Raw genomic sequence first — 57,671 nt, forward strand, 5'->3', positions numbered from 1 at the left:
ACCCCGCTGCTGTGGTGGGCGGCGGCCTTCGCGCTGCTGTACGTGCTGTGGCGCTGGTTCTTCCGCAGGGACTGGCGGGCCGGCGCGATCGTGGCGGGGGTGGCGGCGGGCTGGCTGCCGTGGTTCCTCTACCAGGAACGGACGATCTTCTACTTCTACGCGGTCGTCTTCGTGCCGTTCCTGTGCCTGGCGCTGGCGATGCTGGTCGGCGCGATCCTCGGCCCGCCCGGCTCCGGCGAGAGACGCCGGACGGCGGGCGCGATCACGGCCGGTGTGCTGGTGCTGCTGATCATCTGGAACTTCATCTACTTCTGGCCCATCTACACGGGCACGACGATGCCGATCGAGGAGTGGCGGCACCGGATGTGGCTCGATTCGTGGATCTGACCCAGCCCGTCCGGCGTTTGAGGACGCGCGGCCGCAGGCCGTGCACCGGGCGCAGCCCGGGGACGCACGCCCCCACGGACGCCCGCCATGAACCGCACCGGAGTCCGCTTACGCTTGTGCGGTGAGTACCCCAGAGCCCTCCACCACCCCCGACTCCCTCCTCGGCCCCGCCGACATCCGGGAGCTGGCCGCCGCACTCGGCGTACGCCCGACCAAGCAGCGCGGCCAGAACTTCGTCATCGACGCCAACACCGTGCGCCGCATCGTGCGCACGGCACAGGTGCGCCCGGACGACGTCGTGGTGGAGGTCGGCCCCGGCCTCGGTTCACTGACGCTCGCCCTGCTCGACACCGCGGACCGGGTCGTCGCCGTCGAGATCGACGACGTGCTGGCCGCGGCGCTGCCCGCCACCGTGCACGCCAGGCTGCCGCACAAGGCCGACCGCTTCGACCTCGTCCACTCCGACGCCATGCTGGTCGAGGAGTTGCCGGCGGCCCCGACCGCGCTGGTCGCCAACCTGCCGTACAACGTGGCGGTCCCCGTGCTCCTGCACATGCTGGAGCACTTCCCGACCATCGAGCGCACCCTCGTCATGGTCCAGGCAGAGGTCGCCGACCGGCTCGCCGCGAAGCCGGGCAACAAGGTGTACGGAGTGCCTTCGGTGAAGGCGAACTGGTACGCGGAGGTCAAGCGCGCCGGGTCCATCGGCCGGAACGTCTTCTGGCCCGCCCCGAACGTCGACTCCGGGCTCGTCTCCCTCGTCCGCAGGACGCACCCCGTCGAGACGAGCGCCACCCGGCAGGAGGTGTTCGCCGTCGTCGACGCGGCCTTCGCCCAGCGCCGCAAGACGCTGCGCGCCGCGCTCTCCGGCTGGGCGGGCTCCGCCCCGGCCGCCGAGGAGGCCCTGGTGAAGGCGGGCATCTCGCCGCAGGCACGTGGCGAGGCCCTGACGGTGGAGGAGTTCGCACGGATCGCGGAGGCCAAGGCGTGAACCAGGCACCCGTCACCGTCCGCGTCCCCGCCAAGGTGAACGTCCAGCTCGCCGTGGGCGGGGTACGCCCCGACGGCTTCCACCCCCTCGCCAACGTCTTCCTCGCCGTCGGTCTCCACGACGAGGTGACGGCCACCCCCGCCGACTCGCTGCGGATCACGTGCACCGGGCCCGGCGCGGACCGGGTCCCGCTGGACGCGACGAACCTGGCGGCCCGCGCCGCGAGCGCCCTCGCGCGACTGCACGGCCTGAGCCCCGACGTCCATCTGCACATCGCCAAGGACATCCCCGTCGCCGGCGGCATGGCGGGCGGCAGCGCGGACGCGGCCGGAGCGCTGCTCGCCTGCGACGTGCTGTGGGCAACCGCCACGCCGCGCGAGCAACTTCTCGACATCTGCGCCGAGCTGGGCAGTGACGTGCCGTTCAGCCTGGTCGGCGGGGCGGCCCTCGGGGTCGGCAGGGGCGAGCAGCTCACCCCGCTGCCCGTCGGGGGGCCCGGGTTCCACTGGGTCTTCGCCGTCGCGGACGGCGGGCTCTCGACGCCGGCCGTGTACGGGGAGTTCGACCGGCTCACGGCAGGCCTGGCGGTCCCGGAGCCCGAGGCCTCCGACGCGCTCCTCGGCGCGCTCCGTACCGGCGACGCGACCGCCCTCGCGGCAGCGCTCACCAACGACCTCCAGGCCGCCGCCCTCTCGCTGCGGCCCTCGCTCGCGGACACCCTGGCGGTGGGCACGAAGGCGGGCGCCCTGGCCGCGCTGGTCTCCGGCTCGGGGCCGACGACGGCGTACCTGGTGCAGGACGCGGAAGCGGCGCAGCGGGTCGCTGACGCGCTGCTCGCCTCGGGTACGTGCGTGGCGGCCCGGCCCGCGGTGTCACCGGCGGCGGGCGCGACGGTCGTCTGAGGCCTCGGACCCCGGACGAGCTGCGCGCCCGCACTCCGCACGAGCTGCGGGCCCGAGGCTCAGGCCGTCAGCTTCGACAGGAACCCGAAGAGGTTGCCGCGGGTGCGCTCGATCTGCTGGTCGAGCGTCAGCGACTCCTCGAACCTGCCGCCGGGCTCCGGCGTCTTCTTCCCGCGCACGTACAGCGAGCACGCCATGTCCGTGCACATGTAGATGCCCACGGAGTTCCCCTGGCGCCCGGCCAGGCCCGCCTTCGGGGCGGTCATCAGCGAGACGCCGTTGCCGGGGTGCGTCGTCAGGCAGACCGCGCACATGCTGCGGTGCAGGAAACCGCGCTGCCGGGACGGGAAGCGGAAGGTCACGCCGAACAGCCGGCCGTCCGCCGGGTCCTCGGTGACCAGATAGCTGCGGTCCGGCGCCGACAGGTCCCGCCAGCCCATGAAGTCCAGGTCGGACCAGGGGCGCTCGGCCAGGTCCCGGGGCATGGGCAGACGCTTGGCCTCGCCCTTGGAACAGTTGATGAACGACGACCTGATGTCGTCCTCGGAGGCTTGCTTCATGACATCGACCGTAAGTCTGCCTAGTACCTTTAGGCAAAAGATTAATTGTCATAGGCGTTCCTCGGGTGGAGACGCCCCTCGCGTCCCCGTGCCCCGACGCCCGCCGTCGTGGTCGGCGGCCCCCGCCGACTACGCTGGGACGTCTGTCCTTCCCCCGCCCCCCTGGTCGCACTGGAGCACCCACTCATGGCCGTCAACCTGGTCAATGTCGAGGCAGTCAGCAAGGTGTACGGCACCCGTGCCCTGCTCGACGGCGTCTCCCTCGGCGTCTCGGAGGGCGACCGGATCGGTGTGGTCGGCCGCAACGGCGACGGCAAGACCACCCTCATCCGGATGCTCGCCCAGCTGGAGGAGGCCGACGGCGGACGCGTCACGCACGTCGGCGGGCTGCGCCTGGGCGTCCTCACCCAGCACGACTCGCTCGACCCGGCGGCCACCGTGCGGCACGAGGTCATCGGCGACATGGCCGACCACGAGTGGGCGGGCAGCGCCAAGATCCGCGACGTGCTCACCGGCCTGTTCGGCGGGCTCGACCTGCCCGGCTTCGGACAGGGCCTGGACACCGTCATCGGCCCGCTGTCCGGCGGTGAGCGCCGCCGTATCGCGCTCGCCAAGCTGCTGATCGCCGACCAGGACCTGATCGTCCTCGACGAGCCCACCAACCACCTCGACGTGGAAGGCATCAGCTGGCTCGCGGGCCACCTGCGGGCGCGCCGCTCGGCGCTCGTCTGCGTGACCCACGACCGCTGGTTCCTCGACCAGGTCTGCACCCGCATGTGGGACGTGCAGCGCGGCGCGGTCCACGAGTACGAGGGCGGCTACTCCGACTACGTCTTCGCGCGGGCCGAGCGGGAGCGCATCGCCGCCACCGAGGAGACCAAGCGGCAGAACCTGATGCGCAAGGAGCTGGCCTGGCTGCGGCGCGGCGCCCCGGCGCGTACCTCCAAGCCGCGGTACCGCATCGAGGCCGCCAACGAACTGATCGCCGACGTGCCGCCGCCGCGCGACACCAGCGAGCTGATGAAGTTCGCCAACGCGCGGCTCGGCAAGACCGTCTTCGACCTGGAGGACGTGACCGTCCAGGCGGGGCCCAAGACGCTGCTGAAGCACCTCACCTGGCAGCTGGGCCCCGGTGACCGGGTGGGCCTGGTCGGCGTGAACGGCGCGGGCAAGACCTCCCTGCTGAAGGCCCTCGCCGAGGCCGCCCGTACGCAGGGCGAGGAGCAGCCCGCCGCCGGGAAGATCGTCGTCGGCAAGACCGTACGGCTGGCCTACCTCTCGCAGGAGGTCGGCGAGCTCGACCCGAACCTGCGGGTGCTCGAAGCGGTGCAGAAGGTCCGCGACCGCGTCGACCTGGGCAAGGGCCGGGAGATGACGGCGGGCCAGCTGTGCGAGCAGTTCGGCTTCACCAAGGAGAAGCAGTGGACCCCGGTCGGGGACCTCTCGGGCGGTGAGCGGCGCAGGCTCCAGATCCTGCGGCTGCTGATGGACGAGCCCAACGTGCTGTTCCTCGACGAGCCCACCAACGACCTCGACATCGAGACGCTGACCCAGCTGGAGGACCTCCTCGACGGCTGGCCGGGGACGATGGTCGTGATCTCGCACGACCGGTTCTTCATCGAGCGGACGACGGACAAGGTGTTCGCGCTGCTCGGCGACCACACGCTGCGCAACCTGCCGCGCGGCCTCGACGAGTACCTGGAGCGGCGCGCGCAGGTCCTCGCCGCCGCCCCGGCGGCCCCGGCCGCACCCGCGAGGTCCGCCGCCGCCAAGCCGGAGAAGTCGTCCGGCGAGTCCCGGGCGGCGAAGAAGGAACTCCAGAAGATCGAGCGGCAGCTCACCAAGCTCTCCGAGCGGGAGACCCAGCTGCACGCGCAGATCACCGAGAACGCCACCGACTTCGCCAAGGTCGCCGACCTCGACGCCGAACTGCGCCGGATCATCGGCGAGCGCGACGAGTTGGAGATGCGCTGGCTGGAGTTGGCCGAGGACGCGTGATCCGTTGCCGCGTCCGACGCCCCGTCAGTCGCGGAGTCGAAGCTCCGTCAGTCCTCTGTCAGTCGTAGAGAACGCGTAGAGGGCTCATAACGAGCGCATCACAGGCCGGTCCTCCCTTGGGAACAGGGGCGGACCGGCCCCTTGTTCGAGGTGACTCCAGTGATAGAAAGAAGCCCCGCTCGACTGACGTAGATCTACGGGACCCAAGCCCGATTCGCTCCTTTCCGGGGGGATTTGACCGCCCGGAATCGCGGGGGAGACCGACCGGGCAGCGGACCACCCGTGTGAAGAGGTAAGTGCTGATGTCTCAGCCGCCCAACCAGCCGCCGCAGGGGGGCTTCGGCGCCCCGCAGGACCCGAACTCCCCACAGGGCGGGGCTCCGCAGGGTCCGCCGCCGGGAGCGCCGCAGCCGCCGCAGGGCCCGCCGCAGATGCCGGCAGGACCGCCGCAGGGCCCGCCGCCCGGCCAGCCGCCGCAGGGCCCGCCGCCCGGACAGCCGGGTTACGGGTTCCCGCAGGGCCCGCCGTCGGGAGCGGACAACCCGTACGCGCAGCCGGCCGCACCCCAGCAGGGCTACGGCTACCCGGGGCAGCCGGGTCAGCAGCCAGGACAGCCCGGACCGTACGCACAGCAGCCGCAGCAGGGTTACGGCTACCCGGGCCAGCCGGGGCAGCCCGGTTACCCGGGCGGGCCCACCCAGCCCATGTACCCCGGCGCCCCGGCCCCCGGCGGCAACGGCGGTGGCCCGCAGGGCAAGCAGAAGCTGCTGCTGATCGTCGGCGCGGCCGTCGCCGCGCTGATCGTGATCGGCGGCGGCATCTACCTGGTCTCGGGCGACAAGAAGGAACCGGTGGCCCAGCCGACCACGAGCACGCAGCCGACCGCCCCCGTCGAAGGTGACGGCAAGGGTGACGGCGGAGCGTCGGACGCCCCGGGCCGCGACGCCGGCACGGACTTCAACTCCGCCCGCCAGCCGGGCGACGCCAAGGTCCTGTGGCACCACGAGAACGCGGTCGACCTGCCCAAGGCGGGCGGCAAGGTGATGCCTTCGGTCTTCGTCGGCGACACCGTGATCCAGGCGTACTACAAGGCCATGACGGCCTACGGCGCGGCCGACGGCAAGCAGCGCTGGGAGCTCAAGTTCCAGACCGAGATCTGCGCCGCGCCCCGTCAGGCCGGAGCGGGCGGCGTCACCGTCGTCGCGCTCAAGAACAACAACACCGAGAAGGCCGAGTGCAACCAGCTCCAGCAGGTCAACCTTCAGACGGGTAAGACGGGTTGGCGCAAGGAGGTTGCGAAGAGCGGCCTCTTCGACCTCGGCGGCGTCGACGAGATGACCATCACGGGCAACACCGTCACCACCAGCGCCCGGTTCGGCAACACCAAGGCCTACAAGGTCAGTGACGGGGCCAAGGCGTTCGGCGGCGAGCGCGTCGGCAACTGCAGCCTGTCCGCCTTCGCCTCCAACGGCGTCAAGCTGCTCGGCGTCGACAGCTGCACCGGCAGCGGCTCCAACAGCAAGACCACCTACCAGCTCCGTGAACTCGACCCCGCCACCGGCAAGGGCAGGTGGACCTGGAGGGCCGAGGCGGGCTGGGAGATCAAGAACGTCTTCTCCGTCAACCCGCTGGTCGTCTACCTGGAGAACCGCGACAAGAAGGCGGGCAACGTCTCGTTCTTCAAGGCGAACGGGCAGCGCAGCGCCGAGATGACCGGTGAGTTGCCGGCGGCCAAGTGCGGCATGTTCAACAACAGCCTCCAGGGCTGCCAGGGCGTCGCGGCCGACGCCAACACGCTGTACGTGCCCAGTGAGGCGAAGTCGGGCCCGGACATGTCGGGCCGCACCAACGAGGTCCGCGCGTACGACGCGGTCACCGGCAAGCTCAAGTGGTCCTCGAAGGAGGAGGGCCGCGAACTGCTCCCGGTCAAGGCCGAGGGCGGCTTCGTCTTCGCGTACACCGAGCCGTCGTACGACAAGCCCGGCGGCCTCGTGAAGATCCCCGCCGGCGGCGGCAACCCGGCGCCCGTCCTCAAGCACCCGTCGTCGGTGAACGACGTCGAGAACGGCATCTTCTCCAAGCTCCTCTCCTACGAGGACGGCCGGCTCTTCCTCGCCCCCGACCGCGTCTCGGGCAAGGACGACGAGAAGCCGCAGACCCTGCTGGCGTTCGGCAACTGAGCAGTACGGGGCGGGAGTCCGGCCGGTCCGGCCGCTCCCGCCCCGTGCACCTGCGCCCCGCCCGCGCCACACGGCGCCCCCACCACGCCTGCCGTACCGCTTCTCCTGTCACCTCCCGACGTCCCCAGAGGTAGAACCACCATGACGCAGCCGCCCAACGAGCCCCCGAAGAACGGGGAAGGGGCCCCGCCCCCCTCGCCGTTCAGCAAGACCCCCGAGCCGGGAGCGCACGCCGACCCGCAGTCCCCTCCGCCGAGCGGCGCAGGCGGCTTCGGCGCCCCCCAGCAGCCGCCGGCCGGCGGCTTCGGCGCCCCGACCCCGCCCCCGCCCGGCGGCCAGCCGGGCCAGCCGGGACAGCCGGGTCCGTACGGTCAGCCGCAGGGGCAGCCGGGCTACGGCTACCCACAGGCACCGGGGCAGCCGCCGCAGGCTCCCGGACAGCCTCCGCAGACGCCCCCGCCCGGCCAGGCACCCCCGGCCGGTTACGGCTACCCGGGGCAGCCGGGCCAGCAGCCCGGCCAGCAGCCCCCTTCGGGCTACGGCTTCCCGGGTCAGCCCGGTCAGCCCGGGTACGGTCAGCCGCAGACCGGCGGCCCCAACACCCCGTACGGCATGTACCCGCCCCAGCCGCCCGCCCCGCAGCAGCCCGGCGGCAGCGGCGGTGGCGGTCTGACCACCCAGCTGAAGATCATCATCGCGGCGGTCCTCGCCGTGGTCCTGATCGTCGGCGCCGGAGTGGTCTACAAGGCGACCAGCGGCGACGAGCCCACGGACGTCGCGGGCAGTTCCTCCGGCGGCGGCGGCGACGCCAAGGGTGACGAGAAGGCCGGCCCCCCGGCCCCGGACGGCGCGGGCAAGGAGAAGGTGCCCGGCAACGTCACCGCCAAGGTCAAGTTCCAGGTCCCGGTCCCGGTGGTCAAGGAACTCACCGACGTCAAGGGCTCCTGGGCGACCGACAAGGTGTACGCCAAGGCCGGCGTCAAGAAGATCACCGGCTACGACCCGGAGAAGGGCACCGAGCTCTGGACGCTCCCGCTGGCCGGTGAGGTCTGCGGCGAGTCGCGCCACCTCAGCAAGGACGGCAACAAGGCCGCGTTCCTCTTCGAGGGTCCCCTTGAGGCGGGCCGCAAGGTCGCCCAGTGCAGCCAGGTCGGCCTGTTCGACCTCACCAGCGGCAAGCTGCTGTGGCAGCACCACTTCAAGGACGCCGACCGGGTCGCCAGCCTCGACCAGGTGACCATCTCCGGCGACACCGTCGCGGCGGCCGGCACCGGGGGAGCGGGCGCGGTCGACATCACCGGCAAGGAGCTGTGGAGCCCCAAGCCCACCGCCGACAACTGCGAGGACAAGGGCTACGGCGGTGGCCCCGCCCTGGTCGCGATCCGCATGTGCGGCAGCTACGACGACCCGCAACTGCTGGTCCAGCCGCTGAACCCGGCCAACGGGGCGCCGCTCTCCACCTACAAGCTGCCGAAGGGCGCGGACACCGCCTCGGTCCTGTCCACCAAGCCGCTGCTCGTCGGCGCCGAGGTCAACGACTCCGCCGGCGGCACCGCCGGCATCTCGCACCTGTTCTCCATCGACGGCGCGACGGGCAAGCTGCTCGCCCAGATGCCGGTCGACGGCGAGAAGTACGACCTGCACTGCCCGCGCACCGAGACCGAGGCCTGCACCAAGGTCGCCGTCGGCAACGGCAAGGTCTATCTGCCGACCGTCCAGCACCAGGGCAAGGCCGAGACCGGCCGCACCAACGAGATCGTCTCCTGGGATTTGAAGACCGGCAAGCCCACCTCCGACAAGATCGACGCGGGTGAGCGGTACTCGATGGTCCCGCTGCGGATGGACGGCGGAAACCTGCTCGTCTACAAGTTCCCCCCGTACGACAAGGGCGGCCAGGTCGCCAGCATCGACGGCGGCTCGCTCAAGCAGACGCTGCTGCTCGACAACCCGGCCGACCGGGCGGTCCGCGACGCCGAGTCCAGCCTCACCATCAACTTCGAGAACGCGCGGTACGCAGGCGGGCGGCTGTTCCTCTCGAACGACCTGCTGAGCGAGAGCAACACCAGCCAGAAGTACCTGGCGATGGTCTTCGGCCCCTGACGGGAGCCCGCCACCGCCCAGGGGCGCCCCCGACCACCGGTCGGGGGCGCCCCCTTTTCAGCTCGCGCCCCCGCCCGCACCCTGAACCGAGGCATTTGGCAACTTCGAGTGGCTTCTCACGGGTAAGGGGCGCGCTACGTCGAACAAGCGTGTAGCTTGCCGGGTCAGAAGGCCGGGGGGCCTGCTCCTGGGGGAATGTGGGGGGTACTTCGATGGGCGTGCGGCTCATGGTGGTCGACGACCACCGCCTGCTCGCCGAGGCACTCGCCTCGGCGCTCAAACTCCGCGGGCACCGGGTGCTCGCCGCCGCCGCGCCCACCGCGGGTGCGGCCGAGCTGGTGGTCAGCCGGGCGCCCGAGGTCTGTCTGTTCGGCACCGCGACCCCCGCAGCGGCGGGCACCTTCGACCCGATCGTACGGATCAAACGCGAGCGTCCCCAGGTGGCGGTCGTCGTCCTGGGCCCCGTCCCCAGCCCCCGCGGCATCGCCGCCGCCTTCGCCGCGGGAGCGGCCGGATACGTCAGGCACGACGAGCGCATAGAGGGCGTGGAGCGGGCCATGGTGAAGGCCCGCGCGGGAGAGGCGGCGGTGGCGCCGCTGCTCCTCCAGGGTGCGTTCGCCGAACTCCTCAACCCCGCCGCCCAGCCCGACGACGAGGGCCAGCGGCTGCTGCACATGCTCACCCCGCGCGAGGTCGAGGTCCTGGTCAGGGTCGCGGACGGCGAGGACACCCGGCTCATCGCGGCCGGCATGGGCATCGCCCCCAGCACCGCGCGCACCCATGTCCAGCGGGTCCTGATGAAGCTGGGCGTCGGCTCCCGCCTGGAGGCGGCCGCCCTCGCGGCCCGCACGGGACTCCTCGACCGGGCGACGGTCACCCAGCAGCAGGAGCAGTAGCGACGCCCCGCCCCACCCCGGCCTCTCGTACCGCGGCGCGGCCTTTCCCGCCCCCGGTCTCTCGCCGCGCAGCCCGGTATCCCCCCACACCGGCGCGGCCTTCCCCCACCCCGGCCTCCTTCACCTTGCCCCGCCCAACTCGCCCCCGTGGCATTGACGGCACTGTGGGTCTGTGGTTTGTTGTGTTCGATTCTGTCGGTGTGTGTGCGTACGTGAGGTGACAGTGAAGAAGACATCGACCCGTCTCGCCGACGGTCGTGAGCTCCTCTACTACGACGAGGCCGACGACCGTGTCCGCGACGCCGTGGACCGGCGGCCGCTCACCCCGGTCGCCACCGCCTCCGAGATCCGCCGGGACGTGCTGCTCGGCGACTCGGTGGCGATCGCCTCGCACCGCCAGGAGCGCACCTACCTGCCGCCCGCCGACGCCTGCCCGCTCTGCCCGTCCCGCGAGGGCCACGAGAGCGAGATCCCGGCCGCCGACTACGACGTGGCCGTCTTCGAGAACCGGTTCCCCTCCCTCGCCGGGGACTCGGGCCGCTGCGAGGTGGTCTGCTTCACCTCCGACCACGACTCCTCGTTCGCCGACCTCACCGAGGAGCAGGCCGCCCTGGTCCTCGCAGCATGGACCGACCGCACTGCGGAAATGGGCCAACTCGCCGCCGTGGAGCAGGTTTTCTGCTTCGAGAACCGCGGCGCCGAGATCGGCGTCACCCTCGGGCACCCGCACGGCCAGATCTACGGCTACCCCTACGTCACCCCCCGCACCGACCTGATGCTCCGCTCCCTGAAGGCGCACGCGGACCGCACCCAGGGCGCCTCGAACCTCTTCGACGAGGTCGTCGCGCGGGAACGGGCCGAGGGCACCCGGATCGTCCTTGAGGGTGAACACTGGACGGCATTCGTCCCCTACGCCGCCCACTGGCCCTACGAGGTGCATCTCCACCCCACCCGCCGGGTGCCCGACCTGCTCGCCCTCGACGACGCGGCACGCGCCGAATTTCCTTCCGTCTACCTGGAGTTGCTGCGCCGGTTCGACCGGATCTTCGGTCCCGACCAGCCCCCCACCCCGTACATCTCGGCCTGGCACCAGGCGCCTTTCCGGCACCCGCTGCGCGAGGAGTTCGCGCTCCACCTGGAGCTGTTCAGCATCCGCCGTACGTCCGGCAAGCTGAAGGTCCTCGCGGGCTCCGAGTCCGGCATGGGCGCGTTCGTCAACGACGTGTCGCCGGAGGCCGCGGCCACCCGACTGCGAGAGGTAGCGAGCGACAAGTGAAGTACATGGTTACGGGCGGCGCGGGATACGTCGGCAGCGTCGTCACGGCGCACCTCCTGCAGGCCGGACACGAGGTGAGCGTCCTCGACGACCTCTCCACCGGATTCCGGGAGGGCGTCCCTGCGGGCGCCGCCTTCATCGAGGGCCGCATCCAGGACGCGGCCGCCCATCTGGACCCCAGCTTCGACGGCGTACTGCACTTCGCCGCGTCCTCGCAGGTCGGCGAGTCCGTCGTCGACCCCGAGAAGTACTGGCGCAACAACGTCGGCGGCACCATGGACCTGCTCGCCGCGATGCGTGACGCGGGCGTGCGCCGGCTCGTCTTCTCCTCCACGGCCGCGACGTACGGCGAACCCACCGCCACCCCCGTCACCGAGGACCTTCCCACCGCGCCCACCAGCCCGTACGGCGCCTCCAAGCTCGCCGTCGACCACATGATCACCGGCGAGGCCACCGCGCACGGTCTGGCCGCGGTCTCCCTGCGGTACTTCAACGTGGCTGGTGCGTACGGCAGTTGGGGCGAGCGGCACGACCCCGAGTCCCACCTCATCCCGCTCGTCCTCCAGGTCGCCCAGGGCCGCCGCGAGTCGATCTCCGTGTACGGCGACGACTACCCGACCCCCGACGGCACCTGCGTCCGGGACTACCTGCACGTCGCCGACCTCGCCGAGGCCCACCTCCTGGCGCTCGCCGCCGCCGAGCCCGGCACCCACCGCATCTGCAACCTGGGCAACGGCAACGGCTTCTCCGTCCGCGAGGTGATCGAAGCCGTCCGCAAGGTCACCGGCCACCCGGTCCCCGAGGTCGTCTCCGCCCGCCGCGGCGGCGACCCCGCCGTCCTGGTCGCCTCGGCCGACCGGGCCCGCGCCGAGCTGGGCTGGACCCCCACGCGCACGGACCTGGCCGACATCATCGGCGACGCGTGGCGCTTCGCCCAGGACGCGGGGGAGTAGCGGGATGGAAACCCAGCAGGTGACAGCCGAGTTCCGGGCGCTGTACGGCACGGAGCCCGAAGGGGTGTGGGCCGCTCCCGGCCGGGTCAACCTCATCGGCGAGTACACCGACTTCAACGACGGCTTCGTGATGCCGCTCGCCCTGCCGCACACCGCACAGGTCGCGGTGGCCCGCCGCACCGACGGCGTGCTGCGGCTGCACTCCGGCGACAGCGAGGACGGCGTCACCCAGATCCGCGTCGATGACCTCGTGCCCCTCGCCGTCACCGACAGCTGGTGGATCTACCTCGCCGGCGTCGTCTGGGCGCTGCGCGAGGCCGGGCACGAGGCGGTGGCGGGCGGCGCCGACGTGCATCTGCGCTCCACGGTCCCGACCGGAGCAGGCCTCTCCTCCTCCGCCGCCCTGGAGGTCTCCCTCGGCCTCGCCCTCACCGAGCTCCACGGACTCCCGCTCACCCGGCCGCAGTTGGCCCTCATCTGCCAGCGGGCCGAGAACGCCTTCGTCGGCGTGCCCTGCGGCATCATGGACCAGACGGCGTCCGCCTGCTGCGAGGCCGGGCACGCGCTCCACCTCGACACCCGCGACCTCACCCGCCGCCAGGTCCCCTTCGACCTGGCCGCCCAGGGGCTCGCCCTGCTGGTCGTCGACACCCGGGTCAAGCACGCACTCGGCGACGGGGCGTACGCGGAACGCCGCGCGGGCTGCGAGGAGGGCGCACGCCTCCTCGGGGTCACGCATCTGCGCGACGTGCCGTACGAGGAACTGGACGACGCGCTCGCCAAGCTGGCGGACGAGCGGATCCGCCGCTACGTGCGGCACATCCTCACCGACAACCACCGCGTGGTCCAGGTGATCGGCCACCTGGACGCCGGCGACACCCGCGCGATCGGCCCCGTACTCACCCAGGGGCACGCCTCCCTCCGGGACGACCTGCGGATCTCCTGCCCGGAGCTGGACCTGGCCGTCGAGACGGCGAACGCGGCAGGTGCCTACGGCGCCCGGATGACCGGCGGCGGCTTCGGCGGCTCCGCGGTCGTCCTCGCCGAGGAGTCGGCGGTGGCTGACCTGACGCGGGCGATCGAGGCGGCGTTCGAGGCGGCGGGCCACCGCAGCCCGCGCGTCTTCCCGGTCACCCCCGCGGCCGGAGCGCGCCAACTGGTCTGAAACGGAAGGGATCGACGACAGGAACTGTCCCGTGCCTCTCTCCTTCCGTCACAACACGACACAGGAAGCACACGTCGGCCCCCGAGGCCAAACAGTTCTGCAAATACCCTTCCGAACACCGCCCCCGCCCGTACTCTGAGGCTTGAGCACCGGTGGGGGCCGGTGCTGATCAGGGGGCGAGACAGTCGGACACGGCGCCCGGGGCCGGAACACCGCACGGTTGGCATCGATCGGCACACGGCGGCGGCCGTGCGCACCGACGGTTCCGCCCGGCCCCGGGAGCCGTGTCCGCGCAGGTCCGCCCTCCGACCCATGGGGGTGTCTGAGGCAGTGGTTCGTATCCGGGTCCTGGTGGTCGACGACCACCGAATCTTCGCCGAGTCGCTCGCCGCCGCCCTCGCGGCGGAACCGGACGTCGACGTGGCGGCCGCGGGCAGCGGCCCCGCCGCGCTGCGCTGTCTGGAACGAGGAGCGGCGGAAGGCCGCAAGTTCGACGTGATGCTCATCGACGCCGACCTCGGCACCGCGCTCGCACCGGGCGGCGCAGCCCCGCACGCGGTGGCGGTCGCCGTACCCGACAACGGCGCCGAACAGGACGGCCTGGTCGACGGGATCTCCCTGGTCGCAGGGGTACGCACCGGACAGCCCGCCGTCCGCACGGTGGTGCTCGCCGAGAAGGACGACCCGCGCAGGGCCGCCCTCGCGCTCCAGGCCGGAGCCTCAGGCTGGGTCGCCAAGGACTGCTCACTGCAACGTCTCCTGGCGGTCATCCGAGGGGTCCTGCGCGACGAGACCCATCTGCCGCCCGCGCTGCTCACCGGCGTCCTGAGGGAGCTGACCGCGGCCCGCAAGCACCGCACCGAGAGCGAGCGCCTGGTGGAGTCACTGACCCCGCGCGAACGCGAGGTGCTGCGCTGCATGGTCGCCGGCCTCGGCCGCAAGGCCGTCGCCGAACGCCTCTTCCTCTCCCCGCACACGGTCCGCACCCACATGCAGAACGTGCTGGGCAAGCTCGGCGTCCACTCCACCCTCGCCGCCGTCGCCCTCGCCCGCAGGGCGGGAGTGGGACCCGCCGACCTAACCGCCGGGGACGTTGTCGAACGGGGCGGTCAGCTGGCGTAGCAGCCCGGCCAGTTCGCCGCGCTGCGCCCGCGACAGTTCGCCGAGGATCGCCCGCTCCTGCTCCAGCAGGCCCGCGAGCGCCTGGTCCGCCCGGTCGCGTCCCTCGTCGGTGAGCCGCACCAGCACCCCGCGCCGGTCACTGGGGTCCGGCAGCCGCTCCACGAGGCCCTTCTTGGCGAGCCTGTCGATGCGGTTGGTCATCGTGCCGGACGTCACGAGGGTCTGCGTCAGCAACTGCCCAGGCGACAGCTGGTACGGGTCGCCGGCCCGCCGCAGCGAGGTAAGCACGTCGAACTCCCACGGCTCCAGGGAGTGCTCGGAGAACGCGAGGCGGCGCGCGCGGTCGAGATGGCGCGCGAGCCTGGACACCCGACTGAGCACCTCAAGGGGCTCCACGTCGAGGTCGGGGCGCTCTCGGCGCCATGCTGCGACCAGTCGGTCGACCTCGTCCTCCATGGCGATCAGTGTAGGGGGTCTGTCGACATGAAGTCTCTTCAGGTCAAGTCTCTTGACGTCGAGATACATTTTCGGGGAGTCTCGATCCATGACGAACCCTCCCACCCCCACCCCCGGCCCCCGCCCCCGGCCCGCAGCCGCCCCCGCCCCCGCCCCGCGCTGGGACCCCTCCCAGTACCTGCGCCACGAGGCACACCGGACCCGCCCCTTCCTGGACCTGCTGGCCCGCGTGAACCCGCCCGCGCAGCCCTCCCGCATCGCCGACCTCGGCTGCGGCGCCGGCAACGCCACCGCCCTCCTGGCGGACCGCTGGCCCACCGCCCGCACCACCGGCTACGACAACTCCCGCGAAATGCTCGCGACGGCCGCGCGGTACGCCACACCCCACCTGGACTTCGCGTACGCCGACGCCGCCACCTGGGCCCCCGCCCCCGCCTCGTACGACCTGATCGTCTCCAACGCGCTCCTGCAGTGGATCCCGGACCACACCGCGCTGTTCGAGGGCTGGCTGGACGCCCTCACCGCCGGCGGGACGTTCGCCTTCCAGGTCCCGGGCAACTTCGCCGCCCCCAGCCACACGATCCTCACGGACCTGCGCAACTCGACGCGGTGGCGGAACCGGCTGGCAGGCGTGGGCGACCGGGCCGGAGCGGTGGAAGACCCCGGAACGTACCTCTCCCTCCTCACCTCCCTCGGGTGCGAGACGGACGTCTGGGAGACGACGTACCTGCAACTGCTCCCCGGTACGGACCCCGTCCTCGACTGGGTCAAGGGCACCGCGCTGCGCCCGGTCCTGACCGCCCTCGCCGACGACGAGGAAGCGAGCGGACTCTTCACCACGGAGTACGCGGCCCTGCTCCGCAAGGCCTACCCCCCGACACCCGCCGGAACGGTCTTCCCCTTCCGCCGCGTCTTCGCACTGGCCACCCGCCCCTGACCGGGCCCCTCGGAAACGGGCGCCCCGGCAGCGATGTCACGTTCCGGGGGTTCCCCCCGTCGTACCGGCGACCGCGCACCACGACGGAGGCCACACCGCCCCCGTGGTGCGCACCCCGACCGAGGAGCCGTCGTGACCACCTCCACCGCCCCCGCGGACACCGCCCGCACCCGCCGCCCCCAGACGGGCCCGCCCCTGGTCCTGCCCGTCCTCGCCTTCGCCGCCCTGACGATCGCCTACGTCGTCCTCAACAGCTCCACCCCGCAGCCCACCGCCACCGGCGCCGAGGTCCTCACCCACGCGCAGGGCCACGGCACCCGCATCCGCGTCGGGGCCTTCCTGCTGCTGGCCTCCGCCGTGCCGCTGGCAGTGCTCACCGCCGTGCTGTACCGGCGGCTGCGGGCACTGGGAATCACCGCCCCCGGCTCCGCCATCACCCTGGTGGGCGGGGTACTGGCATCCCTCGCCCTGACACTGAGCGCGCTCTTCGCGTGGACCGGCGAACGGCTGGCACAGACCTCCGAGGCGGCCCTCGCACGGACCCTCGCCGACCTGTCCTTCCTGACCGGCGGAGTGACATACGCGATGGCCTGCGGACTTCTCGTCGCAGGACTCGCGGTGAGCGGACTGCGGGCGGAACTGCTGCCGAAGCCACTCGCGTGGGCAGGTCTTGTCATCGCCGCCTGCGGAATGCTCGGCACACTCAGCCTGCTCGCCGACCCCTTCGCGTTCGCCCTGCCGGTGGTCCGTTTCGGCGGACTGATCTGGCTGGTGTGGGCCGCGACGGCACTGCCGCACCACCGGGCCCGCACGACACCCCCTACGGAGCGGTGACCCGAGGCGCCACGTCGAGGACCCGCGCCCCCTGCCGGGAACGCGGGCCCTCATCTCCGTACGAGCAACACCGCTCAGCTCTTGCGGTGGCCTATCAGCCGCGGCTTCGCCTCCAGGTTCTCCAAGCCGTGCCAGGAGAGATTCACCAGGTGCGCGGCGACCTCCGCCTTCTTCGGCTTGCGCACGTCGAGCCACCACTGACCCGTCAGCGCCACCATGCCGACCAGCGCCTGCGCGTACAGCGGAGCCAGCTTCGGGTCGAAGCCACGCGCCTTGAACTCCAGGCCGAGGATGTCCTCGACCTGGGTGGCGATGTCCGAGATGAGCGAGGCGAACGTACCCGTCGACTGCGCGACCGGGGAGTCCCGGACCAGGATGCGGAAACCGTCCGTGTACGTCTCGATGTAGTCGAGCAACGCGAAAGCGGCCTGCTCCAGCAGCTCACGCGGATGCCCCGCCGTCAGCGCGCTCTGCACCATGTCCAGCAACGACCGCATCTCACGGTCGACCACCACCGCGTACAGGCCCTCCTTGCCGCCGAAGTGCTCGTACACCACCGGCTTGGACACCCCCGCCTTCGCGGCGATCTCCTCCACCGACGTGCCCTCGAAGCCCTTCTCCGCGAAGAGCGTGCGGCCGATGTCCAGCAGCTGCTCCCGGCGTTCCGCGCCGGTCATCCGCACCCGGCGGGCCCGCCGGGTCGCGGCGCGGGGCTTGTCGCCGCCCGTGCTCGGCTTGGTCACTCCGGTGCTGTCGTCGGTCGCCACAGGCTCCATCATGCCGTTTCTGTCGCTTCGCTCTCGCCCGGGGACCCGTCCTCGGCCTTGCGCCGGGACGCCAGCCGGGACGCCGTCGGCCAGCGCACGTCGTACGCCCACCCCGCCCGCTCGAACCAGCGGATGAGCCGGGCCGACGAGTCGACCTGCCCCTTCAGCACCCCGTGCCGCGCGCTGGTGGGGTCCGCGTGGTGCAGGTTGTGCCAGGACTCGCCGCAGGACAGGACCGCCAGCCACCACACGTTGCCCGAGCGGTCCCGCGACTTGAACGGACGCTTGCCCACCGCGTGACAGATCGAGTTGATGGACCAGGTGACGTGGTGCAGCAGCGCGACCCGCACCAGGGAACCCCAGAAGAACGCCGTGAACGCACCCCACCAGGACATCGTCACCAGCCCGCCCACCAACGGCGGGATCGCCAACGACAGCATCGTCCAGTAGATGAAGTCACGCGAGATGCGGCGGATCGCCGGATCCCTGACCAGGTCCGGGGCGTACTTGTCCTGCGAGGTCTGCTCCTCGTCGAACATCCAGCCGATGTGCGCCCACCACAGACCCTTGACCAGCGAGGGAAGGTCCTCGCCGAACCGCCACGGCGAATGCGGGTCGCCCTCCGCGTCCGAGAACCGGTGGTGCTTGCGGTGATCCGCCACCCAGCGCACCAGCGGCCCCTCCACAGCCATCGAGCCCATCACGGCGAGCGCGATCCGCAGCGGGCGCTTCGCCTTGAACGCACCGTGCGTGAAGTACCGGTGGAAACCGATCGTGATGCCGTGGCAACCCAGGTAATACATGAACACCAGCAGGCCCAGGTCGAGCCAGCTCACCCCCCAGCCCCACGCGAGCGGAACCGCCGCGAGGAGGGCCACGAAGGGGACGGTGATGAACAGGAGCAGCGCCATCTGTTCGACGGAACGCTTCGACTCGCCGCCGCGCGTCGCGAGCGGAGCCTGCGCGGCGGCCCGGTCCGCGGACCGGACTTCGGACGAGCCCGAGGATCCGGACGGATCCGGGGCTTCCTTGAGGAGATCGGGGCCGATGGTCATGAAACTCCCCTGTGGGGTGAGAATGCGGGAGACGCCTGCCTACGGTTCCGTAACCTACGCCTTCGTAAGTATGGCAGCGGTGAGGCCCGCTGTACGAGGCCGCCGAGTACCCGAATACCGGGACACATATCCTGGGCCCAGTCGGACAGCGCGGTCCGAGTTCCTGCCTGACGCGTTCCCCACTGCAAGGAGCCGCACCTGTGAGCAGTGCCGACCAGACCACCCCCGACACCAGCGCCGTCCTGAGGGCCGACATCCGCCGCCTCGGCGACCTCCTCGGAGAGACCCTCGTACGCCAGGAGGGCCCCGAACTCCTGGAACTCGTGGAGCGGGTCCGGGCCCTCACCCGCACCGACGGAGAAGCAGCCGCCGAACTGCTGGGCGACACCGACCTGGAAACCGCCGCACGCCTCGTACGTGCCTTCTCCACCTACTTCCACCTCGCCAACGTCACCGAACAGGTGCACCGCGGACGTGAACTGCGCGAGCTGCGCGCCGCCGAGGGCGGACTCCTCGCCCGCACCGCCGACCTGCTGAAGGACGCCGACCCCGAGCACCTCCGGCAGACCGTCAAGAACCTCAACGTGCGGCCGGTCTTCACCGCCCACCCCACCGAGGCCGCCAGGCGCTCCGTACTCAACAAGCTCCGCCGCATCGCGGAACTGCTGGAAACCCCCGTCATCGCCTCCGACCGGCGCCGCCACGACCTGCGCCTCGCCGAGTCGATCGACCTGATCTGGCAGACCGACGAGCTCCGCGTCGTACGGCCCGAACCCGCCGACGAGGCGCGCAACGCCATCTACTACCTCGACGAACTCCACGCCGGCGCCGTCGGCGACGTCCTGGAGGACCTGGCGGCCGAGCTCGGCCGCCTCGGCGTCGAGATCCCGCCCGGCACCCGCCCCCTCACCTTCGGCACCTGGATCGGCGGCGACCGCGACGGCAACCCCAACGTCACCCCCGCCGTCACCTGGGACGTGCTGATCCTCCAGCACGAGCACGGCATCACCGACGCACTCGAACTCGTCGACCAGCTCCGCGGCCAGCTCTCCAACTCCATCCGCTACGCAGGCGCCACCGACGAACTCCTCGAATCCCTCCAGGCCGACCTGGAACGCCTCCCGGAAATCAGCCCCCGCTACAAGCGGCTCAACGCCGAGGAGCCCTACCGGCTCAAGGCCACCTGCATCCGGCAGAAGCTGGTCAACACCCGCGAACGCCTCGCCCAGGGCTCCGCCCACCGGCCCGGCTGCGACTACCTCGGCACCAGCCAGCTCATCGACGACCTCACCCTCATCCAGACCTCGCTGCGCGAGCACCGCGGCGGACTCTTCGCCGACGGCCGCATGGACCGCACCATCCGCACCCTCGCGGCGTTCGGCCTCCAGCTCGCCACCATGGACGTCCGCGAGCACGCCGACGCCCACCACCACGCACTCGGCCTCCTCTTCGACCGGCTCGGCGAAGAATCCTGGCGGTACGCGGACATGCCCCGCGAGTACCGCCAGAAGCTCCTCGCCAAGGAGCTCAGGTCCCGCCGCCCGCTGGCCCCCGTGCCCGCACCGCTCGACGCGGCGGGGGAGAAGACCCTCGGGGTCTTCCTCACCATCAAGGAAGCCCTGGCACGCTTCGGCCCCGAAGTCATCGAGTCGTACATCATCTCCATGTGCCAGGGCGCCGACGACGTCTTCGCCGCCGCCGTACTGGCCCGCGAGGCCGGACTCCTCGACCTGCACGCCGGCTGGGCCAAGATCGGCATCGTGCCGCTCCTGGAGACCACCGACGAACTGCGCGCCGCCGACGTCATCCTCGACGAGATGCTCGCCGACCCCTCCTACCGGCGCCTGGTCTCCCTGCGCGGCGACGTCCAGGAAGTCATGCTCGGCTACTCGGACTCCTCCAAGTTCGGCGGCATCACCACCTCCCAGTGGGAGATCCACCGCGCCCAGCGCCGACTGCGCGACGTCGCCCACAGGTACGGCGTCAGGCTGCGCCTCTTCCACGGCCGCGGCGGCACCGTCGGCCGCGGCGGCGGCCCCTCCCACGACGCGATCCTCGCCCAGCCCTGGGGCACCCTCGAAGGCGAGATCAAGGTCACCGAGCAGGGCGAGGTCATCTCCGACAAGTACCTGGTGCCCTCACTGGCCAGGGAAAACCTGGAACTGACCGTGGCAGCCACCCTCCAGGCCTCCGCACTGCACACCGCGCCCCGCCAGTCCGACGAGGCCCTGGCCCGCTGGGACGCCGCCATGGACACCGTGTCCGAGGCCGCCCACACCGCGTACCGGGGACTCGTCGAGGACCCGGACCTGCCCACGTACTTCCTCGCCTCGACCCCCGTCGACCAGCTCGCCGACCTGCACCTGGGCTCGCGGCCCTCCCGCCGCCCCGGCTCCGGCGTCTCCCTCGACGGCCTGCGGGCCATCCCGTGGGTCTTCGGCTGGACCCAGTCCCGGCAGATCGTCCCCGGCTGGTTCGGCGTCGGCTCCGGCCTCAAGGCACTGCGCGAGGCAGGCCTGGAGAGCGTCCTGGAAGAAATGCACGAGCACTGGCACTTCTTCCGCAACTTCCTCTCCAACGTGGAGATGACGCTCGCCAAGACCGACCTGCGGATCGCCCGCCACTACGTCGACTCCCTGGTGCCCGACGAACTCAAGCACGTCTTCGACGCCATCGAGGCCGAGCACGCCCTCACCGTCCAGGAAGTGCTGCGCATCACCGGCGGCACCGAACTGCTGGACACCAACCCCGTCCTCCAGCAGACCTTCGCCATCCGCGACGCCTACCTGGACCCGATCTCCTACCTCCAGGTGGCGCTGCTCAAGCGCCAGCGCGACGCGGCGGCGGCCGGCCAGGAACCCGACCCGCTGCTCTCGCGGGCCCTGCTGCTGACTGTCAACGGTGTGGCGGCAGGACTGCGCAACACCGGCTGACAGCCCACGCCGGCTGACGGCCCACGCCGGCTGACGGCCCACGCCGGCTGACGGCCCACGCCGGCTGACAGCCCACGCCGGCTGACAGCCCACGCCGGCTGACGGCCCACGCGAAGAGGGCGGCACCGTGAACCACCGGTGCCGCCCTCTTCCTTGAGCCGCTAGGAGTTGTACGTCGACTGCGCCCGCTCAAGGCCCTCGATCACCAGGGCCTCCACCGCGTCCGACGCCCGGTCCACGAAGTAGTCCAGCTCCTTCTTCTCCGCCGACGAGAAGTCCTTCAGCACGAAGTCCGCCACCTGCATCCGGCCCGGCGGGCGGCCGATGCCGAAACGCACCCGGTGGTAGTCGGGACCCAACGACTTCGTCATCGACTTCAGACCGTTGTGCCCGTTGTCACCGCCGCCCAGCTTCAGGCGCAGCACCCCGTAATCGATGTCCAGCTCATCATGGATCGCCACCACGTTCGCCGTCGGCACCTTGTAGAAGTCGCGCAGCGCCGTCACCGGACCGCCCGACAGATTCATGTACGACAACGGCTTCGCCAGCACCACACGGCGGTTGTACGGGCCAGGAGGACCGATCCGGCCCTCCAGCACCTGCGCGCGCGCCTTGTGCGACTTGAACTTCCCGCCCATCCGCGAAGCGAGAAGGTCCGCGACCAGCCAGCCCACGTTGTGACGGTTGGCCGCGTACTCGGGGCCCGGATTGCCCAGGCCCACCACAAGCCAGGGCGCCGACGGGTCGGCGGCGGCGGGGCTCGGGGTCGTCATCAGCATGTCTCCTTGCGTCGAACAGTGCGCACAGACAGAAAACCGCCGCCCCGCGCCCTCGGGCACGGAGCGGCGGCCAACCTGCTCGAAGCTACGAGGCTCAGGCCTCGGAGCCCTCGGCGTCGGCGTCCGCGGACGGCTCCTCGGCCTGCGCGGAGACGATCTGGATGACGATCGCTTCCGGGTCGGTCACCAGCGTGGTGCCCTCGGGCAGCACGACGTCCTTCGCGAGGATCGCGTCACCGGCGTCCAGGCCCTGCACCGAGACGGTGACGGACTCGGGGATGTGCGTGGCCTCGGTCTCGACCGAGAGGGTGTTCAGCACGTTCTCCAGCAGGTTGGAGCCCGGCGCCAGGTCGCCCTCGGAGAGCACGGAGACCTCGACGGTGACCTTCTCGCCGCGCTTGACCGCGAGGAGGTCGACGTGGGTGATGGTGCGCTTGATGGCGTCACGCTGAACGGCCTTGGGGATGACGAGCTCGCTGCGGCCGTCGATGTCCAGGTTCAGCAGGGCGTTGCTGGTCTTGAGCGCCATCATCAGCTCGTGACCCGGCAGGGTGATGTGCACGGTGTCGGCACCGTGGCCGTAGATGACGGCCGGAACCTTGTTGGCGCGACGGGTCTGGCGGGCGGCGCCCTTGCCGAACTCGGTACGGACCTCAGCGGTGATCTTGACCTCAGCCATGACTGCGCTCCTCGTAAATGGTGGAAACGGGGTTGGTCGTCACCCGGCCACACGAACGGCCCGCTGCGGAGCCTGCTACGAAGAGCGCGTCGATAACGGAGGTACGAGCCTCCCTCGCCGAGCAACTTCGCCACTGTACCCGGGCCTGCCCCGGACAGCCCAATCGATCATCACGGCGATGGCACGGCGAAGGGCCGCCGGGAATCCCGACGGCCCTCCACCAGCTGCGTACTGCTACGACTGCTCCTCGAAGAGGCTCGTCACCGAACCGTCCTCGAAGACCTCCCGCACCGCGCGCGCGATCGACGGCGCGATCGACAGCACCGTGATCTTGTCGAGCTCCAGGTCCGACGGGTCCGGCAGCGTGTTCGTGAACACGAACTCGCTCACCTTGGAGTTCTTCAGCCGGTCCGCGGCAGGACCCGACAGGATGCCGTGCGTGGCCGTCACGATGACGTCCTCCGCACCGTGCGCGAACAGCGCGTCCGCGGCGGCGCAGATCGTGCCACCCGTGTCGATCATGTCGTCGACCAGGACACAGACGCGGCCCTTGACCTCACCCACGACCTCATGGACGGTCACCGTGTTGGCGACCTCCTTGTCACGGCGCTTGTGCACGATCGCCAGCGGCGCGTCCAGACGGTCGCACCAGCGGTCGGCGACGCGCACACGGCCGGCGTCCGGAGAGACGATCGTCAGCTTGGAACGGTCCACCTTCGCGCCCACGTAGTCCGCGAGGACCGGCAGCGCCGTCAGGTGGTCCACCGGGCCGTTGAAGAAGCCCTGGATCTGGTCGGTGTGCAGGTCCACCGTGAGAATCCGGTCCGCACCCGCCGTCGACAGCAGGTCCGCCACCAGACGCGCCGAGATCGGCTCCCGGCCCTTGTGCTTCTTGTCCTGACGGGCGTACCCGTACGACGGCACGATCACCGTGATGGAACGGGCCGAGGCCCGCTTCAACGCGTCGACCATGATGAGCTGTTCCATGATCCACTTGTTGATGGGAGCCGTGTGGCTCTGCATCAGGAAGCAGTCGGCGCCACGAGCGGACTCCTGGAAACGGACGTAAATCTCACCGTTCGCGAAGTCGAAGGCCTTCGTCGGCACCACACCGATACCCAGCTGATGTGCGACCTCCTCGGCCAGCTCGGGGTGTGCGCGGCCGGAGAAGAGCATCATCTTCTTCTCGCCGGTCGTCTTGATCCCGGTCACAGCACGGTCTCCTCAGAGTGTTTCTGGCCGCCAGCAGGCTGCGAGCCAGCCGAAATGGTGTGCGTCTATCACGGTACGCGGTGCGCGGAGCACCTCTTTCCGGTCAGCTTTCGCCGCCGGCCTCCTGCGGAGCGGCCTGAGCGGCCTGGGCAGCCGCGCTGCCCGGACGCTTACGAGCCACCCAACCCTCGATATTCCGCTGCTGCCCACGGGCCACGGCCAACGAGCCGGCCGGCACGTCCTTCGTGATGACGGACCCGGCGGCGGTGTAAGCACCGTCCCCGACAGTGACAGGAGCCACAAACATGTTGTCCGAACCGGTACGGCAGTGCGAACCGATCGTCGTGTGGTGCTTCGTCTGACCGTCGTAGTTCACGAAGACGCTCGCCGCACCGATGTTGCTGTAGTCACCGATCGTCGCGTCACCCACGTACGACAGGTGCGGAACCTTCGTCCCCTCGCCGACCGACGCGTTCTTCGTCTCGACGAAAGCACCGATCTTCGACTTCATGCCGAGCTTCGTCCCCGGACGCAGGTACGCGAACGGGCCGACATTGGCAGCAGCGCCGATCTCGGCCCCGTCCGCCACGGTGTTGTCCACCCGGGCGCCGATACCGACCGTCGTGTCCTTCAGCCGGGTGTTCGGGCCGACCTCCGCGTCCGCCGCGACGTGCGTGGCGCCCAGCAGCTGCGTACCCGGGTGCACGATCGCGTCCTGACCGAAGGTCACCGTCACGTCGACAAAGGTCGACTGCGGGTCGACGATGCTCACACCACTGAGCATCGCCTGCTCCAGAAGACGGGCGTTGAGCAGCCGACGGGCCTCCGCCAGCTGCACCCGGTTGTTGATCCCCAGGATCTCCCGGTGGTCCGCGGCGACCGACGCACCGACCCGGTGACCCGCCTCACGCAGGATCCCCAGGACGTCCGTGAGGTACTCCTCACCCTGGCTGTTGTCCGTACGCACCTTGCCCAGCGCATCGGCCAGCAGCTCACCGTCGAAGGCGAAGACACCGGAGTTGATCTCACGGATGGCGCGCTGGGCGTCGCTGGCGTCCTTGTGCTCGACGATCGCCGTCACGGCCTGCGTCCCGGCGTCCCGCACGATCCGCCCGTACCCGGTCGAGTCCGGGACCTCGGCGGTCAGCACGGTGCACGCGTTGCCGTCGGCGCTGTGCGTGGCCGCGAGCGCGGACAGGGTCGCGCCGGTCAGCAGCGGGGTGTCGCCGCACACCACGACCACGGTCCCGGACGGGCTGCCACCGAGGGCCTCCAGGCCCATCCGTACGGCATGACCCGTACCGAGCTGCTGCTCCTGCACGGCGGTGTGGGCCTCGGGGTCGATCTCACCGAGGTGTGCGGTGACCTTCTCGCGTGCGTGGCCGACGACGACGACCAGGTCGGCGGGGTCCAGCTCGCGTGCTGCGGTGACGACGTGGCCGACGAGCGAGCGCCCGCTGATCTCGTGCAGGACCTTCGGGGTGGCCGACTTCATACGGGTGCCCTCACCCGCTGCGAGGACGACGACGGCTGCCGGGCTATTGGCGCTCACGGTGGGTGCCCTTCGGCTTCTTCGGGGGTGGACCACCGCAGGATACCGGGGGGTTACGTGGGGGAAACGAGGGCGGGTCCCGACCGTGGAGGTCGGGACCCGCTTTCAGGCTCCCAGGGAAGGAATCGAACCCTCATTCAATGGACCAAAACCATTTGTCCTGCCATTAGACGACCTGGGATGGTCTGCCACCTATGTCCGATTCTGTTGATCGGGCAACGGTGCGGCACCTACTATGCCGTACCAGGTGCCTTCCATGCGACGGTACAGATCGGCGCTTCTGGTGACGTAGACGGAGAGGCACCCCTGATATTGATCGCTGGTGTTCTTCCGGTTGGTCTTCGGATTGTGCTTCTTCAGCGAGGTGGACTGAAAGTCGGACACGTCCACGTCGGCGACGTCGGCCCAGAACTTCTCGGCTGCTACGACGTTCGCCGTCTCGTGAATGTAGACCCGGAAGCGCATGCGGTCGCGCGAGACACCCAGGAGCTCCAACCAGCGTAGGTACAGCTTGATCACGTTGGGGTCGCTGTTGATGAACTTCAATGCTTCGCGGCGGCTGTAGGACTTGTCCTTGCCGCCTTCGGCCCAGTACAGGGCCGTTCCTGCGACGAGCAGTTCCCGGTCCGTGAGCTGCCCCACCGCGGCAAAGGCACTGCGCTTGGCCTGCTCGCGTTCTTCATCCCTGCGAGCGTTCTCGTGCTCCCAGCGCCGCTGGCCTGCGAGCCTGGCCTGCTCGGTGGGTGATCGGCGCTCCGGCTTCGGCAAGTCCCTCACCCACAGCGAGATCGAACCCTTCGAGCACCCCAGCTCCACCTGGATCTGGTCGTACGTCATGCCCTGGAGGCGCAGTTCGCGGGCCTTGGCGTGCAGGTCGTCCTTGGCGTTGGGGCGTTTCGTCCACTCCGGGGCCGGTTCGCCGTCGAGGAGGCGGTTGAGGAGGTCGTTGTTGTCGACGTGGATGCGGTCGCGGATCTGGCGGCGGCTGAGCCCCTCGCGGCGCAGCGCGACGGCCTGTTCGCGCAGGGTCTCGAAGTCCGCGTACTTCCCGTGCGGTGTGATCGTCATGCGGGCAGCTTTGTTCGCTGAGCGGACGTGTGTGCCGGGAACGGGCGCGATTCATGTATCCGGGTGGATTGTGGGTGATCCGGTGGCGCCGGGAGTTTTGCTGTGCCTGCGGGGCTATCGCTCCGGGTCCTTGACCGGGAGGACGGCGGAGACGCGGAAGCCGCCCGCGTCGGTGGGGCCTGCGACGAAGACTCCGCCGAGGGTGTGGACGCGTTCGCGCATGCCGACGAGGCCGTTGCCGCCGCTGGGGAGGCCCGCGGTGGGGGCGTCCGCGTCGGAGGCCGCGTTCTCGACCTGCATGGCGATCTCGGTGCCCTCGCGGTGGGCGATGCGTACCCACGTCTTCGCGCCGGGGGCGTGCTTGTGGACGTTGGTGAGGGCTTCCTGGACGACGCGGTAGGCGGTCTGTTCGACCAGGGCGCCGCAGGGGGCCGGGTCGCCGTCCACGGAGAGTTCGACGGTCATTCCGGCGGCTCTGGACTGTTCCACGAGGGCGTCGACGTCGGCGAGGCAGGGGCCGTTGCCCGCTGCGTCGGCTGCGGCTGCTGCCGCTGCTGCCGCGCCCGCGGCGGCTCCGACGGCGGCCAGGGGGACGGCGGGGGTGCGGGTGAGGGGTGCGGTGGTGGATTCGGGGGAGCGCAGGACGCCCAGCATCTCGCGGAGTTCGGTGAGGGCCTGGCGGCCCATGTCGCCGACGAGTGCGGCGTTCTTGACGGCTTTCTGGGGGTCCTTGAGTGCGACGGCCTGGAGGGCGGCGGCGTGGACGACCATCAGGCTGACGCGGTGGGCGACGACGTCGTGCATCTCGCGGGCGATGCGGGTGCGTTCCTCGGTGCGGGCCCACTCGGCGCGTTCCTCGGCGCGGTCGGCGAGGAGGGAGAGTTCGCGTTCCAGGGAGTCTGCCCGTTCGCGCAGGCTCTCCATCAGGCGGCGGCGGGCCCCTATGTAGAGGCCGAGGAGGAGCGGCGGGGCCGTCATGCCGAGGGCGAGTACGACGGACATGGCGAGGGTGTAGCCGGTGCTGGGGTCGAAGGAGCTGCCGTCCTGTCCGGCCAGGGAGCGCATCCGGACCAGGGAGACGATGAGCGTGCCGGTGAAGGCCATGCCCGCGATGACCGTGGTGATCCGGCGCGGTACTTCTGACGCGGCGAGTGAGTAGAGCCCGACGACGCCGAGCATGAAGCCCATTTCGGCGGGGGTCACGGCGAGCGAGGTGAGCACGACGGCGATGGGCCAGCGGCGCCGTACGAGCAGGGTGGAGCCCACCAGGATGCCGATGAGTACGCCGAGGGCGCCCGGCAGTCCGGTGTCCGTGGCGAAGGCCATGCCCTCGACCGCGCACTCGGCCGCCGACGCGGCGGCCAGCCCCGCGTCGAGCACCACGCTTCGTCGCCGCTCCCACCACCAGAAGCGTGGACCGGTCAGGTCCACGTCGTTCCGGTCTTCCCCCGTGACGGTCATACGGACCAGCCTACGGTCGGGTCCTGTCGTTGTGCCTGCGAGTTCTCGACTTCTCGGGGCGGTGGGCGGGTGCGGTGGGCAGGGGTGGCGGGAGGCGTGGCCGGGGTGTTTCAGGCGAGTGCGAGGCGGGCGGGCCGGGTTCCGGAGACGAGGGTGGCGAGGGCCTGGTCGAGGGTGTGGCCCAGGAACCAGTCGCCGGTGTGGTCGAGGCTGTAGACGCGGCCTTCCGCGTCGATGGCGAGGGTGGCCTGGAGGTCGCCCGTCCTGCCGTTCTCCCGGCCGAGCGGGCAGACCTCGGTGTCCAGGGCGCGGCCGAGGTCGGCGAAGGTGCGGGCGAGGTGGAGGCCGTGCAGGGGGTCGAGTACTGCCGGGGTGGGGGCGATCTGGCGGCCGGTGCCGGGCGGGTTGATGTGCAGTCCGCCGAATTCGGCCCACGCCTCGACGGCCGCGGGGAAGACGGTGTGGCGGTGGCCGGCGGGGGAGGCGTGGGCGCGGAGGGTGTCTGCCCAGTGTTCGGCCTGCTTTATGTCCCAGCGGCCAGGTTGCCAGCCGGCTTCGCGCAGTGCGGCGTCGACGGCGACGGGGAAGCGGGTGGTGCTGGTGTTGAGGTGGGGGTGGGGTGGGGGCGTGGCCTGAGCCTGGGCGTGCGTCTGGGGCTGTGCCTGGGCGTGCGGGTGCGGGTGTGGGTTGGTGCTGGGGGGCATGGGGGGTGGTTCAGCCCTTCTCGGCGGTGGGGTCCACGGGGCGTACGCCGAAGTGGGCGAGCAGTGGTGCGCAGGAGTGGCAGGGCGGGGCGTAGCTGCCGTGCAGGGGGTCGCCGTCCTCGCGGATGCGCCGGGCGGTGAGTTTGGAGTGCTTGAGGGAGCGGCGGGCCTCGCTCGCGGTGAGCGGTTTGCGCGAGGCGCGTTTGGACCGGCCGCTCTCGGCGGCGGAGAGGTGGCGGGAGAGCAGGATCGCTTCGGGGCAGCGGCCGGTGAAGCGGGTGCGCTGGACGGTGGTGAGGGTGTCGAGGAAGTCCTGTACGAGGGGGTGCAGGGCGGGTGGCTGGTCGGCTTTGCCCGCGGTGCAGGTGAGGGTGTCCGCGCCGCGTACGGAGAGGGCGGCGGCGACGGCGGGCAGTATGCCGTCGCGGCGGTGTCGGAGGGTGGGCGCGGGTCGGTCCTCGGCGGTGTTGGAGCTCCAGGTGAGGCGGGGGTCGCCGGGGGCGGCGGGTGTGGGGGCGGATGTGGCAGGGCCGTCCGTGTCCGCTGGGGTGAGGGCCGGGCCGGTGGTGTTTGTGGGGGCCGGGTCGGGGCTGGTGGTGTTTCTGGGGGTCGCGATCGGGGGCGTGCTGCCAGTGCCGGTCGCGCTTGCGGGTGTGTTGTTCGTGCCGGTCACGCCCGCGGGTGTGCTGTTCGTGCCGGGTGCGGTCGTGAACGGGTGGCCCGTGCCGGGTGCCGGGGTGGATGTGCCGGTTGCGGTCGCCGTCGGGTTGCCCGTGCCGGTTGCGGTCGCCGTCGGGTTGCCCGTGCGAGGGTCGTGTGCCGTGGCGGTGTCCGTGAGACTCATGGTGGCTGCCGTCGTTCCCGGTGCGCCCGTCGCCCTCGGTGCCCCCGTTGTCCTTGTTGTCCGCGGTGCGCGCAGATTTCCTGTTTGTGCAGTGTGCATGGTGGTGCGTTCCCTCCCTGCAATCCCCCGAGTTGCGGGGGACAGCCTGCCAAATGTGCACTGTCGTGGGGAAGCTGGGGCACCGGTTCGGGCGCGTCCCCCGGGAGAGTCCCCTTCGTGCGGCGTGTCGCGGGGGAGCGCCGGGACAGGTGTGCGTGACCGCCCGTGAACCGTGGGTGGACCGCCCGTCACGAACCCGCCACGAGGGTCGCGTGCAGGTCTCGTACAGGCGGTGGCCGGGGCGTTCCTGGGGCAGGACCCCCTGTTGCACCACCGCATAGGCTGTGCTGAATCAGCCAGACGCAGCAGGGGGCATCAGCCATGACGACAGGTCGGCTCGGGCAGCAAGCCGCGCCACCGAACGCGGCCTACGCCGGGCAGCTCGTGAACTTCCCGGACCCCGTCCGGGCCGCCCGCCACCCCCGGGGTGTGCGCGTGGACGAGGACGGCTATCCGGACTTCGCGCCCTACGCGCGCGCCGCCGCCGAGATCGCCGAACCCCCCGAGGGCTTCGGGGTGGACGAGCTCCGGCTGACCGACTACGTGTCTGCCAACGCCGCGCTGCACGCCGAGGGTCACGAGCTGTGGGAGACGCTCGACCCGGTGGCCACGCCGCACGGCTGGACCTGGCACCACGTTCCGTACACCCGCCGCATGTACCTCGTGCCGGTGGAGGTGAAGGCGCTGCTCCGGCATCACGGCGGGCTCGCCACGACCTCCGTGGACCAGGACAAGCGCGGTACGCGGCCGTTGCAGGAGACCCGTCCCGTGCACTTCGGGCTGCCGAGGAGGGCAGTGGCCGTCTCCGAGAGCCAAGTGCTGGGCGTGGAGGAGGACTTGGGGTACCGGCTGCCCGGCGCGTACCGCTCCTTCCTCAAGGCTGCGGGCGGCTGTGCGCCGGTCGGTGCGGCGCTGGACGCGGAGTTGGGGCTGCTGGTCGACCAGCCGTTCTTCACGGTGCGCGACGAGGCAGGGGTCAACGACCTCGTCTACGTCAACAAGTGTCTGCGCGATCACCTGACCAAGGACTATCTGGGTGTCACCTTCGTCCAGGGCGGGATCCTGGCGGTGAAGGTGCGTGGTGAGGACGTCGGGTCGGTGTGGTTCTGCGCGTACGACGACGCGCGCGACCAGGACGGCTGGTCGGTCCAGGAGCGGGTGGAGCGGCTGCTGCTGCCCTGCGGTGAGGACTTCGACGAATTCTTGCAGCGGCTGGCGGGCAGCCCGCCGGAGCTGCAGACGGTGGCGAATCTGATGGTCGACGGCGGCTTCGCGCACGCCGTCGACGTATCGGATGTTCCGGACGAGGGATGACGGGGTTGACTGTCCGATGGTGACTTTCGCGCAGGCGCAGGAGCGTGCGGACGAGTGGGTCAACGGGGACGTGCCCGCGTACCAGCACCGGGAGGTGCGGGTGCGGGAGTTCGATCTCGGGTTCGTGGTGTGGGCCGAGGACCGCGAGAACGGCCCGGTCTCCGACGGCGGCCGGCAGCGGCTCGTCATCGCGCGCGACAGCGGCGAGGCCACGCTGTGGCCCGAGCTGCCGGTGGGCGAGGTGATCCGGCGGTACGAGGAGGAGTACGGGGCTCCGGTGTCGGACGCGGGTGAACCGGCCCCGCAGCCGCCGCAGCGGGTCGATCTGCAGCAGACGTCCTTCTTGCTGACGCCGCCGGAGTGGCTCCAGGAGGCGGCCGACAAGATCGGGATTCCGGACAGGAGGTCGGCGCCGGCTTCGGAGTCGACGCCGGCTTCGGGATCGGTGCGGGCTTCGGAGTCGACGCGGGCCTCGGGATCGACGTCGGCCTCGGGATCGACGTCGGGGGAGGCTTCGGCTGCGGGGCTTGCTTCGGTGCCTGCGCCGGGTGCTGGTCCTGCGCCTGCGCCTGCCCCTGCTTCCCCTTCCCCTTCTACTTCTACTTCTGGTTCTGGTTCGGCTTCGGACGAGTACGAGCCGACGGAGTCCGACGGTGTGCCCGTCTCGTCGTCGGGATACGGGGCCGGTGGAGCGCGCGGTACGGCCGGTGCGCCGCCCGCCGGAGCGACGCCGTGGGCCGGCACCGACACCAACTCGGGCGACGCGGGCGGTGTTCCGCTGCCCGCCACCGTGTTCGCACCGCCGCTCGTCGGGGCGGACGACGACGACTCCCGGGCGCCCGGGGCCGGTCCCGAGGCCCAGACGTCGCTGCTCCAGGGCGGCAGTCAGCTGCCGAGCACCGCGGTGGCACCGGTCGTACCGGACCCGTCGGCTCCGCAGCCGTTGCCGGGGTCGGGCGCGGGGGTGGGGCAAGGTTCCGGTTCCGCTTCCGGTTCCACTTCTGGTTCTGGTGCCGGTGTGCAGCCGGGTGCGGGCCCGCACGGTCCGCACACGCCGCATGCTCCCGGCGCTCCCGGCGCCCCGCGTCGGCCCGGTCTGTCCGTCGGGGCCGAGGACATCGCCGATGCCGCGACCAGTAAGGCGTCCCTGCCGCCCGGTGCCCGGCGTGGCGGGGGTTCGACGACTCCGCCGCCGCCCGGTGCGCCCGGTACGCCGGGTGCGCGCCCGGGTGCGCAGGCGCCCGCGGGGCCCGGCGCTCCGGGTGCCCCTGCGGCGGGTTACGTACCGACGGCGCTGGTGCCGCAGCTGGGTGCCGGGGGCGCCCCGGGTAGTCCGGGTGCTCCGCAGCCGCCCGGCCCCCCTGGTCCGCCCGGTGGCGGCGTGCATCACGCGGCGACGATGCTGTCCGACCCGAGCATGGGCGGTCAGGGCCGGCCCGGGGCCCCGCAGCCGCCCGGCCCGCCCGGTCCTCCCGGTGCACCGGGAGCTCCGGGGTCGACTCCGCCTGCGGGCGGGGGAGTTCACCATGCGGCGACGATGCTCGCGCAGCCCGGACCGAACCAGGGCCCCGGCGCCCCGCAGCCGCCCGGCCCGCCAGGGCCCCCTGGTGCCATGCCGCCCCCGCACGGGCACATGCCACCCCCGCACGCGCAGCACCAGCCTCCGCACGCGCAGCACCAGGCTCCGCCACCGAACATGCCGCCGCCGAACATGCCCCCGCCGCACGCCCAACACCAGCCCCACCAGGCCCCGCACCAGATGCAGCCGCCGCACCAGGGGCCGCCCGCGTACGGGTATCCGCCGCAGCAGCCGTCCGGGTTGCCGACGGTCGGGCCCGGTTATCAGGCGGTGTTGCGCTACCGCGCGCAGGACGGCTCCGAGCAGCAGCTCATCCGCCGTTCGGCGCCCGGTACCCCGCACCCCGAGTGGCAGATGCTGCACGAGTTGCGGGCGATGCAGGTGCCGCCGCAGCAGGTGCTCGAACTCCACACGGAGCTGGCGTCCTGCGAGCTGCCCGGTGGTTACTGTGCGCGGATGATCCGGGAGACCTGGCCGCAGGTACGGATCACGAGTGTCGCCCCGTACGGCACGGATCACGCGTCGCGTCAGCAGGGGATGCAGCACCTGCTGACCCACCAGGGCGAGCTGCATCAGGTCGCGGACGGTCCGGCGCGGCCCGCGCCGGTGCGGGCACCGCTGCCGCACCCGAGCCAGCTGATGCAGATCCCGCCGGTGCCGCCCGAGGGTGTCGCGCACGAGTTGGTGTCGGCGTTCGGGCCGCAGGCGGTCTTCCGGTTCGACCAGGGCGCGGTGTCGCGCCAGGGGGTGCCGGAGCTGGTGGCGATGACGCTGATGTGGGCCGGGCTGCCGGTCGACTTCGGGCCGTTCTTCTGGGCGCAGGCGGTGCCGGGCCAGCCGGTTCCGACGCTCGCCGAGCTCGCTCAGCAGCGCGGTGTGCAGCCGGCCCCGGACGCGGGTTCGTACCTCGTGATGGGCTCGGACTTCGGGCGGGCGATCTGCGTGCAGTACGGGACGGCGAACATCGTGGCCGTACCGGTGGAGGCGGGTGCGGGAGGTCGTCCCGTACCGCCGCAGTTCGTGAACACGGGCCTGCCCGAGTTCGTGCGCTCGCTCGCGCTGCTCGGCAGGATGTGGCGGCTGCGCTTCGGTCTCAACCCGGAGCAGGCGGGTCGGTGGACGGTGGACTTCCAGGCTCAGCTGGCGGCGCTCGACCCGGCGGCGCTGGCGTCGCCGGAGAGCTGGTGGTCGGTGCTCCTGGAGCAGATGTGGGACGGGTTGTTGTAGCTCTTGCCGTAACCGCGCACCGGCACCTGCCGGTACGTCGCCACCGCTGGCGCCGCCGGGGCGCCCGAACCTTCTCCGAGGTCGGGCGCCCCGGCTTTTTTCCTTACGGGGCGCGGGGCGGATTCCGGCCAGGCGGCGGACCGGTTTCCGGGTGGAGTGTCGCGTTATGCACACTGGAGTCCGATCGATCAGGATGTGCCGGAGTTCAGCCGGAGACCGGAATCACCGGATTTGAGGGGATACAGGGATGAGTGCATCGACGTCACCCCAGGACTTCACCGTGGTACGGGGCCGTGGCTACCGCCCCGAGCAGGTGGACCGCCGGATCGCCGGACTGTCGCAGGACCGCGACGACGCGTGGGAGCGGGCGGCGCGGCTGACGGTGCTCACGAAGCAGCTGGAGGCGCAGGCGGAGGCCCTGCGCGAGGAGGTCGCGCAGCTGGCGCCGCAGACGTACGAATCGCTGGGCGAGCGGGCGAGGTCGCTGCTGACCCTGGCGGAGGAGGAGTCGCAGGAGCTGGGCTCGCAGGCCGCGCGGGAGGCGTCGGCCCGTACGGACGCGGCGAGTGCGGCGGCGCACAAGGTGCGGGACGAGGCACGGGCGGCGTCGGACGCGCTCCGGGCGGAGGCCGAGCAGGCGGCCGTCGAGCTGCTGGAGTCGGCGCGGTCGGCGGCGGACGGCATGCGGGCGGGGGCGCGCAGGGACGCGGAGGGGTGGCGGTCCGCCGCGGTCGCGGGGCTGCAGGAGATGCGGGAGCGCACGGAGGCGCTGCTCACGGCCCAGGAGAAGGAGCACGCCGAGCGCCGGGAGGCGGCCGAACGCGAACTGGCGGAGCGCGAGGCGCAGACGGACCGGCATTTCGCCGCGCTGACGGCCCGCGCGGAATCCGTACTGGCGAAGGCGAAGAGGGCGCTCGCCGAGACGGAGGAAGAAGCCAGGCACGGCCAGGAGGACGCGGAGGCCCGAGCCGCGGAACTGCTCGCGGCGGCAAGGGTGCAGGAGGAACGCATCGCCCGCGAGACGGACCGCGTGCTGCAAGAACACGACGAGGCCCGCCGGGAGCTGCAGTCCCACATGACCCACGTACGAACAACCCTCGCCACCCTGACCGGCAAGACCGAAGCAGAAAACCAACCCGAACAAACAGGCCCGTGAGGTAGGGGGCGCGGAGATCTGCACGCCCAGCCACACCCGCCCGGGGCACGGAGATCTGCACGCCCAGCCACAACGCACCCCGCCTTTCAGGGGCGCGGGGAACTGCGCGCCCAGCCACAGTGCACCCGCAGGACTCCCACCATCGCCCGCCCCTCCAGGGGCGCGGGGAACTGCGCGCTCAGCCACAACGCACCCGCAGCATGCCCCTCCAGCCCCGCGGCAGCGGTTTCGGGAAGGGGCGGGGAGGGGCCGAACCCGCGAAGCGGCCCACCCACCCGCACGGGGCCGACACTGCACACCCACCCCGCCGCCCCCGCCCACGCGGCACGGGCATGCCACCCCAGTGGGCCAGGCCCGCCCCCGGCACGGCCCGCCCCCCCACGCAGACCGCGCCCCCGCGCCCCGCGCCCCGGTGACCCCAACCCCGCCTGCGCCAGTGCCCCCTCACCCCCTCACCCCCTAACCCCCGACCCAACCCCCCGTTCAGAACCCACCCCTCCCCCCTGCGCCCCTTCCTCCAGCACCGGAAACCTCCTCGGTGCCAGGAACACCAACGCCAGCAGCGCCAGCACGCCCGCCCCGGCCGCGCCCACGTACACATGGTCGACAGCCGTGTCCACCGCGCGCCTCAGGTACTCCGCCGCCCCCGCGGGCAGCGCCGATCCCGGGTCGGTCAACGCGTGCGAGACCGAGTCGAGATCACCCGGCAGTCCGTCCCTGATCGCCCCCGGCGCCGCCGCCAGCCGTGCCGCGAGCGTCGCGTTGGCGACCGCGCCGAAGACCGCCGCTCCCACGCTCTGCCCCAGCTGCCGGTAGAAGAGGATCGACGCGGTGGCCGTGCCACGCTCGGACCAGCCGACCGTCGACTGGACACCGACGATCAGCGGCAGCTGGAAGAGACCGAGCGCGCCGCCCAGCAGCAGCATGATCAGGGCGGGCTGCCAGGCCTCCCCGGGGAAGGGCAGCAGCGGAAACGCCAGCAGGGTCAGCGTCGCCAGCGAGATCCCGATGATCGCCGTCTGCCGGAAGCCGATCCGCCGGTAGACGTGCTGACTCAGCGCCGCCGACAGCGGCCAGCTCAGTGTCATGACGGACAGGACGAAACCGGCGGCCGTCGGATCGAGCCCCAGCACGGACTGGGCGTACGTCGGCAGGAAGACGGTCGGGGCGACCATCAGCAGGCCGAGCGCACCCAGGGCGACGTTGACCGCGGCGATCGTGCGGCGCCGCCACACCCAGCCGGGGAGGATGGGTTCGGCCGCGCGCCGTTCGACGGTCACCACCACCGCGACGAGCACCGCGCTCGTCGCGAACAGCGCCAGGGAGGGGGCGGAGAACCAGGGCCAGGCCACCCCGCCCTGCACCAGCGCCGTCAACAACACCCCGCCACAGGCGAACACGGCAAGCGCACCGGGCCAGTCGACCCGAGAACGTACGGCCACCGGGCCGAGTTCCCCACCCGTCGCCACGGCCGGCACCCCCTGCGCCTGCCTCGCCCCCTGTGCCTGCCTCGCCCCCTGCGTCCGCGCCACCCCCTGCGCCCGCGCCACCCGCTCCGGTTCCCGCAGGTACCTGGCGATCAGCCACATCGCCACCGCGCCCACCGGCAGGTTGACGAGGAAGATCCACCGCCAGTCCGCGTACGTGGCCAGGAGTCCGCCCAGTGCGGGTCCCGCGACCGCCGAGGTCGCCCACACCGTCGAGAGCCGCGCCTGGATCTTGGGGCGTTCCTTCAGCGGGTACAGATCGGCCGCGACGGTCTGGACAGTGCCTTGGATGGCGCCGCCGCCAAGACCCTGGACGATGCGGAAGGCGATCAGCGCCGTCATGTTCCAGGCGAGCGCGCACAGCACGGAGCCGATGAGGAAGAGGGCGATGCCCGCGAGCAGTACGGGCTTGCGGCCGAAGGTGTCGGAGAGCTTGCCGTACACGGGGAGGGTGACGGTCACGGCGAGCAGGTAGCCCGCGAACAGCCAGGAGAAGACCGTGAATCCGCCCAGTTCGCCGACGATCTGGGGGACGGCGGTGGAGACGATGGTCCCGTCGAGTGCGGCGAGCGCCATGCCCAGCATGAGAGCGGCGACGACCGGCCCACGCCGGACGGGCCCACTTCCTGCCGTCGGGCTCCCTGCCGGCGGGCTGTCGGCCGTCGAACTCCCGGCTGTCGGCGCGCGGCCCCCGGGCACCTGCCGGGAGCCGTCCGGAGCTCCGGGTATCTCCCCAGAGCTCTCCGCACCCTGGGTGCCACTTACATCCTTGCCGCCCACCGAATTCCCTTCCCCCTGCACGTATTTCTGTCGGGACAGCGTCTCACCCGCAGGTCGGGCGGGGGAGGGGGCAGAAAGGGTGGACGTGCTCCCCCTGGGTGCTCCACCTACGGGTTGAGGATCCGGGGTGGACTTCCCTACTTCGCTGCACCCGGTTGTTGGTACTCCAGGCCGACGTGCCGGAACAGGCCCATTCCGTAACTTGGAGTGACGTTGGACCGGCGAAGGCCGGCAGGGAAGTACTGGCTGCACAGGGGGAATTGACGTGACTACGGCAGTGGGGCTCTCGGGCCACGAGCAGGGGTCCGGGCACGGGGACACGGCGGCGGGCGGGCGTTCGGCCGTCGCCGCGCGGGCGAGCCAGGTGGTGAAGGCGTACGGGGCGGGGGAGACCCGGGTCGTCGCGCTGGACGGCGTCGACGTCGAGATGGCGCGCGGCGAGTACACCGCGATCATGGGCCCCTCGGGGTCGGGCAAGTCGACCCTGATGCATTGTCTGGCCGGACTGGACACGGTCTCGTCGGGTCAGGTCTTCCTCGACGACACGGAGATCTCCGGCCTTGGGGACAAGCAGCTCACCCAACTCCGCAGGGACCGTGTCGGTTTCATCTTCCAGTCCTTCAACCTGCTCCCTACGCTCAACGCGATCGAGAACATCACCCTGCCGATGGACATAGCGGGCCGCAGGCCCGACCCGGCCTGGCTGCGGCGGGTGGTGGAGACCGTCGGGCTCACCGACCGGCTGAAGCACCGGCCGTCCGAGCTCTCCGGCGGCCAGCAGCAACGCGTCGCGGTGGCGCGGGCGTTGGCCGCCCGACCCGAGATCATCTTCGGGGACGAGCCGACCGGGAACCTGGACTCGCGCTCGGGCGCCGAGGTGCTGGACTTCCTGCGCCGCTCGGTGGACGAGCTGGGGCAGACCATCGTGATGGTCACGCACGACCCGGTGGCCGCCTCCTACGCGGACCGCGTGCTGTACCTGGCCGACGGGCGGATCGTCGACGAGATGCGCCGGCCCACCGCCGAGCTGGTCCTGGACCGGATGAAGGCCTTCGACGGTCGGGGGCGCACCTCATGACCGTCTGGAAGACCTCGATGCGCAACTTCCTGGCGCACAAGGGCCGGATGGCGCTCTCCGCCGTCGCCGTCCTGCTGTCGGTGGGTTTCGTCTGCGGCACCCTCGTCTTCACCGACACCATGAACACCACCTTCGACAAGCTCTTCGCCGGCACGTCGGCCGACGTCACCGTCACGCCGAAGACCGAGAAGGACGACCACTCCGCGCAGAACGCGGGGCGTCCCGCCGTCCTGCCGGGCTCCGCGGTCGCGAGGATCGCGGGCGCCGACGGTGTGGAGTCCGCGCGAGGCGCGGTCAGCAGCATGTCGGTCACCGTCGTCGACGCCGACAACAAGGACATGGGCTCCACCACGGGGGCGCCGACCATCGCGAGCGACTGGGCCGCCAACGACGCCCGCTCGATGACCATCACCTCCGGGCACTCCCCGCGCGGCCCCACCGACGTCATGATCGACGCGGACACCGCGGACAAGCACGGGCTGAAGCTCGGTGACGAGCTGCGCACGATCGCCGTGACCGGCGACTTCACCGCCCGGATCAGCGGTATAGCCACCTTCAGGACGACCAACCCCGGGGCGACGGTCGTCTTCTACGACACGGCGACGGCACAGCGGAAGCTGCTGGGCGGCCCGGACCGGTTCACCGGCATCAACGTCGAGGCCGTGCCCGGCGTGAGCGACGAGCAGCTGAAGACCCGGGTGGCCGCGGCGCTCGGACCGACGGCCCCGTACAAGCTGCTGACCAAGGAGGAGGCCGGCGAGGAGAGCAAGAACGACCTCGCGTCGTTCCTGGACGTCATGAAGTACGCGATGCTCGGCTTCGCCGGGGTCGCCCTCCTCGTCGGAATCTTCCTGATCATCAACACCTTCTCGATGCTGGTCGCCCAGCGCACCCGGGAGATCGGTCTGATGCGGGCGCTCGGCGCCGGCCGCAGGCAGGTCAACCGGTCGGTGCTCCTGGAGGCGCTGCTGCTCGGGGTCGTCGGGTCGGTGCTGGGGGTCGCGGCGGGCGTGGGGCTGGCCGTCGGGCTGATGAAGTTCATGGGCGCGATCGGTATGAAGCTCGCCACGAGCGACCTGACGTTCAAGTGGCCCACCCCGGTCATCGGTGTGGTGCTCGGCGTCGTCGTCACGGTCGTCGCCGCCTACCTGCCGGCCCGCCGGGCGGGCCGGGTGTCCCCGATGGCCGCCCTGCGCGACTCCGGGACCCCCGCCGACGCCAGGTCCGGGCGGATCAGGGCGGCCGTCGGCGTGACACTGAGCCTGGCCGGCGGGGCAGGGCTGTACGCAGGCGCGCAGTCGGCGAGGGCGAGCGAGGGCTCCCTCTTCTTCGGTCTCGGTGTCGTGCTCACCCTCGTCGGGTTCGTCGTCGTCGGACCGCTGCTGGTCTCGGTGGTCGTGAAGGGGCTGGGCGCCGTGGTGCTCCGCGTCTTCGGCCCGGTCGGCCGGATGGCCGAGCGGAACGCACTGCGTAACCCGCGCCGTACGGGAGCGACCGGTTCGGCCCTGATGATCGGGCTCGCCCTGGTGGCCTGTCTGTCGGTCGGTGCGTCCTCGATGGTCGCCTCGGCCACGCAGGAGCTCGACAAGTCGGTGGGCGCGGACTTCACGGTGCGTTCCAACAACCAGCAGCCCGTGCTGCCGCAGGCGCAGCAGGCGCTCGCCGAGGCCGAGGGCATCTCCCGCCTCACCCACTACAAATTGGTCGCCGCGAAGGTGACCGCTCCTGACGGAGTCCCGGAGTTCAAGTCCCTGTCGGCGACCGATCCCTCCTACCAGCAGGACCTGCGGCGCAAGACGGTGTCGGGCGATCTCGCCGCGGCGTACGCGCCGGGCGCGATATCGGTCGGCGAGGACTACGCCAAGCAGCACGGGGTGAAGGTCGGCGATGCGCTGACCGTGCTCTTCCCGGGCGGGAAGAGCACGGAGCTCAGGGTCGCCGCGGTCACCTCCGACGACGTCAGTGTCGACAAGGGGGCGCTGTACCTCAACATCACCACCGCCGCCGCGCACATCCCCGCCGACCGGATGCCGCAGGACATGGCGGTCTTCGCCAAGGCGGCGCCGGGCCGGGCGGACGCCGCGTACGCGTCGCTGAAGGCAGCCGTCGCGAAGTACCCGCAGTACCGCGTCCTGAACTCCACCGACTACAAGGAGGACCTCAAGGCGCAGATCGACCAGCTGCTCAACATCGTCTACGGGCTGCTCGGGCTGGCGATCGTGGTGGCGGTCCTGGGTGTCGTCAACACCCTCGCCCTCTCGGTCGTGGAGCGGACCAGGGAGATCGGCCTGCTGCGGGCCATCGGCCTCTCGCGCCGCCAGCTGCGCCGGATGATCCGCCTGGAATCCGTGGTCATCGCCCTCTTCGGGGCGCTGCTCGGCCTGGGTCTGGGGCTGGCCTGGGGCACGGCCGCCCAGCAGCTCCTCGCCCTGGAAGGCATGGCCGTCCTGGAGATCCCGTGGCCGACCATCCTCACGGTGTTCCTCGCCTCGGCCCTCGTCGGCCTGCTGGCCGCCCTGGTCCCGGCCTTCCGGGCAGGCAGGATGAACGTCCTCACCGCGATAGCCACGGACTGACGGCGCCGGAGGTGCGGGGGCGGGCCCGCAGCACCGGGGCGGGGCACGGGGGCAGGTGCCGGCCCCCCCGGGCCCGGGGGCCACGTGCAGGCCCCCCCCCGGGCCCGGGGGCACGTGCCGGCCTCCCCCGGGGCCGGGGGCCCGGGGTACGTGCAGGAGCCCCGCCCCCAAGGCCCCGGGCACGTGCCGGCGCCTCCGGGTCCGCGTCCGGACGGCGGCTGTCAGTCGCGCGTCGTACGCTGGGAGCCCCGGCCCGTGCGACGTGTCGGGCGGCTCGCGTTGCCCACCGGCCCCACCGGCAGGTGCCGCCGCGCGGCCGACCAAAGTGTTCTCAAGCATCGGATGGATGCCCTTCATGAGCCTGCACGGCCTGCTGGACGCAGTGGTACGAGACTCGGCGCTCGCCGAAGCGGTGAAGGCCGCCGTCGACGGCAACCGCATGCACGTCGACCTCGTCGGCCCCTCCGCGGCCCGCCCCTTCGCCGTCGCCGCCCTCGCCCGTGACGCCGGGCGCCCGGTGCTGGCCGTCACCGCGACCGGGCGGGAGGCGGAGGAGCTGGCGGCGACCCTGCGCACCCTGCTGCCCGAGGACTCGGTGGCGGAGTTCCCGTCCTGGGAGACGCTGCCGCACGAGCGGCTCTCGCCCCGTTCGGACACGGTGGGCCGCCGGCTCGCCGTCCTGCGCAGGCTGGCCCACCCGCAGCAGGACGACCCGGCGGCCGGCCCGCTGAGCGTGGTCGTCGCGCCCGTGCGCTCCGTGCTCCAGCCGCAGGTCAAGGGCCTGGGCGACCTCGTGCCCGTATCGATCAGGTCCGGGCAGAGCGCCGATCTCGGCGAGCTCACCGACGCGCTCGCCGCCGCCGCGTACGCCCGGGTCGAACTGGTCGAGAAGCGTGGCGAGTTCGCGGTCCGCGGCGGCATCCTGGACGTGTTCCCGCCGACCGAGGAGCACCCGCTGCGCGTGGAGTTCTGGGGTGACGACGTCGAGGAGATCCGCTACTTCAAGGTCGCCGACCAGCGCTCCCTCGAAGTCGCCGAGCACGGCGTCTGGGCGCCCCCGTGCCGGGAGCTGCTGCTCACCGCCGACGTCCGGGAGAAGGCCGCGGCCCTCGCCGAGGCCCACCCCGAGCTGGGCGAGCTGCTGCACAAGATCGCCGAGGGCATCGCGGTCGAGGGCATGGAGTCCCTCGCCCCGGTCCTCGTCGACGACATGGAGCTGCTGCTCGACGTGCTGCCGCAGGGCTCGATGACCGTCGTCTGCGACCCCGAGCGGGTCCGGACCCGGGCCGCCGACCTCGTCGCGACCTCCCAGGAGTTCCTGCAGGCCTCCTGGGCCGCGACCGCGGGCGGCGGCGTGGCCCCCATCGACGTCGGCGCCGCCTCGCTGCGGGGCATCGCCGACGTCCGTGACCACGCCCGTGAGCTCGGCATGATGTGGTGGTCGGTCTCCCCGTTCGCCGCCGACGACGTCGACCACGAGGACGACACCCTCAAGCTCGGCATGCACGCCCCCGAGCTGTACCGGGGTGACACCGCCAAGGCGCTGGCCGACACCAAGGGCTGGCTGGCCGACGGCTGGCGGACCGTGTTCGTCACCGAGGGCCACGGCACCGCTTCCCGTACGGTCGAGGTGCTGTCCGGGGAAGGCATCGCCGCCCGCCTCGACGCCGACCTCAGCGCCCTCGCGCCGAACGTGGTGCACGTCGCCTGCGGCGGCCTCGACAACGGCTTCGTGGACCCGGCCCTCCAGCTCGCCGTGCTCACCGAGACCGACCTCACCGGCCAGCGCACCGCCACCAAGGAACTCGGCCGGATGCCGGCCCGCCGCCGCAAGTCCGTCGACCCGCTCACCCTTGAGGTCGGCGACTTCATCGTGCACGAGCAGCACGGCGTGGGCCGCTACATCGAGATGGTGCAGCGCACCGTGCAGGGCGCCACCCGCGAGTACCTCCTCGTCGAGTACGCGCCGGCCAAGCGCGGCCAGCCCGGCGACCGCCTCTACATCCCCACCGACCAGCTGGAACAGGTCACCAAGTACGTGGGCGGCGAGGCCCCCACCCTGCACCGGCTCGGCGGCGCCGACTGGACCAAGACCAAGGCGCGCGCCAAGAAGGCCGTCAAGGAGATCGCCGCCGACCTCATCAAGCTGTACTCGGCGCGGATGGCCGCCCCCGGCCACACCTTCGCCCCCGACACCCCCTGGCAGCGCGAGCTGGAGGACGCCTTCCCGTACGTGGAGACGCCCGACCAGCTGTCCACCATCGCCGAGGTGAAGGAGGACATGGAGAAGTCCGTCCCGATGGACCGGCTGATCTGCGGCGACGTCGGCTACGGCAAGACGGAGATCGCGGTGCGCGCCGCCTTCAAGGCCGTCCAGGACGGCAAGCAGGTCGCCGTCCTGGTCCCCACCACGCTCCTCGTCCAGCAGCACTTCGGCACCTTCACCGAGCGCTACGCCCAGTTCCCGGTCAACGTCCGCGCGCTGAGCCGCTTCCAGACCGAGAGCGAGTCCAAGGCCACCCTGGAGGGGCTCAGGGACGGCTCGGTCGACCTGGTCATCGGCACGCACCGGCTGTTCTCGCAGGAGACGAAGTTCAAGGACCTGGGCCTGGTCATCGTCGACGAGGAGCAGCGCTTCGGCGTCGAGCACAAGGAACAGCTGAAGAAGCTCCGCGCCAACGTCGACGTGCTCACCATGTCGGCCACCCCCATTCCCCGTACGCTCGAAATGGCGGTCACCGGCATCCGCGAGATGTCCACGATCACCACGCCGCCGGAGGAGCGCCATCCGGTGCTGACCTTCGTCGGGCCGTACGAGGAGAAGCAGATCGGCGCCGCGGTCCGCCGCGAGCTGCTGCGCGAGGGCCAGGTCTTCTACATCCACAACCGGGTGGAGTCCATCGACCGGGCCGCCGCCAAGCTGCGCGAGATCGTGCCCGAGGCGCGCATCGCCACGGCCCACGGCCAGATGTCGGAAACGGCCCTTGAGCAGGTCGTCGTCGACTTCTGGGAGAAGAAGTTCGACGTCCTCGTCTCGACCACGATCGTCGAGTCCGGCATCGACATCTCCAACGCCAACACCCTGATCGTCGAGCGCGGCGACAACTTCGGCCTCTCCCAGCTGCACCAGCTGCGCGGCCGGGTCGGCCGTGGCCGCGACCGGGGTTACGCGTACTTCCTCTACCCGCCGGAGAAGCCGCTCACGGAGACCGCGCACGAGAGGCTGGCGACCATCGCCCAGCACACCGAGATGGGCGCCGGCATGTACGTGGCGATGAAGGACCTGGAGATCCGCGGCGCGGGCAACATGCTCGGCGGAGAGCAGTCGGGTCACATCGCGGGCGTCGGCTTCGACCTGTACATCCGGATGGTCGGCGAGGCCGTGGCCGACTACCGGTCGGCCGTCGACGGCGGCGGCGAGCAGCCGGAGGCCCCCCTGGAGGTCAAGATCGAGCTCCCGGTGGACGCCCACGTCCCGCACGACTACGCGCCCGGCGAGCGCCTGCGCCTGCAGGCCTACCGCGCGATCGCCTCCGCCACCACGGAGGCCGACATCACCGCCGTGCGCGACGAGCTCACCGACCGCTACGGCAAGCTCCCCGAACCGGTCGAGAACCTGCTCCTGGTGGCGGGCCTGCGGATGCTGGCCCGCGCCTGCGGGGTCGGCGAGATCGTGCTCCAGGGCCCGAACATCCGCTTCGCCCCGGTCGAGCTCCGCGAATCCCAGGAGCTCCGCCTCAAGCGGCTCTACCCGCGGACGGTCATCAAGCCCACGGCGCACCAGATCCTGGTGCCGCGCCCGAGCTCGGGCAAGATCGGCGGCAAGCCGGTGGTGGGCCGGGAGCTGCTGTCGTGGACGGGCGAGTTCCTGGCGACGATCCTGGGCGGCTGACCCTCCCGGCGGACACCCGGCCCGTGTGGACCCGGCCACGTTTCGGTGTGGTGTCGCGGGTCGGGGGGTTCGTTCGGGGCATCCGTCCCTAAGGTGGTGCGTTTCCGGTCGCGGTGATGAACTCCTTGGGGTGGCACGTCTTGATATCTCGTACGAGCACGAGCACGAGGACCTTGAAGACCTTGAAGGCCGTGTCGGCGGCGGGACTTGGCGCGGTGCTGCTGCTCGGCAGCGCGGGGTGCGACTCCCTCGGCAGCTCGACGGGCACGAGCTCGGGCTCCGGCTCGGGTACGGGCGCCGGGCGGGGCGGGCCCGCCGGGAAGCCCGGCTCCGCACTGGCCGCGGTGGACGGCCTGACCGTCAAGGGGCGGGCACCCAAGACCGGTTACGAGCGGGCGGAGTTCGGCCGGGCCTGGGCCGACACCGACGACAACAGGTGCGGCACCCGGGACGACATACTCAAACGCGACCTCCAGGACGTGAAGTTCACCGACGGCAGGTGCAAGGTCGCCTCCGGTGTCCTCGCGGACGATCCGTACACGGGCGGCCGGATCGAGTACCGGCGCGGCGCCAGCAAGGTCGACATCGATCATCTGGTGGCGCTGTCCGACGCCTGGCAGAAGGGCGCCCAGCAGTGGAAGCCTGGCAAACGGCTCGCGTTCGCCAACGACCCGCTGAACCTGCTCGCCGCGCAGTCCTCCGCGAACCGGCGCAAGGGTGACGGTGACACCGCGACCTGGCTGCCGCCGAACAAGGGGTACCGGTGCGCGTACGTCGCCTCGCAGGTGGCGGTGAAGAAGAAGTACGGCCTGTGGGTCACGGCGGCGGAACGCGACGCGATGCGCAAGGTGCTGAACGGCTGCCCGCAGCAGAGGCTGCCCGCCGGAGGCAACCCGACAGAGGCGCAGGTGGGCAAGAGGTGACGGCCTGAGGGGCGGCCGGGGCGGGGCCGCTGCGGGGGCCGCTGAGGGGCGACGGCCGCCGGAAACGCCGGGACGACCACCGCCGGAAGCGCCACGACGACGACGGGCTGCGCCGGGGCGGTGGCCGCCGGGACGGGCCGGGGTGACGCACCGCGCCAGGGCGACGGTTGCCGGGACGGGGCGCCGGGACGCGTCGACGAAACGGGCCGCCGGGGCGGGCCCGCACCGTCACCCCCGGTTCGCCTCAACGTCGTACGGATGCCACGCCCCCGGTGGCCGGGCCGTCTAGCGTCCCCGCCATGTCACTGCTGACCCACCCCCTCGCCCGCCGCGCCCTGCGCCCCTTCGCGGCCCTCGTCGATCAGCGCGTACGCACCCAGACCAGCGGCACCGGTGGTGAACTCGCCGCTCTGCGCAGCGAACTGGACGCCCTCAAGAAGCAGAGCCACGCCGTGGAGATGCTGCTCGACCGCACCGGCAGGGGGGCCCACCGCATGCCGTCCGCCGGGCAGATCTCGACCCTGGTCGCCCAGGTCGCGGAGGTCAGCGGCAGCGCGCACGCGCGACGGGCGGTGACCTCCGCGTTCCGCACGGTCGTGGCGCTGGAGGCGCTCGGCGTCGGGCGGCTCGCCGGCGGCACCTCGAACGTCTGCGGGAAACTCGCCACGCTGCCGCTGCTCGCCCCGCCCGCACACCCCGACGTACTGGAGATCGGCACGCTGCACGGCCTGTTCGCGACCGCGCTCACCCGCATGCTGCACCGCGAGGGCATCGAGCCCCGGCTGACCATCGTCGACCCGCTGGTCGGCTCGCAGCTCCAGCCCGACGCGGTCCGCGACAGCGCGGACCCGACCGGCACCCCGGTGCGCGAGGACGTCGTACGGGCGAACCTGGCCCTGGCCGGCACGGCCCCCGGCGGACCGTCCGGTACGCGCATCCAGCAGGGCTTCTCGCAGGACCCCGAGGTACGGGCCGCGGTGTCGGACCGGAAGTACGGCGTGATCGTCATCGACGGCGACCACTCCAAGGAGGGCGTGCTGGCGGACCTCGGATGGGCGGAGGAGATCGTCGCCGACGGCGGGATCGTCGTACTGGACGACTTCGGTGACAGGGCGTGGCCCGGCGTGCAGGAGGCGTGGGAGCAGCACCTGGCGGACCACGTGGACACGGCGGGCCCGCGGCTGACCTTCCTGGGCCAGGTGGCCACGTCCGGGTTCCTGCGGAAGGGCTGATGCGCGAACGAGCCGCGTGGGCGCAGATGATGAGGTTCGCCCTGGTCGGGGTGGTCAACACGGCCACCTTCTACGGGGCCTACCTGGTGCTGCACCGGTGGCTGCCTTACTACCCGGCCTATGTGCTGGCGTTCGTGCTGAGCATGGTCGGCTCGTTCTTCCTGAACACCCACTTCACCTACCGGACCCGCCCCACCTGGCGGAAGTTCCTCCTCTTCCCCCTGACCAACCTGACGAACTTCGTGGTCACCTCGGTGGGGGTCTTCGTACTGGTGGAGTGGGCCGGGACGGACGAGCGGGTGGCCCCGCTGGTGGCCGCGGCAGCCGCGATCCCGGTCACCTTCCTGCTGTCACGGCGGATCCTGACGGGGGCGGCGGCGTAGGGGTGCGGGGTGCCGCCCGCCCGGTCACGACGGGCCCGGACCTCCGCCACGCGTCCCGACGGCCGAACCAGCGGACCACCAGCACCGCCACCACCAGCACCGCCGACCCCAGGCCCGTTGCGACGCCCGCCCGCAAGCCCGGCGGACGGAACACGCAGCGGGCCTCCCGGCCGTGCTCGCCCAGGGGCACCGCGAGCAACCCCAGGTGGTTCCCGGCGGGGGAGAGCGGGCCACCGTCTACCGCGCACTGCCAGCCGGCGATCCGAGGCACCGCGAACACCGCCGTCCGGACGACCGCAGCCGCGGAACCCGCCGCCCCGGAAGCCGCAGTCCCGGAGCCTGTCGTCCCGGAAGCCGCAGCCCCGGCTCCCGCAGCCCCGGCGCCCGGCGTCCCGGAAGCCCCCGTCCCGGAGCGAACCGCCCCGGAAGCCCCCGTCCCGGAGCGAGCCGTCCCGGAACCCGCCGCCCCCGAGCCCACCGCCCCCGAGCCCGCCGTCCCCGTACCCGCCGTCCCCGTACCACCCACCACGGCCCGGATCGTGCCGTCCCCCACCTGGATCTCGCTCGCCCCGGCCGCCCGTAGGTCCCGTACCGCCGAGGTCAGCCGGTCCTCGCGGAGGCATGCCGCCTCCGCGCCCCGTGCCCCCGAGCCGTGCAGCTCGATCCGTACCCGGCCGTCCGCGGGAGCGACGCCGGTCTGCTGCATCGCCGCCCGCACCCGCCCCCGCTTGGCCTCGAACCGCACGCCCGGCGCATCCGTGCCCGCCATCCGTACCGTTCCGTTGAAGCCGGGCGCCCACACGAAGACCGGCGCGCCCGGCGTGCACGTACCCGCCGGACCGGGTGAGCCCGCGGGGCCCGCGCTCCCCGGCAGCCGTTCGTACACCTTGGCCCCGAGCAGCAACTCCTGGTTGGCGAAGGCGGAGTGGCCGTAGTGCGCGGCGCCCGCCGGGAGCTCCCGTACGGTCACCAGCGGCGCCGACTCCCGGCGCACCACCGTGAAGTCCGTGTCCGCGCCCTGCCGGTACGTCGACCGCAGCCGGGTGCCGACCCCGAACACCGCGTCCGTGACCGGGTTGTCGAGGCTGTGCGGGGCGCGTCCGCTGCCGTTCCAGCCGTCGCCGAGCGCGCCGAGTGTCCTGGTCAGTACCGCCGAGGTCATGCTGCTGTAGTACGCGGCGCCCTGGCCGCCGACCAGCATCGAGTCGTTGTGCACGGTCTGGGCGCGGCCCGGCTCGGTGCGGCTCAGGGGCCACTCGTCCACCCCCGCGATCACCGCGCTCTGCGCGACCTGCCGGGCGCCGTAGGGGGCGTGGTCGTCCTGCGCGGCCACCCGCCGCTTCGCGGCCCACGCCGTCGTCAGGGCGGACTGTGCGACCGTGCAGCCGACCAGCAGCACGGCGGCCGCCACCGCGTACCCCCGCCGCCTGCCTCCCAGCAGCACCAGCGCGCAGGCCACGGCCACCAGACCGGCGCCCGCGCCGAGCCACGCCCACCGTCCCGTGAAGGCACTGCCGAGCCCGGCGAGCGCCAGCAGCGCCACACATGCCACACCGCCCGCCAGGGCAGGCCGGGGCAGCCGCAGGTGGCTGATCGCGAGCCAGCCCGCGATCACCAGCACCCCGCTCAGTACGAACGTCTGCCGGTACGAGCTGCCGTTCGGCTCGGCGAAGGCGTGCCAGGCCAGATGGGTCGGCCCCCACTGCATCGACACCAGCACGGCGACCGCGAGCACGGGCCAGCCGACCCGTACCCGCACCGCGATCCCCCGGTGGAACGGCAGCGCGCACGCCAGCACCAGCACCACCGAACTCACGTACATCGCGGGCGCGTTGAAGTTGTAGGTGGCGGGGAGCAGGCGCCCCAGCACGTCCCCCCAGCCCGCCTGCCGGAAGCTCAGCCCCATTCCCGGGTACGCGTGCCGTGTCCCCGCGAACACCGTGAACAGCACGGGCGCGGACAGCCCGATCCCGAGGGCCACTACCGCGCACGCCCGCAGCAGGACCCGCACCGGAGGTACACCGCGCGCCGAGCGCTCCGACTCCGACCCGGGCCCCGGGGCCGGAACCGACCCCTGCCTTGGCTTCGGCCCCGGCCCCGGCTCCGCCCCCGCGCCCTTCGGGCCGGCCGGGCCCGTCGTGCGCTCCGTCAGCAGCCGCACGCCCAGTACCAGGCCCGCGCCGGCCGTCGCCATGTACGCGGTGTAGAAGTTCGCCGTCCACACCAGGGCGACCAGGACCACCCCCGCCCCGAACCACAGCCGGAACCTGCGCCCCGTACGCACCCACTCGCCCACCAGGCACAGCAGCGGGAAGCCGATCAGCCCGTCCAGCCACATCGGGTTGTACGACGCCTCGATCACCGCCCACCCGCAGAGCGCGTACGCGGCCCCCAGCGTGCCCGCTGCCCACCACCGCCCGCCCGGCCGGAGCGTGAGCAGCAGCCATGCCATCACCGCGCCCGCCGCCCCGATCCGCGCCACCGACGTCACGTACACCGCGAGGTCGATCTGCTCCTTCGGGAACACCGCGACGAGCAGGGCGAAGGGGCTGGACAGATACGTGCCCACGTCGGGCAGGAAACTGGAGCCGTACCCCGACTGCCAGTTGATCAGCCAGCCGCCGTCGGCCCGGCCGTGCAGCACGTCCCACAGGTGGGCGTGGAAGGGGACGAACTGCGTACCCAGGTCGTTCACGTTCCGGTTCATCCGGCCGAAGGGCTGGCTGCCCGCGAGCGCCGACCCCAGGCAGTGCGTGAGCGCGGCGAGCAACGCGGCGAGCAGCGAGGACGCGGCGACGGGGTGCGCAGCGGGGTACGGGCGCGGAGATCGGCCGGTGCGATTCAGCATGAGGCCGACCGTAAACACCCCGCCAGGCCTTTCACCAGCACCGCGCAATTCCGTTAACCGAACCGCCCGCCGCCCGTCACACAACGCCTGGGGAAACGTCATCTCCCCGCGCTGCCATGGCACATGCTCATCTCCCTCGTCGTGCCCTGTTTCAATGAGGCGGAGATCGTCCGGCGATTCCACGCCCATGTGTCACGGGAAATCGCCCCCCTCGCCCTGTCCGAACCGGCCGCGGAATTCGAGTTCGTGTACGTCGACGACGGCAGCCGGGATGCCACGCTCGAACACCTCCGCTCCCTCGCCACCGCCGACCCCCGGGTGCGCTTCGTGTCCTTCAGCCGGAACTTCGGCAAGGAGGCCGCCATGCTGGCCGGGCTGCGGCACGCCACGGGCGACGCCGTGGTGATCATGGACGCCGACCTCCAGCACCCGCCCGAACTCGTCGCCCGCATGGTCGACCTGCACCTCCAGGGCCATGACCAGGTGGTCGCGCGCCGTACCAGGGCGGGCGACCGCGTCACCCGTACCCTCACCGCCCGCGCCTACTACCGCCTGGTCAACCGCCTGGTGGACGTCGAGCTCGTCGACGGGGTGGGGGACTTCCGGCTGCTGTCCCGCCGCGCCGTGGACGCCGTGCTCCAACTCACCGAGTACAACAGGTTCTCCAAAGGCATCTTCGCCTGGATCGGATTTCCGACCGCGACATTCGAGTACGAGAACGCGGTGCGCGAACAGGGCCGCTCGAAATGGACCTTCGGGAAACTCCTCAACTACGGCCTCGACGGTGTCATTTCCTTCAACAACAAACCCCTGCGCGCCGCCCTCTACTTCGGTCTGCTGCTGCTCGCATTCGCCGCCGCGTACACCATGTGGATCGTCGGTGACGCACTCGTCAACGGAGTGGAAACCCCCGGTTATGTGACCCTGCTCGTCGCCGTCACCGCGCTGTCCGGGGTGCAGATGGTGCTGCTGGGTGTCGTCGGTGAGTACGTCGGCCGCATCTACTACGAGGCGAAGCGCCGTCCGCATTTCCTGATCGGCGAGACGAACACCGGGCCCCGTCCCGTGCCCGCCGCATCCCAACTCATGAACGACTCGTTGGTCGAACCAGTGGCCCGGACCACTCCGGCTGCCTAACATCAACAACCGCAAGGCTGTTGTGCACCGCCGCACGATCACCGCCCACCGGGAGGCACCCTTTGCACCGCCGTACGCGCACCCGCACCACGCTCCTCCTCTCCGCAGGACTGCTCGCCGCGGTCCCCGTACTCACCGCCTGCGGCAGTCAGCCCCACCCGGGAGCGGCGGCCCTCGTGGGCGGCGGGCGCATCGAGATGTCCGCCGTCCAGGGCCAGGTCAAGGACGTGCGCGCCGCCCAGGCGAAGGCGCCACAGTCCGCCCAGCTGATCAGCAACACCGGCCAGATGAACCGGGCCAAGCTGCACAGCATGCTCTTCACCCGGGTCGTGGAGCGGGCCGCCGCCGACGCGGGCGCCGAGGCGAGCCGCAAGGAGATCCAGCAGGCGCGCGGCGCCGCGGCCGCGCAGGCACAGGGCGAGGACAAGCTGGCGCAGATGCTGGTGCAACGAGGTATCGCCCCCGGCCAGATCGACCAGGCGGTACGGGAGGAGATCCTGCTCAACAAGATCGCCGCCGCGAACCAGGCCAACCTCGCCACCCCGGACGGCCAGGCAAAGGTGACCGAGGTCCTCGCCAAGGCGTCCAAGGCGCTGCACATCAGCGTCAACCCGCGCTACGGCACCTGGGACAACGAAAAGATCGGCCTCGCCGACCGCAAGGCCCCCTGGATCACCCAGCGGACCAAGAGCGCGGAGGCCCAGGCGGCCGAGCAGCCGGCGGCCGAACAGCCGGCGGCCGAACAGCCGGCCGCCGAGCAGCCTGCCGCCGGGCAGCCGCAGTAGCCGGACGGGCGGACGGCCCGCGGGCGCGCGCCGAGGCACCGGCCGTACCGCGCGGCCGGGCGCGCCGACCGTGATCGGGCCCGGGTACCGTCGGGAGGGTGACCCCAGAAGCCCCCGGAGCACCCGGCGCCCCCGAAATCCCCCCGGGGCCGTCGCCCGCCACCGCCGCCACCACGAACCCCGCCACCACGACCCCCGCGAGCACGGCCCCCGTAGGCACGGCCCCCGCGAGCACGGCACCCGCAGGCACGGCCCCGGCCCCCGGGCCCCCCGACGCGTCGCCCGCCCCCGGTCGTATCGTCCTGCTCAGTGCCAGTCACCGGGTGGCCCCCGGGCTGCTCTCCTGGCCGGCCTGGCGGACGCTGCGGGAGGCGGACCGGGTGCTGTGCGCCGACGAGCAGCACCCGCAGCTGCCGTACCTGGCCGAGGCGGGGATCTCCGTCGGCCACCAGGTGCCGTCCGCCGAGGAACTGGTCTCCTTCTGCGCGGGCGGCCGGACCGTCGTCGTCCTGCCCTCCGGCGAGGGCGACGCCCGCCTCACGGACGGCCTCGCCCGGCTGGCCGGCTCGAACCGGGTTGCGATGCCCGACCTGGAACTCCTCCCCGCCTCCTACGACCTCCCCGGCGCCCGCCTCCTCGACCTGGTCGACGTGATGGACCGGATCCGCCGTGAGTGCCCGTGGTCGTCCCGGCAGACCCACGAAGGGCTGGCCAAGTACGGCATCGAGGAGGCGTACGAACTCGTCGAGGCCATCGAGGCGGGCGACCGCACCGAACTGCGCGAGGAGCTCGGGGACGTACTCCTCCAGGTCGTCTTCCACGCCCGTATCGCCCAGGACGCCACCGGCGACGAGGGCGAGGACGGCGAGGCGGGGGAGGGCCCCTTCTCCATCGACGACGTCGCGGCCACGCTCATCGACAAGCTCATCCACCGCCACCCCCATGTCTTCGGCGACGAGACGGCGCAGACCCCGGCGGACGTGAAGGCCCACTGGCTGCGCACCAAGGCGGTCGAGAAGCAGCGCGACTCGGTGACGGAGGGCGTCCCCCTCGCCCAGCCCGCCCTGGCGCTCGCCGCGAAGCTGTCCTCACGGGTACGTACCGCGGACCTCGACGTCCCCCTCCCGGCAGGGGACGGCGGCGTCGGCTACCAACTCCTCGCCCTGGCCGCCCGTGCGGAGGCGACGGGCACCGACCCCGAGACGGCCCTGCGGGCGGCGTCCCGCGCGTACCGTGACGCCATCGTCGCTGCCGAGCGGGCGAGGGCTGAGTAGTGTCGTAGGACGAGCCGGTCGAGCGATGCGGGGGCGTGCGTGGCAGGGGAGTTGGGCGAACTCGCGGGGCTGCTGGAGCGCGCCGCGCGCACCTCGCTCTGGACGGGGTGGCGTTGGCGGATCGCGCAGGTGGTCACCACCGCGTACGGGCCGCACGTGGCCGACCGCATGCCCGCGGGGCCGCAGGCCCCCGTGGACGAGTGGTACTCCTGGTTGCAGGACCTCGCGGCGGCGGATCCCGAGGGTTCCGCCCGGGTGCGGCGGGACATCGCGGAGGCCTGCCTCGACCGGGCGTGGGACGGGGGCGCCTTGCCCCGCTCCTTCGGCGTCGGCGCCGACGCCGGGGCCGTGATCCGGTCCGTCCCCTCCGCCACCGTGCAGAGCCATGTCACCGGCGACAACGTCGACCTCACGGGCAACACCGTCAACGGGCAGGTCATCGGCTTCCAGTCCGTCCATCACGCCCCGCCGGCCACGTACGACCGGCGGCCCGTCGGGCAGGTGGGCCCGGTGGAGTTCGGTGTACGCCCCACCCGCCGAGTCGTCGGCCTTCCCGACGTACCGCCGTACGTCGAACGGGACGTCGACCGCGTCCTCGCTGCCCGGCTGGCACGGTCCGGCCTGGTCGTCCTCCTCGCCAAGCCGCTCTCCGGCGCCTCGCACACCGCCTGGAACGCGGTGCGGCAGATGGACGGCCACCAGCTGTACGCACCTGAACCCGGGACCGACCTGCGGACGCTTCCCGCCGACCTGAAGTACGAGTCCGGCGCGCACGTGCTGTGGCTCGACGACCTCACGGGCCATCTCGGCAACGGCGGTCTCACCCCCGGTCTGCTGGGCCGCCTGGCCCACCTGGGTGTGGTGGTTCTCGCCACGATGGACCCCGACGCCCACCACGCCCGGCGCACCGAACGCGTCCTGGCGGCCGCGCACACCGTTCCCCTCGAACGAGGATGGAGCGAGAAGGAGTTCGCGGGACTGGCGTCGTTCGTCGCGGACGGCCGCGTCGCCGAGGTCCACGAGCACGGGGACCGCGCCCAGGTCGCCGCCCACTTCGCCTTCGGCCACCTGCTGCGCGACGAGTGGCACCACCCCGGCGCCCGGACCGCCCACCCGCGAGGGTGCCTGCTGGTCCGCGCCGCCGTCGACCTGGCCATGTGCGGGGTGGAAGGCCCGGTCTCGGAGAGCCTGTTGGCACGGCTGAGTGAGGGTCACGCTGCCGGGTCAGAGGGCCCGGCGGGCGAGTCGTACGGGGAGGCCTTCGCCTGGGCGGGCGCGGAGCGCTTCTCCATCCCGGGGTTCGGCCTGCTCGTCAGGGGCCGGCGGCAGGGTTCATGGAAGGCGCACGGGGCGGTGGTGGCGGGCGAGTGGCCGGTCCTCCACGAGGTGTGGGACCGGGTCCGGCACGAGACGCGGGACGACCCCGACGTCGACAGCGAGGCCCTGACGCGGGCCTACTGCGAGACACTGCGGCCCCGCGCGGAGGCCGGCGAGACGTCTGCCATGGTGCGACTCGGCCGCGCGGTCCCCGAGCGCACCGAGGCCCTCGCCTGGTACCGCAGGGCGGCCGACGCCGGAAGCATCGAGGCCGCGGCCGAGCTGGGCGTACTGCTCACCGAGTCGCCCGGCAGCGAGCAGGAGGCGATCAAGTACCTGGAGACCGCGGCCACCGCGGGACACCTCCCGTCCGCCCGCGCCCTCGGCGGCTTCCTCCGCGACTGGTCCGACCGCTGGCTCGGCGTCGCCGCCGCGACGGAGAGTGACGGTACGGAGCAGCCCCAGCCGCCCTCCGCCGAGCCTCCGGGAGGACCGGCGGGGGAGGCGACGGAAGATCCCGTCCCCGGCGCGGACGGCTTCCGCATCGACCTCGGCCACGCCCCGCCAGCCTGGTACCCGCAGGCACCCGACCCGGTCGAGTTCCATATCGACTACGCGCCGCCCGCCTGGTACCTGCGCAACAGCGCCTCCCCGCCCGAGGACCGCGGTCCCACCTCCGCCCCGGGCTCCGGTTAACGTCACAGCGTGACCGATTCCCGCGCCCCCGAACTCTTCACCTGGGAGTTCGCCACCGATCCCTACCCCGCCTACGCCTGGCTCCGGGAGCACGCCCCCGTGCACCGCACCACGCTGCCCAGCGGTGTCGAGGCCTGGCTCGTCACCCGGTACGGGGACGCCAAGCAGGCCCTCGCCGACCAGCGGCTCAGCAAGAATCCGGCGAACCACGCCGGGTCCTCGCACGCCAAGGGCAAGACCGGCATCCCGGGCGAGCGCAGTGCCGACCTGATGACGCATCTGCTGAACATCGACCCGCCGGACCACACCCGGCTGCGGCGGCTGGTGTCCAAGGCGTTCACGCCCCGTACGGTCGCCGAGTTCGCGCCGCGCGTGCAGGAGCTGACCGACCGGCTGATCGACGGCTTCGACGGGCGGGGGAGCGCGGACCTCATCCACGAGTTCGCCTTCCCGCTCCCCATCTACGCGATCTGCGAACTGCTCGGTGTGCCGCGCGAGGACCAGGACGACTTCCGCGACTGGGCCGGCATGATGATCCGGCACGGCGGCGGGCCGCGCGGCGGAGTGGCACGCTCCGTCAAGAAGATGCGGGCCTACCTCGCGGAGCTGATCCACCGCAAGCGCGAGGATCTGGGCAACGACCTCATCTCCAACCTGATCCGGGCCGGCGACCACGGCGAGCACCTCACGGAGAACGAGGCAGCGGCGATGGCCTTCATCCTGCTGTTCGCGGGTTTCGAAACCACCGTCAATCTGATCGGCAACGGGGTCTACGCGCTCCTGCGCAACCCCGGCCAGCGGGCCCGTCTCCAGCAGGCCCTCGCCGAGGGCGACGATTCCCTGCTCGCCACCGGTGTCGAGGAACTCCTGCGCTACGACGGCCCGGTCGAGCTCGCCACCTGGCGGTACGCCACCGAGGAGCTGACCCTGGGGGGTGCGGACATCGCCGTCGGTGACCCCGTGCTCGTCGTGCTCGCGGCGGCCGACCGGGACCCCGAGCGGTTCCACGATCCGGACACCCTCGATCTCAGCCGTCGGGACAACCAGCACCTGGGCTACGGGCACGGCATCCACTACTGCCTCGGTGCGCCGCTGGCCCGGCTTGAGGCGAGGACCGCGCTCGCGACCCTGCTGACCCGGCTTCCTGACCTGGAACTCGCGGGAGATCCTGCCGATTTGCGGTGGCGTGGCGGGCTCATCATGCGTGGACTGCGCACCTTGCCGGTCGAGTTCGGGGAAGCCGTACCGGTGCCGGTGACTGACGGCTCATCAGTGATGTGACCTTCGCGTGATCTGCACTGCACCGACTTGTGACGGGTGTTCGACTGCGGCTACGTTCACGGGCGACCCGGCAGTTACGACCTGAGGCCCGGTCACCGTCAGCTGAAAGGCAACCGCATGCGCTCCGGGAACGGTAAACACCGCCGCCCGCGTCAGGCACCCGCTCTCGTCGTCGCGGCCGGGGTGACCGGATCCGCACTCGCGATTCCGCTCCTGGGCGCCACCAGCGCCGGTGCGGTCGAGTCGAACACGTGGGACCGGGTCGCTGAGTGCGAGAGCGGTGGCATGTGGAGTGCCGACCTCGGCAACGGCTATTACGGCGGGCTCCAGTTCTCCCAGGAGCAGTGGGACCGGTTCGGTGGCGGTGCGTACGCCCCGCGGCCCGACCTGGCCAGCCGTTCGCAGCAGATCAAGATCGCCGAGAAGGTGTTCGCGGCCCAGGGCCCGAAGGCCTGGCCGAGCTGTTCCGTCGTCTCCGGGCTCACCCCCGGCGGCGGCTCCGGTTCCGGTTCCGGTTCGGGCGGTGTGGACGCCGCCGACCCCGGTACGGACACCCAGGCGCCGGCCACGCCCCCGGCGGGCTCCGTGAAGCCGGACCCCGGCGCGCCGGCCCATCGCGACACCCCGCGCGCGGACAGGAGTGGTGACGCCGACGCCGGGGCCACCACTGCCACCCCGGGCGCCCCCGTGGGCGGGCAGCCCACCGAGCCGGCGGCCGGCTCCAGCATCGGGCCCAGCGACGGGCCCGGCGCCGCGCAGCCGCCCGCCGGTACCGCCACGCCAGAAGCCACGCCCG

General features: G+C 71.9%; 43 protein-coding genes and 1 tRNA gene (2 of these 44 running past the window's edge). 29 read left to right on the forward strand and 15 right to left on the reverse strand.

From position 1 onward, the window contains the following. The 3 genes from ACIQM4_RS15010 to ACIQM4_RS15020 all read left to right on the forward strand — a co-directional run. A protein-coding gene (locus ACIQM4_RS15010; RefSeq protein WP_401591121.1) for a dolichyl-phosphate-mannose--protein mannosyltransferase crosses the window boundary here: on the forward strand, positions 1 to 387 show its 3' portion. The gene continues 1,374 nt to the left of window position 1, outside the view; only the last 387 of its 1,761 coding nucleotides appear in the window; its start codon lies beyond the left edge, outside the window; its stop codon occupies positions 385 to 387. A 121-nt stretch (positions 388 to 508) separates the two neighbouring features. Continuing rightward, entirely contained in the window at positions 509 to 1,378 is an 870-nt protein-coding gene (gene rsmA, locus ACIQM4_RS15015) for a 16S rRNA (adenine(1518)-N(6)/adenine(1519)-N(6))-dimethyltransferase RsmA (RefSeq protein ID WP_401591124.1), read from the forward strand. Further along, on the forward strand, positions 1,375 to 2,280 hold the full coding sequence (locus ACIQM4_RS15020) for a 4-(cytidine 5'-diphospho)-2-C-methyl-D-erythritol kinase (protein ID WP_401591126.1): 906 nt from the start codon (positions 1,375 to 1,377) through the stop codon (positions 2,278 to 2,280). The genes rsmA and ACIQM4_RS15020 overlap by 4 nt, the downstream gene beginning before the upstream one ends. A gap of 59 nt (positions 2,281 to 2,339) precedes the next feature. Here the strand turns inward: ACIQM4_RS15020 and ACIQM4_RS15025 are convergent, their stop codons facing one another. Beyond that, positions 2,340 to 2,840: an FBP domain-containing protein gene (locus ACIQM4_RS15025; RefSeq protein ID WP_401591128.1), complete on the reverse strand. Its 501-nt coding sequence runs from the start codon at positions 2,838 to 2,840 to the stop codon at positions 2,340 to 2,342. 186 nt (positions 2,841 to 3,026) lie between these two features. Between ACIQM4_RS15025 and ACIQM4_RS15030 the strand changes: the two genes are divergently transcribed. The 8 genes from ACIQM4_RS15030 (at position 3,027) to ACIQM4_RS15065 (ending at position 14,530) form a co-directional block, all read left to right on the forward strand. Continuing rightward, on the forward strand, positions 3,027 to 4,838 hold the full coding sequence (locus ACIQM4_RS15030; protein ID WP_401591130.1) for an ABC-F family ATP-binding cassette domain-containing protein: 1,812 nt from the start codon (positions 3,027 to 3,029) through the stop codon (positions 4,836 to 4,838). Positions 4,839 to 5,140: 302 nt separating this feature from the next. Beyond that, entirely contained in the window at positions 5,141 to 7,018 is a 1,878-nt protein-coding gene (locus tag ACIQM4_RS15035) for a PQQ-binding-like beta-propeller repeat protein (protein ID WP_401591133.1), read from the forward strand. Positions 7,019 to 7,159: 141 nt separating this feature from the next. After that, positions 7,160 to 9,118, forward strand: a complete 1,959-nt coding sequence (locus ACIQM4_RS15040) for a PQQ-binding-like beta-propeller repeat protein (RefSeq protein ID WP_401591135.1) — start codon at positions 7,160 to 7,162, stop codon at positions 9,116 to 9,118. A 212-nt stretch (positions 9,119 to 9,330) separates the two neighbouring features. Beyond that, a complete protein-coding gene (locus ACIQM4_RS15045) occupies positions 9,331 to 10,014 on the forward strand; it encodes a LuxR C-terminal-related transcriptional regulator (RefSeq protein ID WP_401591138.1) in 684 nt (227 codons plus the stop codon). Between the two features lie 223 nt (positions 10,015 to 10,237). Further along, a complete protein-coding gene (gene galT / locus ACIQM4_RS15050; protein WP_401591141.1) occupies positions 10,238 to 11,290 on the forward strand; it encodes a galactose-1-phosphate uridylyltransferase in 1,053 nt (350 codons plus the stop codon). A 5-nt stretch (positions 11,291 to 11,295) separates the two neighbouring features. Beyond that, positions 11,296 to 12,243, forward strand: a complete 948-nt coding sequence (gene galE / locus ACIQM4_RS15055; protein ID WP_401591435.1) for a UDP-glucose 4-epimerase GalE — start codon at positions 11,296 to 11,298, stop codon at positions 12,241 to 12,243. 4 nt (positions 12,244 to 12,247) lie between these two features. Beyond that, complete coding sequence (gene galK, locus ACIQM4_RS15060) at positions 12,248 to 13,408, forward strand: galactokinase (RefSeq protein WP_401591143.1); 1,161 nt, start codon at positions 12,248 to 12,250, stop codon at positions 13,406 to 13,408. Positions 13,409 to 13,738: 330 nt separating this feature from the next. Next, positions 13,739 to 14,530, forward strand: a complete 792-nt coding sequence (locus tag ACIQM4_RS15065; protein WP_401591437.1) for a LuxR C-terminal-related transcriptional regulator — start codon at positions 13,739 to 13,741, stop codon at positions 14,528 to 14,530. Here ACIQM4_RS15065 and tamR read toward each other — a convergent pair. Then, positions 14,486 to 14,986: a MarR family transcriptional regulator TamR gene (gene tamR / locus ACIQM4_RS15070; protein ID WP_401591145.1), complete on the reverse strand. Its 501-nt coding sequence runs from the start codon at positions 14,984 to 14,986 to the stop codon at positions 14,486 to 14,488. The genes ACIQM4_RS15065 and tamR overlap by 45 nt on opposite strands. An 88-nt stretch (positions 14,987 to 15,074) precedes the next feature. On the opposite strand from tamR, the gene ACIQM4_RS15075 reads away from it, so the two are divergent. After that, positions 15,075 to 15,923 carry a trans-aconitate 2-methyltransferase gene (locus ACIQM4_RS15075; protein WP_401591148.1) on the forward strand — a complete coding sequence of 283 codons (849 nt, stop codon included), beginning with the start codon at positions 15,075 to 15,077 and terminating at the stop codon, positions 15,921 to 15,923. A 132-nt stretch (positions 15,924 to 16,055) separates the two neighbouring features. Then, positions 16,056 to 16,757 (forward strand): DUF4386 family protein, encoded by a 702-nt coding sequence (locus tag ACIQM4_RS15080; RefSeq protein WP_401591151.1) that lies wholly within the window; start codon positions 16,056 to 16,058, stop codon positions 16,755 to 16,757. Positions 16,758 to 16,831: 74 nt separating this feature from the next. Here ACIQM4_RS15080 and ACIQM4_RS15085 read toward each other — a convergent pair whose 3' ends face one another. Next, positions 16,832 to 17,536, reverse strand: a complete 705-nt coding sequence (locus ACIQM4_RS15085; RefSeq protein ID WP_401591153.1) for a TetR family transcriptional regulator — start codon at positions 17,534 to 17,536, stop codon at positions 16,832 to 16,834. Then, entirely contained in the window at positions 17,533 to 18,579 is a 1,047-nt protein-coding gene (locus tag ACIQM4_RS15090; RefSeq protein WP_401591156.1) for an acyl-CoA desaturase, read from the reverse strand. The genes ACIQM4_RS15085 and ACIQM4_RS15090 overlap by 4 nt, the downstream gene beginning before the upstream one ends. A gap of 200 nt (positions 18,580 to 18,779) precedes the next feature. On the opposite strand from ACIQM4_RS15090, the gene ppc reads away from it, so the two are divergent. Beyond that, positions 18,780 to 21,512, forward strand: coding sequence for a phosphoenolpyruvate carboxylase (ppc, locus tag ACIQM4_RS15095; protein WP_401591159.1), 2,733 nt, complete (start codon positions 18,780 to 18,782; stop codon positions 21,510 to 21,512). A 161-nt stretch (positions 21,513 to 21,673) separates the two neighbouring features. On the opposite strand, the gene pth is transcribed toward ppc, so the two are convergent. The 9 genes from pth to ACIQM4_RS15140 form a co-directional block, all read right to left on the reverse strand. After that, positions 21,674 to 22,285 carry an aminoacyl-tRNA hydrolase gene (pth, locus tag ACIQM4_RS15100; RefSeq protein WP_401591162.1) on the reverse strand — a complete coding sequence of 204 codons (612 nt, stop codon included), beginning with the start codon at positions 22,283 to 22,285 and terminating at the stop codon, positions 21,674 to 21,676. Positions 22,286 to 22,385: 100 nt separating this feature from the next. Further along, positions 22,386 to 22,970: a 50S ribosomal protein L25/general stress protein Ctc gene (locus ACIQM4_RS15105; protein WP_401591164.1), complete on the reverse strand. Its 585-nt coding sequence runs from the start codon at positions 22,968 to 22,970 to the stop codon at positions 22,386 to 22,388. 234 nt (positions 22,971 to 23,204) lie between these two features. Beyond that, positions 23,205 to 24,182, reverse strand: a complete 978-nt coding sequence (locus tag ACIQM4_RS15110) for a ribose-phosphate diphosphokinase (protein WP_401591167.1) — start codon at positions 24,180 to 24,182, stop codon at positions 23,205 to 23,207. Positions 24,183 to 24,285: 103 nt separating this feature from the next. Then, complete coding sequence (gene glmU / locus ACIQM4_RS15115; RefSeq protein WP_401591169.1) at positions 24,286 to 25,734, reverse strand: bifunctional UDP-N-acetylglucosamine diphosphorylase/glucosamine-1-phosphate N-acetyltransferase GlmU; 1,449 nt, start codon at positions 25,732 to 25,734, stop codon at positions 24,286 to 24,288. Between the two features lie 110 nt (positions 25,735 to 25,844). Continuing rightward, positions 25,845 to 25,915: transfer RNA gene (locus tag ACIQM4_RS15120), tRNA-Gln, on the reverse strand. Between the two features lie 11 nt (positions 25,916 to 25,926). Next, the gene (locus ACIQM4_RS15125) at positions 25,927 to 26,802 is read right to left on the reverse strand and encodes a hypothetical protein (RefSeq protein WP_401591172.1); all 876 of its coding nucleotides are present in this window, start codon (positions 26,800 to 26,802) and stop codon (positions 25,927 to 25,929) included. Positions 26,803 to 26,916: 114 nt separating this feature from the next. After that, positions 26,917 to 28,263, reverse strand: a complete 1,347-nt coding sequence (locus tag ACIQM4_RS15130) for a sensor histidine kinase (RefSeq protein ID WP_401591175.1) — start codon at positions 28,261 to 28,263, stop codon at positions 26,917 to 26,919. Positions 28,264 to 28,373: 110 nt separating this feature from the next. Next, the gene (locus ACIQM4_RS15135; RefSeq protein ID WP_401591178.1) at positions 28,374 to 28,967 is read right to left on the reverse strand and encodes an SUKH-3 domain-containing protein; all 594 of its coding nucleotides are present in this window, start codon (positions 28,965 to 28,967) and stop codon (positions 28,374 to 28,376) included. 10 nt (positions 28,968 to 28,977) lie between these two features. Further along, positions 28,978 to 29,583, reverse strand: a complete 606-nt coding sequence (locus tag ACIQM4_RS15140; protein WP_401591439.1) for a YwqJ-related putative deaminase — start codon at positions 29,581 to 29,583, stop codon at positions 28,978 to 28,980. 648 nt (positions 29,584 to 30,231) lie between these two features. Between ACIQM4_RS15140 and ACIQM4_RS15145 the strand changes: the two genes are divergently transcribed. The 3 genes from ACIQM4_RS15145 (at position 30,232) to ACIQM4_RS15155 (ending at position 35,186) form a co-directional block, all read left to right on the forward strand. Continuing rightward, entirely contained in the window at positions 30,232 to 31,224 is a 993-nt protein-coding gene (locus ACIQM4_RS15145) for an SMI1/KNR4 family protein (protein WP_401591181.1), read from the forward strand. A 16-nt stretch (positions 31,225 to 31,240) separates the two neighbouring features. Further along, positions 31,241 to 34,030 (forward strand): SUKH-4 family immunity protein, encoded by a 2,790-nt coding sequence (locus tag ACIQM4_RS15150; protein WP_401591184.1) that lies wholly within the window; start codon positions 31,241 to 31,243, stop codon positions 34,028 to 34,030. 247 nt (positions 34,031 to 34,277) lie between these two features. Beyond that, on the forward strand, positions 34,278 to 35,186 hold the full coding sequence (locus tag ACIQM4_RS15155) for a cellulose-binding protein (protein WP_401591186.1): 909 nt from the start codon (positions 34,278 to 34,280) through the stop codon (positions 35,184 to 35,186). A 452-nt stretch (positions 35,187 to 35,638) separates the two neighbouring features. Here the strand turns inward: ACIQM4_RS15155 and ACIQM4_RS15160 are convergent, their stop codons facing one another. Beyond that, complete coding sequence (locus ACIQM4_RS15160) at positions 35,639 to 37,249, reverse strand: MFS transporter (protein ID WP_401591188.1); 1,611 nt, start codon at positions 37,247 to 37,249, stop codon at positions 35,639 to 35,641. A gap of 469 nt (positions 37,250 to 37,718) precedes the next feature. Between ACIQM4_RS15160 and ACIQM4_RS15165 the strand changes: the two genes are divergently transcribed. The 6 genes from ACIQM4_RS15165 (at position 37,719) to ACIQM4_RS15190 (ending at position 47,537) form a co-directional block, all read left to right on the forward strand. After that, the gene (locus ACIQM4_RS15165) at positions 37,719 to 38,531 is read left to right on the forward strand and encodes an ABC transporter ATP-binding protein (RefSeq protein ID WP_401591191.1); all 813 of its coding nucleotides are present in this window, start codon (positions 37,719 to 37,721) and stop codon (positions 38,529 to 38,531) included. After that, on the forward strand, positions 38,528 to 41,107 hold the full coding sequence (locus ACIQM4_RS15170) for an ABC transporter permease (protein WP_401591194.1): 2,580 nt from the start codon (positions 38,528 to 38,530) through the stop codon (positions 41,105 to 41,107). The genes ACIQM4_RS15165 and ACIQM4_RS15170 overlap by 4 nt, the downstream gene beginning before the upstream one ends. A 355-nt stretch (positions 41,108 to 41,462) precedes the next feature. Continuing rightward, a complete protein-coding gene (gene mfd, locus ACIQM4_RS15175; protein ID WP_401591441.1) occupies positions 41,463 to 44,999 on the forward strand; it encodes a transcription-repair coupling factor in 3,537 nt (1,178 codons plus the stop codon). Positions 45,000 to 45,172: 173 nt separating this feature from the next. Next, positions 45,173 to 45,922, forward strand: coding sequence for an HNH endonuclease family protein (locus ACIQM4_RS15180; protein WP_401591196.1), 750 nt, complete (start codon positions 45,173 to 45,175; stop codon positions 45,920 to 45,922). Between the two features lie 299 nt (positions 45,923 to 46,221). Then, entirely contained in the window at positions 46,222 to 47,154 is a 933-nt protein-coding gene (locus tag ACIQM4_RS15185; protein ID WP_401591199.1) for a class I SAM-dependent methyltransferase, read from the forward strand. Then, complete coding sequence (locus ACIQM4_RS15190; RefSeq protein WP_401591200.1) at positions 47,154 to 47,537, forward strand: GtrA family protein; 384 nt, start codon at positions 47,154 to 47,156, stop codon at positions 47,535 to 47,537. The genes ACIQM4_RS15185 and ACIQM4_RS15190 overlap by 1 nt, the downstream gene beginning before the upstream one ends. On the opposite strand, the gene ACIQM4_RS15195 is transcribed toward ACIQM4_RS15190, so the two are convergent. Continuing rightward, positions 47,491 to 50,385 carry a YfhO family protein gene (locus ACIQM4_RS15195; protein WP_401591202.1) on the reverse strand — a complete coding sequence of 965 codons (2,895 nt, stop codon included), beginning with the start codon at positions 50,383 to 50,385 and terminating at the stop codon, positions 47,491 to 47,493. The genes ACIQM4_RS15190 and ACIQM4_RS15195 overlap by 47 nt on opposite strands. A 123-nt stretch (positions 50,386 to 50,508) precedes the next feature. Here ACIQM4_RS15195 and ACIQM4_RS15200 point away from each other — a divergent pair, with 123 nt between their 5' ends. The 6 genes from ACIQM4_RS15200 to ACIQM4_RS15225 all read left to right on the forward strand — a co-directional run. Then, entirely contained in the window at positions 50,509 to 51,522 is a 1,014-nt protein-coding gene (locus ACIQM4_RS15200; protein WP_401591204.1) for a glycosyltransferase family 2 protein, read from the forward strand. A 62-nt stretch (positions 51,523 to 51,584) separates the two neighbouring features. Beyond that, entirely contained in the window at positions 51,585 to 52,307 is a 723-nt protein-coding gene (locus ACIQM4_RS15205) for a SurA N-terminal domain-containing protein (RefSeq protein WP_401591207.1), read from the forward strand. A 98-nt stretch (positions 52,308 to 52,405) separates the two neighbouring features. Next, positions 52,406 to 53,581 (forward strand): nucleoside triphosphate pyrophosphohydrolase, encoded by a 1,176-nt coding sequence (locus ACIQM4_RS15210; RefSeq protein ID WP_401591210.1) that lies wholly within the window; start codon positions 52,406 to 52,408, stop codon positions 53,579 to 53,581. A gap of 39 nt (positions 53,582 to 53,620) precedes the next feature. Further along, the gene (locus tag ACIQM4_RS15215; RefSeq protein ID WP_401591213.1) at positions 53,621 to 55,594 is read left to right on the forward strand and encodes a hypothetical protein; all 1,974 of its coding nucleotides are present in this window, start codon (positions 53,621 to 53,623) and stop codon (positions 55,592 to 55,594) included. Positions 55,595 to 55,603: 9 nt separating this feature from the next. Then, entirely contained in the window at positions 55,604 to 56,875 is a 1,272-nt protein-coding gene (locus tag ACIQM4_RS15220; RefSeq protein WP_401591216.1) for a cytochrome P450, read from the forward strand. 117 nt (positions 56,876 to 56,992) lie between these two features. Next, positions 56,993 to 57,671 carry the 5' portion of a transglycosylase family protein gene (locus tag ACIQM4_RS15225; protein ID WP_401591219.1) on the forward strand. 440 nt of this gene lie beyond the right edge of the window, so the window shows 679 of its 1,119 coding nt (coding positions 1-679); it begins with the start codon at positions 56,993 to 56,995; the stop codon falls past the right edge of the window.

This window comes from Streptomyces sp. NPDC091272 (assembly GCF_044757485.1).
Classification (GTDB): Bacteria; Actinomycetota; Actinomycetes; order Streptomycetales; family Streptomycetaceae; genus Streptomyces.

Excerpts from the sequence above, each read along its gene's own strand:
- ACIQM4_RS15185 (WP_401591199.1), top strand. The coding sequence starts at position 46,222 with ATGTCACTGCTGACCCACCCCCTCGCCCGCCGCGCCCTGCGCCCCTTC.
- ACIQM4_RS15170 (WP_401591194.1), top strand. The coding sequence starts at position 38,528 with ATGACCGTCTGGAAGACCTCGATGCGCAACTTCCTGGCGCACAAGGGC.
- pth (WP_401591162.1), bottom strand. The coding sequence starts at position 22,285 with ATGACGACCCCGAGCCCCGCCGCCGCCGACCCGTCGGCGCCCTGGCTT.
- ACIQM4_RS15105 (WP_401591164.1), bottom strand. The coding sequence starts at position 22,970 with ATGGCTGAGGTCAAGATCACCGCTGAGGTCCGTACCGAGTTCGGCAAG.
- ACIQM4_RS15200 (WP_401591204.1), top strand. The coding sequence starts at position 50,509 with ATGCTCATCTCCCTCGTCGTGCCCTGTTTCAATGAGGCGGAGATCGTC.
- ACIQM4_RS15155 (WP_401591186.1), top strand. The coding sequence starts at position 34,278 with ATGAGTGCATCGACGTCACCCCAGGACTTCACCGTGGTACGGGGCCGT.
- ACIQM4_RS15035 (WP_401591133.1), top strand. The coding sequence starts at position 5,141 with ATGTCTCAGCCGCCCAACCAGCCGCCGCAGGGGGGCTTCGGCGCCCCG.
- ACIQM4_RS15090 (WP_401591156.1), bottom strand. The coding sequence starts at position 18,579 with ATGACCATCGGCCCCGATCTCCTCAAGGAAGCCCCGGATCCGTCCGGA.
- ACIQM4_RS15160 (WP_401591188.1), bottom strand. The coding sequence starts at position 37,249 with ATGGCGCTCGCCGCACTCGACGGGACCATCGTCTCCACCGCCGTCCCC.
- ACIQM4_RS15145 (WP_401591181.1), top strand. The coding sequence starts at position 30,232 with ATGACGACAGGTCGGCTCGGGCAGCAAGCCGCGCCACCGAACGCGGCC.
- ACIQM4_RS15025 (WP_401591128.1), bottom strand. The coding sequence starts at position 2,840 with ATGAAGCAAGCCTCCGAGGACGACATCAGGTCGTCGTTCATCAACTGT.
- ACIQM4_RS15075 (WP_401591148.1), top strand. The coding sequence starts at position 15,075 with ATGACGAACCCTCCCACCCCCACCCCCGGCCCCCGCCCCCGGCCCGCA.
- galK (WP_401591143.1), top strand. The coding sequence starts at position 12,248 with ATGGAAACCCAGCAGGTGACAGCCGAGTTCCGGGCGCTGTACGGCACG.
- ACIQM4_RS15040 (WP_401591135.1), top strand. The coding sequence starts at position 7,160 with ATGACGCAGCCGCCCAACGAGCCCCCGAAGAACGGGGAAGGGGCCCCG.
- mfd (WP_401591441.1), top strand. The coding sequence starts at position 41,463 with ATGAGCCTGCACGGCCTGCTGGACGCAGTGGTACGAGACTCGGCGCTC.
- ACIQM4_RS15135 (WP_401591178.1), bottom strand. The coding sequence starts at position 28,967 with ATGCCCCCCAGCACCAACCCACACCCGCACCCGCACGCCCAGGCACAG.
- ACIQM4_RS15190 (WP_401591200.1), top strand. The coding sequence starts at position 47,154 with ATGCGCGAACGAGCCGCGTGGGCGCAGATGATGAGGTTCGCCCTGGTC.
- galE (WP_401591435.1), top strand. The coding sequence starts at position 11,296 with ATGGTTACGGGCGGCGCGGGATACGTCGGCAGCGTCGTCACGGCGCAC.
- tamR (WP_401591145.1), bottom strand. The coding sequence starts at position 14,986 with ATGGAGGACGAGGTCGACCGACTGGTCGCAGCATGGCGCCGAGAGCGC.
- ACIQM4_RS15150 (WP_401591184.1), top strand. The coding sequence starts at position 31,241 with ATGGTGACTTTCGCGCAGGCGCAGGAGCGTGCGGACGAGTGGGTCAAC.
- ACIQM4_RS15195 (WP_401591202.1), bottom strand. The coding sequence starts at position 50,385 with ATGCTGAATCGCACCGGCCGATCTCCGCGCCCGTACCCCGCTGCGCAC.
- ACIQM4_RS15125 (WP_401591172.1), bottom strand. The coding sequence starts at position 26,802 with ATGACGATCACACCGCACGGGAAGTACGCGGACTTCGAGACCCTGCGC.
- ACIQM4_RS15085 (WP_401591153.1), bottom strand. The coding sequence starts at position 17,536 with ATGATGGAGCCTGTGGCGACCGACGACAGCACCGGAGTGACCAAGCCG.
- ACIQM4_RS15045 (WP_401591138.1), top strand. The coding sequence starts at position 9,331 with ATGGGCGTGCGGCTCATGGTGGTCGACGACCACCGCCTGCTCGCCGAG.
- ACIQM4_RS15030 (WP_401591130.1), top strand. The coding sequence starts at position 3,027 with ATGGCCGTCAACCTGGTCAATGTCGAGGCAGTCAGCAAGGTGTACGGC.
- ACIQM4_RS15130 (WP_401591175.1), bottom strand. The coding sequence starts at position 28,263 with ATGACCGTCACGGGGGAAGACCGGAACGACGTGGACCTGACCGGTCCA.